Source organism: Mycobacterium sp. SM3041, from assembly GCF_039668335.1.
GTDB lineage: Bacteria > Actinomycetota > Actinomycetes > Mycobacteriales > Mycobacteriaceae > Mycobacterium.
Genome location: NZ_JAYXBQ010000049.1, coordinates 56454 through 112394 on the forward strand (window position 1 = coordinate 56454; position 55941 = coordinate 112394).

At 67.1% G+C, this 55941-nt stretch carries 56 protein-coding genes (1 of these 56 cut by a window edge); 16 read left to right on the plus strand and 40 right to left on the minus strand.

The features are described 5' to 3' along the window. Positions 1–488: 488 nt before the first annotated feature. From VXD91_RS16555 to VXD91_RS16590, 8 genes are all read right to left on the minus strand, one after another. Positions 489–866, minus strand: a complete 378-nt coding sequence (locus tag VXD91_RS16555) for a Fis family transcriptional regulator (protein ID WP_293016967.1) — start codon at positions 864–866, stop codon at positions 489–491. A gap of 239 nt (positions 867–1105) precedes the next feature. Continuing rightward, entirely contained in the window at positions 1106–1459 is a 354-nt protein-coding gene (locus tag VXD91_RS16560) for a hypothetical protein (protein ID WP_293016968.1), read from the minus strand. Between the two features lie 29 nt (positions 1460–1488). Then, positions 1489–1854: a hypothetical protein gene (locus VXD91_RS16565; RefSeq protein ID WP_293016969.1), complete on the minus strand. Its 366-nt coding sequence runs from the start codon at positions 1852–1854 to the stop codon at positions 1489–1491. Positions 1855–1923: 69 nt separating this feature from the next. Next, positions 1924–2247 (minus strand): hypothetical protein, encoded by a 324-nt coding sequence (locus tag VXD91_RS16570; protein ID WP_293016970.1) that lies wholly within the window; start codon positions 2245–2247, stop codon positions 1924–1926. A 57-nt stretch (positions 2248–2304) separates the two neighbouring features. Beyond that, positions 2305–3372, minus strand: a complete 1068-nt coding sequence (locus tag VXD91_RS16575) for a hypothetical protein (protein ID WP_293016971.1) — start codon at positions 3370–3372, stop codon at positions 2305–2307. A gap of 148 nt (positions 3373–3520) precedes the next feature. Next, positions 3521–3766 carry a hypothetical protein gene (locus VXD91_RS16580; protein ID WP_293016972.1) on the minus strand — a complete coding sequence of 82 codons (246 nt, stop codon included), beginning with the start codon at positions 3764–3766 and terminating at the stop codon, positions 3521–3523. Beyond that, on the minus strand, positions 3759–4631 hold the full coding sequence (locus VXD91_RS16585) for a ParA family protein (protein ID WP_293016973.1): 873 nt from the start codon (positions 4629–4631) through the stop codon (positions 3759–3761). The genes VXD91_RS16580 and VXD91_RS16585 overlap by 8 nt, the downstream gene beginning before the upstream one ends. A 132-nt stretch (positions 4632–4763) precedes the next feature. Beyond that, positions 4764–6467, minus strand: a complete 1704-nt coding sequence (locus VXD91_RS16590; RefSeq protein ID WP_293017028.1) for a ParB N-terminal domain-containing protein — start codon at positions 6465–6467, stop codon at positions 4764–4766. A gap of 610 nt (positions 6468–7077) precedes the next feature. Here VXD91_RS16590 and VXD91_RS16595 point away from each other — a divergent pair. From VXD91_RS16595 to VXD91_RS16620, 6 genes are read left to right on the plus strand one after another with little or no spacing between them, the layout of a single operon-like run. Then, positions 7078–7323 carry a hypothetical protein gene (locus VXD91_RS16595; protein WP_293016974.1) on the plus strand — a complete coding sequence of 82 codons (246 nt, stop codon included), beginning with the start codon at positions 7078–7080 and terminating at the stop codon, positions 7321–7323. A gap of 25 nt (positions 7324–7348) precedes the next feature. After that, a complete protein-coding gene (locus VXD91_RS16600) occupies positions 7349–8167 on the plus strand; it encodes an ESX secretion-associated protein EspG (RefSeq protein WP_293016975.1) in 819 nt (272 codons plus the stop codon). Between the two features lie 26 nt (positions 8168–8193). Beyond that, positions 8194–9879, plus strand: a complete 1686-nt coding sequence (locus VXD91_RS16605) for a MinD/ParA family protein (protein ID WP_293016976.1) — start codon at positions 8194–8196, stop codon at positions 9877–9879. Positions 9880–9881: 2 nt separating this feature from the next. Further along, positions 9882–11294 (plus strand): type VII secretion integral membrane protein EccD, encoded by a 1413-nt coding sequence (eccD, locus tag VXD91_RS16610; RefSeq protein ID WP_293016977.1) that lies wholly within the window; start codon positions 9882–9884, stop codon positions 11292–11294. After that, entirely contained in the window at positions 11294–12670 is a 1377-nt protein-coding gene (gene mycP / locus VXD91_RS16615) for a type VII secretion-associated serine protease mycosin (RefSeq protein ID WP_293016978.1), read from the plus strand. Before eccD ends, mycP begins: the two co-directional genes overlap by 1 nt. Before the next feature lie 43 nt (positions 12671–12713). Beyond that, positions 12714–14246 carry a hypothetical protein gene (locus tag VXD91_RS16620; RefSeq protein WP_293016979.1) on the plus strand — a complete coding sequence of 511 codons (1533 nt, stop codon included), beginning with the start codon at positions 12714–12716 and terminating at the stop codon, positions 14244–14246. A 103-nt stretch (positions 14247–14349) separates the two neighbouring features. Here the strand turns inward: VXD91_RS16620 and VXD91_RS16625 are convergent, their stop codons facing one another. The 29 genes from VXD91_RS16625 to VXD91_RS16765 form a co-directional block, all read right to left on the minus strand. After that, a complete protein-coding gene (locus tag VXD91_RS16625; protein WP_293016980.1) occupies positions 14350–14637 on the minus strand; it encodes a WXG100 family type VII secretion target in 288 nt (95 codons plus the stop codon). A gap of 44 nt (positions 14638–14681) precedes the next feature. After that, positions 14682–14993 carry a WXG100 family type VII secretion target gene (locus VXD91_RS16630; RefSeq protein ID WP_293016981.1) on the minus strand — a complete coding sequence of 104 codons (312 nt, stop codon included), beginning with the start codon at positions 14991–14993 and terminating at the stop codon, positions 14682–14684. 79 nt (positions 14994–15072) lie between these two features. Beyond that, positions 15073–16416 (minus strand): PPE family protein, encoded by a 1344-nt coding sequence (locus VXD91_RS16635; protein WP_293016982.1) that lies wholly within the window; start codon positions 16414–16416, stop codon positions 15073–15075. Positions 16417–16437: 21 nt separating this feature from the next. Beyond that, positions 16438–16755: a PE family protein gene (locus VXD91_RS16640; protein WP_293016983.1), complete on the minus strand. Its 318-nt coding sequence runs from the start codon at positions 16753–16755 to the stop codon at positions 16438–16440. A 189-nt stretch (positions 16756–16944) separates the two neighbouring features. Beyond that, on the minus strand, positions 16945–21129 hold the full coding sequence (eccCa, locus tag VXD91_RS16645) for a type VII secretion protein EccCa (RefSeq protein WP_293016984.1): 4185 nt from the start codon (positions 21127–21129) through the stop codon (positions 16945–16947). 17 nt (positions 21130–21146) lie between these two features. Further along, entirely contained in the window at positions 21147–22649 is a 1503-nt protein-coding gene (gene eccB, locus VXD91_RS16650; RefSeq protein ID WP_293016985.1) for a type VII secretion protein EccB, read from the minus strand. Continuing rightward, on the minus strand, positions 22646–24478 hold the full coding sequence (gene eccA, locus VXD91_RS16655; RefSeq protein WP_293016986.1) for a type VII secretion AAA-ATPase EccA: 1833 nt from the start codon (positions 24476–24478) through the stop codon (positions 22646–22648). The genes eccB and eccA overlap by 4 nt, the downstream gene beginning before the upstream one ends. Next, entirely contained in the window at positions 24475–24783 is a 309-nt protein-coding gene (locus VXD91_RS16660; RefSeq protein ID WP_293016988.1) for a hypothetical protein, read from the minus strand. The genes eccA and VXD91_RS16660 overlap by 4 nt, the downstream gene beginning before the upstream one ends. A 168-nt stretch (positions 24784–24951) precedes the next feature. Then, positions 24952–26544 (minus strand): PPE domain-containing protein, encoded by a 1593-nt coding sequence (locus VXD91_RS16665; RefSeq protein ID WP_293016989.1) that lies wholly within the window; start codon positions 26542–26544, stop codon positions 24952–24954. 21 nt (positions 26545–26565) lie between these two features. Next, positions 26566–27459, minus strand: a complete 894-nt coding sequence (locus VXD91_RS16670) for a hypothetical protein (protein ID WP_293016990.1) — start codon at positions 27457–27459, stop codon at positions 26566–26568. Between the two features lie 268 nt (positions 27460–27727). After that, the gene (locus VXD91_RS16675) at positions 27728–28399 is read right to left on the minus strand and encodes a type VII secretion target (RefSeq protein ID WP_293016991.1); all 672 of its coding nucleotides are present in this window, start codon (positions 28397–28399) and stop codon (positions 27728–27730) included. A gap of 21 nt (positions 28400–28420) precedes the next feature. Then, positions 28421–28762 carry a hypothetical protein gene (locus tag VXD91_RS16680; protein WP_293016992.1) on the minus strand — a complete coding sequence of 114 codons (342 nt, stop codon included), beginning with the start codon at positions 28760–28762 and terminating at the stop codon, positions 28421–28423. Continuing rightward, complete coding sequence (locus VXD91_RS16685) at positions 28763–28996, minus strand: hypothetical protein (protein ID WP_293016993.1); 234 nt, start codon at positions 28994–28996, stop codon at positions 28763–28765. 20 nt (positions 28997–29016) lie between these two features. Further along, positions 29017–30837: a bacterial transcriptional activator domain-containing protein gene (locus VXD91_RS16690; protein WP_293016994.1), complete on the minus strand. Its 1821-nt coding sequence runs from the start codon at positions 30835–30837 to the stop codon at positions 29017–29019. A 17-nt stretch (positions 30838–30854) separates the two neighbouring features. After that, positions 30855–31754 carry a hypothetical protein gene (locus VXD91_RS16695; RefSeq protein ID WP_293016995.1) on the minus strand — a complete coding sequence of 300 codons (900 nt, stop codon included), beginning with the start codon at positions 31752–31754 and terminating at the stop codon, positions 30855–30857. Next, positions 31751–31945, minus strand: coding sequence for a hypothetical protein (locus tag VXD91_RS16700; protein WP_293016996.1), 195 nt, complete (start codon positions 31943–31945; stop codon positions 31751–31753). Before VXD91_RS16700 ends, VXD91_RS16695 begins: the two co-directional genes overlap by 4 nt. Before the next feature lies 1 nt (position 31946). After that, positions 31947–32351 carry a hypothetical protein gene (locus VXD91_RS16705; protein WP_293016997.1) on the minus strand — a complete coding sequence of 135 codons (405 nt, stop codon included), beginning with the start codon at positions 32349–32351 and terminating at the stop codon, positions 31947–31949. Between the two features lie 14 nt (positions 32352–32365). Next, a complete protein-coding gene (locus VXD91_RS16710) occupies positions 32366–35128 on the minus strand; it encodes an FtsK/SpoIIIE domain-containing protein (protein ID WP_293016998.1) in 2763 nt (920 codons plus the stop codon). Further along, the gene (locus VXD91_RS16715) at positions 35128–35727 is read right to left on the minus strand and encodes a hypothetical protein (protein WP_293016999.1); all 600 of its coding nucleotides are present in this window, start codon (positions 35725–35727) and stop codon (positions 35128–35130) included. Before VXD91_RS16715 ends, VXD91_RS16710 begins: the two co-directional genes overlap by 1 nt. After that, positions 35724–35852: a hypothetical protein gene (locus tag VXD91_RS16720; RefSeq protein WP_293017000.1), complete on the minus strand. Its 129-nt coding sequence runs from the start codon at positions 35850–35852 to the stop codon at positions 35724–35726. Before VXD91_RS16720 ends, VXD91_RS16715 begins: the two co-directional genes overlap by 4 nt. Positions 35853–35868: 16 nt before the next feature. Further along, positions 35869–37020, minus strand: a complete 1152-nt coding sequence (locus VXD91_RS16725) for an NlpC/P60 family protein (RefSeq protein ID WP_293017001.1) — start codon at positions 37018–37020, stop codon at positions 35869–35871. Positions 37021–37025: 5 nt separating this feature from the next. Continuing rightward, entirely contained in the window at positions 37026–37613 is a 588-nt protein-coding gene (locus tag VXD91_RS16730) for a hypothetical protein (protein WP_293017002.1), read from the minus strand. Further along, positions 37613–39496, minus strand: coding sequence for a hypothetical protein (locus VXD91_RS16735; protein ID WP_293017003.1), 1884 nt, complete (start codon positions 39494–39496; stop codon positions 37613–37615). The genes VXD91_RS16730 and VXD91_RS16735 overlap by 1 nt, the downstream gene beginning before the upstream one ends. Further along, positions 39493–40122 carry a hypothetical protein gene (locus VXD91_RS16740; RefSeq protein ID WP_293017004.1) on the minus strand — a complete coding sequence of 210 codons (630 nt, stop codon included), beginning with the start codon at positions 40120–40122 and terminating at the stop codon, positions 39493–39495. The genes VXD91_RS16735 and VXD91_RS16740 overlap by 4 nt, the downstream gene beginning before the upstream one ends. Positions 40123–40142: 20 nt before the next feature. Next, positions 40143–42644: an ATP-binding protein gene (locus tag VXD91_RS16745; RefSeq protein ID WP_293017005.1), complete on the minus strand. Its 2502-nt coding sequence runs from the start codon at positions 42642–42644 to the stop codon at positions 40143–40145. A gap of 32 nt (positions 42645–42676) precedes the next feature. Then, on the minus strand, positions 42677–43180 hold the full coding sequence (locus VXD91_RS16750) for a hypothetical protein (protein ID WP_293017006.1): 504 nt from the start codon (positions 43178–43180) through the stop codon (positions 42677–42679). Continuing rightward, positions 43177–43500, minus strand: a complete 324-nt coding sequence (locus tag VXD91_RS16755; RefSeq protein WP_293017007.1) for a hypothetical protein — start codon at positions 43498–43500, stop codon at positions 43177–43179. Before VXD91_RS16755 ends, VXD91_RS16750 begins: the two co-directional genes overlap by 4 nt. A gap of 2 nt (positions 43501–43502) precedes the next feature. Further along, the gene (locus VXD91_RS16760; protein WP_293017008.1) at positions 43503–44525 is read right to left on the minus strand and encodes a hypothetical protein; all 1023 of its coding nucleotides are present in this window, start codon (positions 44523–44525) and stop codon (positions 43503–43505) included. After that, entirely contained in the window at positions 44519–44719 is a 201-nt protein-coding gene (locus VXD91_RS16765; RefSeq protein WP_293017009.1) for a hypothetical protein, read from the minus strand. The genes VXD91_RS16760 and VXD91_RS16765 overlap by 7 nt, the downstream gene beginning before the upstream one ends. 614 nt (positions 44720–45333) lie before the next feature. Between VXD91_RS16765 and VXD91_RS16770 the strand changes: the two genes are divergently transcribed. From VXD91_RS16770 to VXD91_RS16780, 3 genes are all read left to right on the plus strand, one after another. Then, on the plus strand, positions 45334–46050 hold the full coding sequence (locus tag VXD91_RS16770) for a hypothetical protein (protein WP_293017010.1): 717 nt from the start codon (positions 45334–45336) through the stop codon (positions 46048–46050). After that, entirely contained in the window at positions 46047–47414 is a 1368-nt protein-coding gene (locus VXD91_RS16775; protein WP_293017011.1) for a cutinase family protein, read from the plus strand. Before VXD91_RS16770 ends, VXD91_RS16775 begins: the two co-directional genes overlap by 4 nt. Before the next feature lie 233 nt (positions 47415–47647). Beyond that, positions 47648–47968 carry a hypothetical protein gene (locus VXD91_RS16780; RefSeq protein ID WP_293017012.1) on the plus strand — a complete coding sequence of 107 codons (321 nt, stop codon included), beginning with the start codon at positions 47648–47650 and terminating at the stop codon, positions 47966–47968. Between the two features lie 650 nt (positions 47969–48618). On the opposite strand, the gene VXD91_RS16785 is transcribed toward VXD91_RS16780, so the two are convergent. After that, positions 48619–50574 (minus strand): hypothetical protein, encoded by a 1956-nt coding sequence (locus tag VXD91_RS16785; RefSeq protein WP_293017013.1) that lies wholly within the window; start codon positions 50572–50574, stop codon positions 48619–48621. A gap of 166 nt (positions 50575–50740) precedes the next feature. Between VXD91_RS16785 and VXD91_RS16790 the strand changes: the two genes are divergently transcribed. The 5 genes from VXD91_RS16790 (at position 50741) to VXD91_RS16810 (ending at position 53842) form a co-directional block, all read left to right on the plus strand. After that, positions 50741–51007 (plus strand): type II toxin-antitoxin system prevent-host-death family antitoxin, encoded by a 267-nt coding sequence (locus VXD91_RS16790; protein ID WP_346415927.1) that lies wholly within the window; start codon positions 50741–50743, stop codon positions 51005–51007. After that, positions 51004–51405 (plus strand): type II toxin-antitoxin system VapC family toxin, encoded by a 402-nt coding sequence (locus VXD91_RS16795; RefSeq protein ID WP_293017015.1) that lies wholly within the window; start codon positions 51004–51006, stop codon positions 51403–51405. The genes VXD91_RS16790 and VXD91_RS16795 overlap by 4 nt, the downstream gene beginning before the upstream one ends. Continuing rightward, positions 51402–51842, plus strand: a complete 441-nt coding sequence (locus tag VXD91_RS16800; RefSeq protein ID WP_293017016.1) for a hypothetical protein — start codon at positions 51402–51404, stop codon at positions 51840–51842. Before VXD91_RS16795 ends, VXD91_RS16800 begins: the two co-directional genes overlap by 4 nt. Before the next feature lie 8 nt (positions 51843–51850). Beyond that, complete coding sequence (locus tag VXD91_RS16805) at positions 51851–52777, plus strand: discoidin domain-containing protein (RefSeq protein WP_293017017.1); 927 nt, start codon at positions 51851–51853, stop codon at positions 52775–52777. Between the two features lie 87 nt (positions 52778–52864). Continuing rightward, on the plus strand, positions 52865–53842 hold the full coding sequence (locus VXD91_RS16810) for a hypothetical protein (RefSeq protein ID WP_293017018.1): 978 nt from the start codon (positions 52865–52867) through the stop codon (positions 53840–53842). 57 nt (positions 53843–53899) lie between these two features. Here VXD91_RS16810 and VXD91_RS16815 read toward each other — a convergent pair whose 3' ends face one another. Next, the gene (locus tag VXD91_RS16815; protein ID WP_293017019.1) at positions 53900–54067 is read right to left on the minus strand and encodes a hypothetical protein; all 168 of its coding nucleotides are present in this window, start codon (positions 54065–54067) and stop codon (positions 53900–53902) included. Between the two features lie 590 nt (positions 54068–54657). On the opposite strand from VXD91_RS16815, the gene VXD91_RS16820 reads away from it, so the two are divergent. After that, positions 54658–55017, plus strand: a complete 360-nt coding sequence (locus VXD91_RS16820; RefSeq protein WP_293017020.1) for a hypothetical protein — start codon at positions 54658–54660, stop codon at positions 55015–55017. Between the two features lie 252 nt (positions 55018–55269). Here the strand turns inward: VXD91_RS16820 and VXD91_RS16825 are convergent, their stop codons facing one another. After that, positions 55270–55758: a hypothetical protein gene (locus VXD91_RS16825; protein ID WP_293017021.1), complete on the minus strand. Its 489-nt coding sequence runs from the start codon at positions 55756–55758 to the stop codon at positions 55270–55272. Positions 55759–55936: 178 nt separating this feature from the next. Between VXD91_RS16825 and VXD91_RS16830 the strand changes: the two genes are divergently transcribed. After that, a protein-coding gene (locus VXD91_RS16830; protein WP_293017022.1) for a hypothetical protein crosses the window boundary here: on the plus strand, positions 55937–55941 show its 5' portion. 388 nt of this gene lie beyond the right edge of the window; 5 of the gene's 393 nt are visible here — the first part of the coding sequence; it begins with the start codon at positions 55937–55939; the stop codon falls past the right edge of the window.

The window sequence follows — 55941 nt, forward strand, 5'->3', positions numbered from 1 at the left end:
GGGAAGCACTCCCAGCGCGGAATACCAGCAGCCCAGGCGGCGGCCGAGCTCGCCGGCGTCATCGGCGACCGCGGTCTCCCCCGCCGCCAACCATGGCTGCTGTTCGGCGAGTACTTCGACGAGGACACGGCCGGTGCCGCTCCCTCGCGCCAGGATGAATTCCGGGCCCGAGCCTTTGCGGAGTTCCCATCCGTCGTCGACGAGCGGGGCGAGGGCACTGCCGAGGTGTGCTCCCGGATCCGCTTCGGTGTCGTCGGGTGCGCCGGCCAGTAATGCGACCGCGGCGCCGACTACCCACACGCGGGCGGGTCTGGGTTCTTCACTGATGCCGGGAATCGGTTGCAGGCCACCATGTTTCCCGGCAGCCCAGGCGACGAGCTTGCCGAGTTTGTCGGCGCTGTCGACGGGATCGGTCAACCGCCGGCCCGCGACGGTGAATGACCCCGCCACGGTCAGGATCAGGACGTGGCGCCCCAGGTCGGCGCTGCTCATGATGTCCCGTCTCGGTAGGGGCGCAACCGGGCACTGGCCCCCTGCTGAGTCATGCCGAGGACGGCTCCGATCTCGGCGTAGGTAGCGCCGGCGTCATAGGCAGCAGAGGCGGCCGGCCGGTCGTCGAGGCCCGCGGCCCGCAGCAGCGCCGCGCGGGTGAGCTGAACATCTTTGGTCTCCGCGGCCACTCCCCGTTCGACGCCTTTCATCAGGCGTGCGCGCTGGGCGGGGCTGACTTTGCGGCGTGCGACGCGCCGCAGCCAGATGTCGACGGCCGCTTCCAATGAGGAATCGGCCATCTTGGCGGCGAAGGTTCCGGCATCTCGTTGCGCCGCAGCGTGAATCAAGGCGACTGTCGGATCACCGGTGGTCATCAGCGCACCCTTCCTGCTGCGGTCTTCGTTTCCGGCGATGCTATCGAGCGTCCCGGACACGTACAAGCATTGCTTGTGCGTTTCCACAACTATTACTTGTGCCGCTGCTGTTCCGTGTCAGCTACAGTCCCCTGCCCCCGGGTAGCCCTGAGCAATGTCTGTTGCCCGTGCCGGCCGGCATGACGCATGGTCAGCCGACGCTGTTTCCCTTGTTGCGCAGCATTATTCGTTGATTCTGGCTAGACCCGTCCGTCGATTCGGACTCGCAGCGTAGCCCAAATCTGCTCAGCCAGGCCGGTCTGCTCAGCCGGGCCGGTCAGCTCCCACACTGGGTGCGCCCAGTCGTCCTCGTCGTACTGTTCGGGTTGTACGCAGGTCAGGGTGAGCGGTTCTAGCCGCGGCGGGCTGCCGGGGACGTACCGGAACACCGTCGGTGGCTCGGTATATCCGTAAGTGCTGGCTTCGATGTCACGCGTCAGCAACGGGGCGAGCTCGTCGACGTTGACCATGCTCGCCGGGATGTGGTCTGGGGTTCCGTAATCGACGATGAATCGCTCGCTCGACCGGTCGATGACGGTTTCGTTCGTTTCCACGTTCGTTTCCATGACTCGCTGTTTCCTTGTTAGGTGTCTTGCCCCTGCGCCGGCGCCGGGGTGTCTGGCGCCGCTGAGCGGCGGAGGTCGCGTAGGTATGCCCAGAAGCCGATGTAGCCCAAGAGCACGATCGCGCTGAGGACGGCGATTCCGTCGACGAACAGTGTCGCGACAGTGTCTCCGATCGTTGTCTCGGTCCACGGCTGGGTGCTCAGGTGCACGGTCGTGATCACGATGGCGCCCACGCCGATCAGACCGGAGAGCACCAGGAGCACGACGGTGGCCAACTGCCGGCGGCGTTGGCTGCGACCGGTCACTTTCGACGACCACGCCAGGCACACCGACCCGGCGAGCATCAGTGCAACGGGTGAGACCATCAGCGCTTGTTCGGGCATGGCCCTAGTGTGCCCCCGCCCTCGGACACGTTGGGCAATCTCTCACTCCCGCGGCTGGACGGTCCGGCGTCAGTTGCCGTCCATCGCCGCGTCCAGGGCGTCCCACCCGGTGTCGGACAGGCGGCCTCTGCCGTTGCCGGCGGCAAGCATGGCGGCCGCCATGTCGGCGAGGGTGTCGCGGGTGGAGCTGAATTCGTAATCGAGGTTGGGTTCGGCGACCCGAACCCGCTTGGGCAGGTTTCCGGAGAGGATGCCTTGGACGATGGTCACGAGCGTGGGTTCGCCGCCGAGCAGGCCGCCGGCGGTTCCCCCGGGCTCGGTCGGCAGCGGGGTGCCCTTGGTGGTGTAGGTGACGGTGCCGCGGGGCGTGCTGAACGTGATGTTGGTACTCATGGCGCGTCTGGTTTCTCCTACGGGGCGGCGGCGGGGCGGGCTGGCGCGGTTGGCTCGTCATGGCGCACTCAGGGGCAGTCCGTTGGTGGTGTCGGTGAGGCTCTGGCGCAGTGTTGCCAGTCGCGCGGCGAGGTTGGCGTTGAGGTCGGCGAGCTCGGTGGTGGCCTCGTGGACGTCCCCGCGGTGCAAGGTGTTGCCGGCGGCATCGATGTGCAGTTGGCGCACCGCGTCGTCGGTGATGCGGTGGCTGCTTTGGTCCAGTGCCCCGATTTCGGTGACGACTTTGTCGATCGGTGTGAGTTGGGCGCGGTAGTCCTGCAGTTGGCGCACGAGTTCGGCGAGGGTGTCCCACGCGGCCGTGGCCGCGTCGGTGATCTCGTTGTTGCGGCGGGCCACCGAGTCGGCGGGGTCTTTCGTGGCCGGCGGGACGAGGTTGGCGCGGGCGCGCCAGATGCGGTGCGCGCGCACGTAGATGTCGTTGAGGGTTGATGGCAGGTCGACGCGGACGCGGTTGATGTCGAACAGGCTGCTGTTCCACGCGGCGCTGGATCGGATGTCGCGGCCGATCAGTTGGGCGACGGCAACCAGGTGCGGTTCGCGCCAGACCAGGGCCGCGGCGCCGGGCTGCATGCGCCACAGCCACCGCTTGTGCCATTCGCGGCGCAGGGTGTCCGCGCTGGCGTAGCGGTCGAGTTCTTCGGGCACGGCGGGCCAGTCCAGCGCGGCGGCGTCGAAGGCGGCGATCTCGTCGTCGGTGTACACCCATTGCGGTTCGGGGCGGTGCCGCCAGTGAAGCCAGTCGGTGGCCCGGGCCAGCCGACCCCGACGGACTGTCAGAGCGCGGGAGACGGAGATGTCAGTGAGGTCGTCCCCGTGCTGATCCGCTTTACGTTGAAGGGCGATGGGCAGGGCGGCGGCGTCGACGGCGTTCGAGCGTGGAAGGGCCGCCATGATGTCGGCCGCGCTGTAGGTGTACGGCAGGGGTGCGCGGACCGCATCGTCGATCGGTGGTTGCAGCGGCACGCTGCTGTCCCGCACGTAGTCGTCGACGTCGGGCCACTCCCCCCGCTGGTCGCTGCCGGGTCGCTGGAGGGCCGCATCAGCCCTCTCTGAACGGTTTTGCACACGTCCACTATGGGTGCTGACTGCGACACCACGGACGAACGCTCACCAGCGCGGCATGACCCGGGCCGGCGGGGCTGTGATACGTCCTGTTGGGCCGCTGAACACCACGTCTCAGCAGCGCATCCCGTCACCGATGCAGAGTCGCCCGTTACCGGCGTCCGGGGTCCAGCGGCGCGGTGTCGGGGTAGATCTCCTGACCGTTGTTGTAGTCGCGGGCGATCACGGCGAGCTGAGCCATGATCGCCTCACGCAGGAACTGCGCGATCGTGTAGGACCGGCCGGTGACGCGCCGCACGATGCGGACCGCGGCCCGTGCCCGCAGATGGAGGTCGCGAGGGATGTTGACCTTGCTCAGCCCGTCCACTTTGGCGGATTTGGCGGTCTCGTCAGGCATTGACGGCCGCGTGGAACATCCCCTGGCCCTTCATGTGGGTAATCACTTTCCAGTAGTCCTGGGTCACCTCTTTGGCGCGGTACCCATACAGCGGGACGGGTAGGTAGTTGGTGTAGGCCTCGTCGACGATGGAGCTGCGTCGGACCGGCGGGGTGACCTTGGCGCCGAACCCTTCGTGCAGGAATTCCATCTGCTCCTTGTAGACCGCTCCGGTCGCCGGCACCGCGCACGGCACGATCGCCAGCAGCGGAATGTCGATCCGGAACGTCTTTTTGACGATGGCAAGCTCGCGCATCAGGGCTTGAATGCCCTCTGATTCCTTCCCTGAGGGCTTGGTGCAGGTGATTAGGCCCCAGGCGCCCGCAGGGCCGTCTTCGTCGATGGAGGACGCAATCAGAGCGGTTGTGACCAGCGCACTGTTAGACCCTGGAGAATCGATCAGGGTGACGTCGACCGGCTTGGCGGTCTCCAGCGCGTCACGCAGACGCATCACTCCCCCAACCACCGCTGGCAGCTCGACCATCAACTTGTCCAGGGTCGACCGTGCGGCCGGGACGATGGTGAGGTTCTCGATCAAGCCCTCGGGGTCCGTGTCGTCGTATTCGGGTTCGCCGTCGTTGCTGTAGCCCAGCAGGACCCTCGCGGGCCGTTCGACGTCGTTGATCTTGGCCTCCAGCCGCAGCACGTCGGCGATGGTGGCGCCCTTGATATCGGGGTAGCCCAGCCAGGTTGAGGCGTTGGCTTGGGGGTCGAGATCGATGATGCGAACGCGCAAACCTGTGTGGGCGAGGATGACTCCGAGGGTGACGGCGGTGGTGGTTTTTCCGACGCTGCCGGACATGTTGGCGACCGTGTATGTGGCCATGAGCGGTTGTTCTCCTAACACTGAGAGCTAGTGGCCGGTGATGCAGGCTGCATCACTCAGGACGTGGCTGGACCGGTGATGCATGGTGCATAACGGCTGACGGGTGCTGGTTGGTTGGTGATGCACGGTGCATCACCGGCTGGCGGTGTCGAGCTGGGCTCGTTCGTAGGCCGTGGGCTGGTATCCGACTCGCTCGATGAGCAGTTCGACGTGGCTGACGGCGTCGTCATCCCACGCCTTGTCTTTGAGTTCGGCGGTGTGCAGTTCGGCTGCAGCGACGGCGCGGTGGAAGGCCCGGGCGTTGCGGGCCTTCTCACCCGGCCCTTCGGCGCTGGCGTCCCAGTCACGCAGGAGCGCGTTGACTGCCGAGGTTTGGCTGCGCGCGGCGACCCCGGACAGGTACTGGCGGACCAGAATCTTGAGGAGTTCGGCGTTGCTCGGTTGGTGGGTAATCAGTGCGGCGCAGGACTCTCGACGGCGCTTCTGGGCGGCCGCTGAGGCCGCTGCGTCGGCTCGCTTCTGTTCGGCGATCGCCGCCTCTTCGTGGTCGATTTCGTCCGGGTCGTCGTCGAGGTCGTCGTACTCCCCCGCGCTCTCCCCCGCGTCGGAATCATCGGCGTCGGCCTCGCCACCGGCCTTGGCCGCCAGCGCCCCGGGACCCTCTGCGGCCGCCGCGGAACGCTCGGCCTGACCGTTGGTGGCGGGTTCCGCTGCGCGCTCTTTCGTCGGTGCCGACGCGGCTGGACGGCGGTACAGATCGAGCTGTCCGGTGTTGGTGTTGATGGCACCTAGGACGTCGTCGCCGGCGTTGTACTCCCCGCGGCTGATGCGGTGATCGACGTAGCCGTCGCCGAGTTCTGTGCGTGGGTCGTCGACGAGGTCGATGCCCAACTCGGCTGCTTCGGCCCGGGCGTCACGCTCGGCGATAACGCGTTCGGCGGCCCGTGATGCCGACCAGTTCTGCTGCAGCACGAGGCGCTGCGCTTCGATCTGTTCGACGCGCCGTTCCTCGGTGTCTTGTCCGGGGTCCTTGCTTTTCTGCCAGCGGCGCACTGGGCCGTATGGGAGCTTGCCGGCCAGGGCCGCTGCTTCGGTGGGCGGCAACTTGATGGGCTGCGGCTCGTTCGGCACCCGAATGCCGACGTCGACGGCGGCGCGGACTTCGGGGGCCAACAGGTTCAGCGCCAGCTTGCGCTGCACAGTGGACTGATCGACGCCCAGTCGATCGGCAATCTGACGCTGACTCAGGCCCATGTCGGAGTACCGCGCGTACAGGTCACCTTCGGCGAGGTCTGAAAGGTCTTTTCTCCCAAGGTTTTCCGTGGCCATGGCGTCGATGTCGCCATCGTCTTCCATGATGCCGTCATCGACGACGGCGGGGATGGTGTCACGGCCCGCCTCGAGTGCGGCGGCCCGTCGACGGTGCCCGTAAACCAAAACGTAGCGCGCATCTGGCGAAATCCCTTCCGCCGCAATAGGTCTCACGGCTGCGAAGGATTCGCGCGGGACGACCAGCACGGGGAGGCGGACGCCGTTGGCTTTGACGCCACGTAGGAGCTCGTCCCATTTCGGGTCCCCGGGTTCCGGCTCGGAGCGTGCGTGGTCGTTGAACGGGTGCGGTGCGATCTCGGCGACGCGGATTTCGACGACGCGGTGCGCTTCGTCGGCTGCGACGGCAGACATGCCGGCGATGAGGCCGGTGTCGTCCGTCTCGTCGGCGGTGATAGCGGGGGAGAGGTCCATATCGCTGGCGGTATCTCCGCCCGCAAATTTTGCAAAGCGGTTGGCGGTCTTCTTGCCGACGGGCTTCGCGGGGCGGCGAGCCCGGGTTGTCATTCCTGCCACTTGTGACTCCTTCCTAAATGCCGGTATTAGGGTATAGGTGCTGTAGGGGTGGGACTCGGATCTTCGAGGGCGTGTCGGGGATGGATGTCAGGTGATGCACGCTGCATCACCTGAACAGTCGGTTGCGTGCTTCGACAGCATGTTCGTCACGTGACGTTTCGGGGGGTAGGTAGATGCATGGTCCCCATCAGCGCGGCGAAACGCTCTGATGGACTTCCTTGGTGCGGCCCAATTGTGGCAGCCCAGTTGGACACGTGCCATAGATCGCCCATCCGCCCAGCCCAGATTGTCGTCCGACGCCGTTGCGTGCGCGCATACCCACATATGCGGCGCGTATGCGCATATGTCCGCACGCGGTATGCGCATCGCTCGATATGTCGATACGCGTCTTCCGCCGATTTGTGTAGGTAGCCCCTACATCAAGCAGGCACACTGGACTTAGTCGGTTTGACACATGCAGCTATTCGCGCACGACCGACAAACGGGGGTAGGGGATCGATATGGACTGTTGCGTTACGCGATCTATTTGTCGTGTCCGGGTTCTGTGCTCTACTGCGGGCACGTGGGGTTGGACCCAGAAAGGGAAGGGGTGAAAGCCACGATGGCCACCGAGGATTCAAAGCGGGAGACCGCCGGTAGTGCCCTCGTCCGCGAGCTGTCCCAGAATGCCGTGGAAGCAGCGGACAAGAAAGAGGCGACCACCCTTCGACTGAGGGGCTCCACCCTGCGCCGGCTCAAAGAGCAAGAGCGGCGGTGGAATACCTCCATGTCGCTGATCACCGAGCGGGCACTGTCGCCCGTGCTGGACGAACTCGAAGCCGCCGAGCTGCCCGACATAAAGGAATGAACTGACCATGACTAGGTTCGAGGCGGTGGAGATCACCGCGCAGCAGGCGTGGTTCCTGGCCGAGCACCTTCACGCCGGCAGCTTCCCCTGGAAGCTGGCTATCACCGCTCCCTATTTCGATCCCGCCGAGCGCGATGACTTCAACGCCAAGACCAAGGCCGAGCTCGTCGCATCCGGTGTCATCGATGCCAGCGACAACGTTAAAGCCTCTGTTGCGCAGGCGATTCGGACAACGTGCCATGCATCTCAGTGGCTGGAATGGCTGACCCTGACTAGCACCGACAACCAGCAGGTCCTGCGCGGTGTCCTGGCCCGTTCCTCCGATTCCGATGCCGTGGTCGCGCTGCGCTACGCGCAGATGGTGACGTTCACACCAATGCAGCTGGCGCACAGTGAAGCCATCGTGCCGATCATTACCTCGGGTCTGCCCGACGATGTGCGACCTGCGCGTTTCAACGAGTTCGAACTGCCCATGGACATCGGAAAGTCGATCGACTCCCGCATCGGGCGCGGCGCGGACATCGTCGACACCTTGACCGACCTGGGCATCCCCGAAGAGGATGCCGAGATCATGGAGATCGCCCGCACCGGCGAGCGGATCACCGTGGAGCTCACGGCTCACCAGGCCACCAACGGCTCCCGCCACCAGACCGACGTCAGCGTCAACCTCATCAGCACCGAGGTCGGCCTGATCCTGGTCAGCCCGGTTCCAGGCACGCCCCGCCAGGGCGGCGTGTCGGTATGGGCGCCGGGCGAACCATTCGCTATTGCGATGGCCGTACGTGAGTTGATCAGCCGATTGCCGTCCGGCACTTGGTTTCCCGCAGAGAACTTCGATATCTGACCATTAACTGGAATGGACACACAATGATGAGCACACCACCTGATTTCTTCACCTCCAACGACGACAACGACCCCCACCGCGAGGCCACCGGCGACACTGACGGGAATGCGGCCGCCGCCCCGGCCGATGAGGGTCAGCACCGCCAACCTGAGCCCGGGGAGAGCGGACCGCTGCACCACGCAGCGCCGCAAGTGGGGGAGCGGCTGCAGCCTCCTTCCCAGCCCCAGCAGCCCACGCAGCCCACGCAGCCGCCGCAGTGGCAGCCCTCTCCGAGTCAGAGCGGCCCGATCCCGCAGGTCCCCCCGCCCGATCCACAGGCACCGCAGCGGCCTTACCAGACCGGCCCGCAGGCGCCGTACCAGCCTGGCCAGCCGCACATCCCTGGCCTGCGGCCGACCCCGCCGCCCTACGGCGCACCGCAGCCCGCCCAGCCTCCGGCCGGCGAGCCACGCAACAACACCGGCCAACACCGCCTCGCGCAGCAGGGCTATGTCTTTCCCACCCCGCCGCAGCCACCGCGCGACCCTTCGGCGCCGCAACCAGCTCGCCGCGTCGACGAGGAATACGATTCCGAAAAGACCACGACCATTTCGCCCGACGCCATCGCGCAGGCCCGCGAAATGTCCGGCATGGGAGCGTTTTTCGAGGCTCCGCCGGGAGCCGCGGCACCGCAGCCACAGGCTGGCGCACCGGCGGCCGGCGGGTTGTTCGGCGGTCCGATGGCCCGCGGCGAGTCGTTCAATCCGGTGGGCTACGTCAGCGGTTCTGATCCCGCCCAGATCGTGACCACGTCTCGACACATCGACCCGACTGGGTGGCGAAAGGCCGTGTCAGTCATGTCGTTCGGGCTCATCAAGCCTGGGCCGAGCGCCAAGCAGATTGAAGCCGATGAACTTATCCGCAGTATCCGCGCCTCTCTGGTCGATGTCTTCGTGGTGGCGTTCGTCAATTCCAAAGGCGGCGTGGGCAAGACAACGATGGCTGTGGCCACCGGCAACGCGATCGCCCGTGAGCGCGGTGACCGGGTGATCGTCGTCGACGTCGACACCGATCAGGGCAACTTGTCGGACCGCTTCTATGAGCACGGGGGAGCCACGGCGAACATCCAAGGGTTCGCGGCGATGGAGAAGGACGCCACCGGCGTCTATTCCATGATCCGCCGGTACACCGTGCAGAACGATGACCGCCTCGAAATGCTGTCCTCGCAGAACAATCCGACCTCGAACTATCGACTCACCAGCGTCGATTTCGAGACCACCATGAAGACCTTGCGGTCGCACTACAACGTGATCATCTTGGACTGCGGCACGGCGATCACCTCACCGCTGTTTCAGGCGATCGCCAAGCAGGTCGACTGCCTGGTCGTGGTCGCCTCGCAGGACAGTCCCGGAATCAACGGCGCTGGCCGAACCCGGCAGTATCTGGCCGCCCACGGAATGGGCCGGCTGCAGGCGAAGACGGTGGTCGTTCTCAACCAGCAGAGCCCGCAGAAACCCAAGGTCGATATCGAGGATGTTGCCGCGCAGTTCCGTGAGGGCACCGAGCACGTGCTGACGGTGCCGTTCGATGATCATCTCGACGAGGGTGGGGCAATCGAGTTCACCCGTATGAAGAAAAAGACACAGAAGGCCGTCACGAAAGTAGCGGGCGCGGTCGCCAGCTTCTATCCGACACGGCAGCAGCCGCAGGCTGACGGGATGGGGGGTTACTGAGGATGGATCCTGCTGTTGCCACCGGATTGGTGCGCGTCAAGGTTGTGGGGGAGGACAACTCGGCCGACATCGCGCTGCCGACGGGGCTGCCGATCCGTGAGTTGATTCCACGGATACGTAAGACGCTCGCCTCCGGCCGCGACGACGACGAGCTGCCAGAGCGCGACAACATCATCGCGTTGCGCCCGTATTCGCTTGCGCCGCCAGGGTCTACGCCGTTCAGCCTGGATGCGACGTTGGAGGCGCTGGCGGTCGACGACGGTGAGTTACTTCTGCTGCGCCAGCTGCCGCCAGGGCCTACCGCGCCGCCGGTGGTCGAGAACATTGCCGATGCTGCCGCGATCCACTCGGCCAGCCAGTTCAAGCCGTTCACGCAGTCACTGCTGCCCGCGGTCGCTCAGATCGTGGTGCTGGTGCTGGGAGCGTTGGTGTGCGGCCTGGCGTTGGCGACGTGGCACGGTCATCACCGGTGGTGGGCGGCGGCCGGCCTGGGTGTGCTGACCGTGGTGTACATCGCGGCCACTGGGGTGCTGGCCCGCCGCGGCGAACCGGTGGCCGCGGCCCGCATGGGTGTGGCCAGCACGGTCCCGTTGGCGCTGGCCCTGGCAGCGGCCCTGCCGGGCGATGGGGCCGCCCCTCGGGTGTTCTTGGCCGCCGCCGGCCTGGCGGCCTGGTCGCTGGTGATGCTGACGTCGACCGCCACATGGATTTCCACGTACACGGCGATGATCGTGGTGTCCGCCTCGCTCGCGCTGTTGGCGGCGTTGCGCATCGTGGCCCATCTTCCGTACGTGACGCTGGGCTGCGTGCTGATCACGATTTCGCTGTTGACGGCACGGTCCGCTCCTACCGCTGCCGCGGTGTGGGCGCGGTTCCCGCTGCCCAATGTGCCGGCCCCCGACGAAGATGATCCGCCGCCGCTGGCGCTGTCCGAGATCGAGGCACTCCCGACCAAGGTGGCTCGCTCCAACGCCTATCAGAACGGCATGATCGCCGCGTCGGTGGTCATGACCGTGATCGGCTCGGTCATGGTTGTGTGGCTGCCGGCCGCACCGTCACTTTTGGCCTGGTGGCTGATGATCGCCACGGTGATGGTGACGGTGTTGCGGATGCGTGTCTGGGATTCGGCGGTGCCGGCGTTGTGGCTCCTGTCGGCCCCGTTCGTCGCCGCGGTCGCCCTGTCTGCGTCCTTCGCGCTCAGTGGGCATCTGCTGGCCGCGGTCTATGCGGCCGCGGCGTTGGTCGGCCTGGTCACGCTGCTGCTCGTTGCCACCGCGCTCAAACCGGGGGCTCTGACCATCCCTCAGCGCCGGTACCTCACTCTCTTCGAGGAAACCCTGTTGGCGACGATCTTTCCGGCCATGGTGGTGCTGACCGGCCTCTACAGCCTGATCCGTAATCGGGGGGCCCTGTGATGTTTCGACAAATCGGTTCTGTCACAGCGGCTGTGGCGCTGCTGGTGCTGAGCAGCCCGCTGCCCGAAGCGGCGGCGCTGACCCTGCCCGTGGTCGATCCCGCGGCGCTGCCTCCTGACGGGCCCCCGTCGCCGTCGCAGGAGTTGCGGTTCAACGGTGCGTGCGCGTTCTACGGCGCGCTGCCAGGCTTCGATCCCCACGCTGTCCCGCCCAGCCAGGCGATGCTCAACTTGCCTGAGGCGTGGAAGACCTCGCGGGGGAGGGGAGTGGCGGTCGCGGTCATCGACTCCGGCGTCCGGCAGCAGCCGTTGCTGCCCAATGTCACCGGCGGCGGTGACTACATCGACCCGTCCGCCAACGGCCTGACTGATTGTGATGGCCACGGCACTGCGGTGGCCGGGATCATCGGGGCCCAGCCCGGGCCGGACGGGTTCGCCGGGGTCGCCCCGGAGGCCGCGATCGTCTCGATCCGGCAGAGCTCGGCTCAGTGGTCACCGAAGATGCCCTCGGGCAGCGACCCACAGAAAGCCAAGACTGCCGGCGATGTTGCGACCCTGGCCCGCGCGATCCGCCACGCCGCGGACATGCCGGGGGTGCGCGTGATCAACATTTCCCTCACCGACTGCATTGCTCAGTACAAAGAGGTCGACCAGGCCGCGCTCGGCGCCGCGGTGCGCTACGCCGCCGTCGACAAGGATCAGGTGATCGTGGCCGCGGCCGGCAACGCTGGCGAGAACAACTGCGACTCGAACCCGCTGACCGACCCGAACAACCCTGGTGATCCCCGCAACTGGGCTGGCGCCACCACCATCTCCACCCCCTCGTATTGGCAGCCCTATGTGCTGTCGGTGGGGTCACTGACCCCCGAGGGGCAGCCGTCCGGCTTCACGATGGCCGGGCCCTGGGTGGGGATCGCCGGGCCGGGCGAACAGATCGTGTCCCTGGGCAATGCTGACAATTCGGGCTTGGTCAATGGGCTTCCCTCGACCAAGGAACCACTGGTACCGATCAACGGGACCAGCTTCGCGGCCGCGTACGTCTCCGGTGTGGCCGCTCTGGTGCGTTCGGCGTTCCCCGATCTGACGTCCCGCCAGATCGTCAACCGTCTGGTCGCCTCGGCGCACAACGGCCCGCGCTCGCCGTCAAACTTGGTGGGCGCCGGTGTGATTGACCCTGTGGCCGCATTGACGTGGGATATCCCCAAGGGCGATGCCAAACCGGTCAACGCGCCCGTGGTCCGCGTCGCGCCGCCGGCACCTCCGCCACCAGATAACCGTTTGCCCTACCTCATCGCCTTCGGCGGTGGCTTCCTTGCCCTGGCCGCGGCCGTCGGCTTCGTCACTGTGATTGGAATGCGCCGTGGCAACACACGTTAGCCAGCGATCCCGTTTCATTCCCGCCGCGCCGAGCTGGCGCCGGGTGAGCATCTTGGTGACCCTGCTGATGCTGGGGTGGGCTGCACTGGTGCCCGCCGGTCACAGAACCCAGTGGTGGCACTACGTGATCGGCGTCGTCCTGATCGTGGCTTTCCTGGGGTCCTGGCACGGCCAGCACTTGTCGACCACCGTGCACCGTTGGACGCCTATGGCGCTGTACAACAACCGCCAGCGTAAAAGCGGCATGCAGAATCGTCGGCGCCGCAATGAATGCCAGGACAACGCCGCGCCGCCGGCGCCGCGTTCGGACACGCTGGAGGCGCGGATCGTCATCCACCTGCGGCCTCATCCGCACGGCTTGACGACACCGTCGGACACCACCGACCAGCTGCCGTGGGAGTTCGTCACCAGCTGGCTGAACCGTTACGGTGTGCGCGCTGATGAGCTGAACATCACCTCGATCACTCGCACCCCGCCGCCCAGTGGTCTGCGCGTCGATGCGGCCTCACTGTTGACCAGCCGGACTCCGCAGCACCGTGAAACCTGGCTGTCCTACACCTTGCGGGCCGATCAGAACATCGGGGTGTTGACCGCACATCGCACGACCATGGGCACCCCGGCTGGCGGCGACGGCGGCGGTGACGATGACCGTGAGGGGCCGAAGGCGCCGCAGCGGGCGGCACTGGCCGACACCACCGCGCGCCGGCTGCTCGCTGAGCTACGCGAGCGGGGGTGGCTGGCCACTATCGACGACACCGAAGCGGTGCCGCAGTTCGTCCCTTCGACCGCCACGGTGCGTCGCGAGACGTGGACTGCCACTGAGTACAACGACGGATTCCGGGCGATCTACGCGGTCGAGTCAGGCGCCCTGCAGACGGTTCTGGAGGCTCTGCCGACGCTGGGCACCAAGGCCCTGTGGGTGAGCGTCACGATCTCTTCACGGGGCAGTCAGCCCACCACCGTGGCCGCCTGCGTCGGCACGCTGACCGGGACCAAGCCAGACCGTAACCCGTTGCCGGGGTTGGCCGGTTTCCACGGCCTGCACCGCCAGGTTGCCGCGGCGATGACTGCCACCGGTATGGATTACGACTTGCCGACCACGCAGGTCGATCCGGCCGAGTTGGCTTCGCTGCACTGGCCGACATCGGCGCCCGGCGTCCCGATCGGCTTCAACCGGCAGCGCCAGCCCGTCTATCTGGGTCTGGCTTCGCCCGAGCCGGTGCGCATCACGGTCACCGGTACTCGAGAATTCCACGTCGGCATCGTGGCGCGACTGGCGTTGTCCGGTCTGCCGATCTGCGTGGCTGTGACCGACGTCCGGCAGTGGGGTGCGCTGGCCAACCACGGTGCGCCGCAGCAGTTCATTCTGCCGCCGACACCGCCGCCGGCGGATGCGATTGTGGTGACCGACGGCAGTATCGAGGCGCCGGCCAGTCCGATCACGGTGACCCTTCGTCGGCCCCAGGCCTCCAAGGCGCCGGCGACGACCATCGTGATCACCCAGGACCTCAAGCACGCGAACCTGTTTCAGATCACGACCCCGCAGGGGCATCAGATGTTGAGCACGCGCGTCTGATGGAGGTTCCTGCCAGCTGTTGAGTGCTGTAGCCACGCGAATGGGGCGGTCACCGTAATCGGTGACCGCCCCATTTCTGTAGACGAGCTCTACGGCTACGGGGTTAGACCCACTTGCCGCCCTCGGCCGCGTCGCGGCCCTGCATCGTCAGGGTGTTGTTCTCGTGGGCGTCGGTCATGGCCTTGTAGGCGGTGACGAGCTCGTCGAGAGTCGAGTTCCACTGCTGCTGCCAAGCCTGGTAGCTCTGGCCGGTGTCGCCGGTCCAGCCGGCGGCCAGGGCACCCTGCTCGCTGGCGATACCCGAACCCACCGACCGCAGTGCGGCACCGTAGCCGTTCATTTCGCCGGCGTGGGCGAGCATCGCCGGGTAGTTGAAGAGAATTTGCGACATCTGTTTGTCCTTTCAGAGATGAGAGTCTGTGCCCTGCAGGCGGATTAGGCGGGCAGTGCCCCGCCGGCGGATGCGATGTCGGACGCGCCGGCGGCATCCTGCGCGGTGTAGGTGCCGGCACCCTCGTGGATGTTCGCGCCTGCGACGTCCAGCAGCGTGTTGATCTTGCCGGCAGCTTCGACGAAGCGGGTGTGCGCGACCTGGAAGGCGACGGCGGAGTCACCCTGGTGGGTGGCCTGCGCCTGCTGCGCGGAGGCGTCGGCCTGGGCGATGGTGCTGCGCATCAGGCCAGCCTGATCGGCGAAGCTCGACGAGGAGCTGACCATCTGCGGAACGTTTGCGTCAAGCAATCCCATGATGAAAGTCCTTTCCTGACTAGGGATTTCGGAATGGTGTTGAGTTGTGTTGATTCGCGTTAGGTGTGCGCGGCTGATGTCAACGGGCCATCGCGAAAGTCCCCCCGTCAACGTCGTCCTCTTCGTCGACCGCATCATCGGCGTAGGTGTCGACCGCTTCCGACCGGCTGTTGCGCTTGCGGTGCGCCCCCGAACCCATCATGCCGCCCCCGGCGCCGCTGCCGCTGGCACCGGCACCCGAAAGTGGCGTTGCCACAGGGGAAATCCCGCGTGTGGCGCCGCCGGCCATCTCGGCCGTCGATGCCGGTGAGGCACCCCAGGTGGAGGGCATCAGTGGCCGCGACGGGCCCGAGCCGAACGCCCCGCCGGCCAAGCTGGTCATCCCGGCCGGGTTGAAGCCTTTGATGGCTCCGGTGCCGGGAAATCCCACGGGCATCGCCGCGGCGGGCTGACCGCCCAGTCCTGACGCCCCGTGGCCGCCCATCTGGGTCAGCAGCTGGCCGAGGGCCTGTGGGGCACTCTGCAGCATCTGGGGGGCCTGGGTGGCCAGTTGGGCGGGCTGTTGGATGGCGGACGCGGCCGCCTGGGGCGCGCTGCTGGCCATCGAGGCAGCTTGCTGCATGAAGTTGGTGGCAGCGTTCTGGGTGCCGTCTTTGAGTTGGTCTTGCTGCTGGGCGTTGTCCCGCGCCGACGTCTGCTGCCCGGGCGCCTTGTCCGCGATCGACAGCGGGCTGGTGGCAGCTTTCTTCACCAGCAGCGCGTCGCTCATGGTGTCGGCGCCGGTCAGCGAGGCCCCGCCTGCCGCGGCTTCCCCTTGGGTGAGGAAGGACGCCGCGGTGGCTGCGATGTTGCCGGATTCTCCGACACCGGGGATGAGGGTGATCGGGGACGGTGGCGTTTCCACGATGGAGTCCAGGCCCGCTGTCGAGGCGCCGTCCCAGCCCGCCATCACGTCGCCGGCCTGAATCCACATCCGCTGGTAGTCGGCTTCGTTGAGGCCGATCGGAATCGTGTTCACCCCAAAGAAATTGGTGGCGTTCAGCGTCGCGTTGACGACATGGTTTTCGATCAGCTCAGGCATCGTTGGCATCGTCGCCACTGCTGTGCCGTAGGCGGCGGCAATCTGCCCGTGTGCCATTGCCGCCCCGGTAGCTTTGGCCACCACGGCGGCCAACCACGCCAGCATCGGCTGGTGGGCCGCGATGAACTGTTGAGCGGACGGTCCCTCGTAGTTGGACTGGATGTAGGACAGGATTCCTTCGAGTTCGGGGATCGCACTGCCGTACTGGGCGGCCAGGTTCGTCCAGGACGTCCCCGCCTCGATGATGCCCGCCGCGGTGCCGCCGGTGGTCAGAAGTGTCGAATGCACTTCCGGCGGCAGGGCGTGCCAGATCGGGGGTATCGGTGGTGCTGGTGCCAGCATCGGTTCTGTTCCGGCCCGCCGTTAGACGCCGACGCCACCGGCGGCTGTGTAGATCGCGGCGCCTTCGGCATCGCCGATCTGGTAGCTGATCGCGGATTCGGCGACGCCGGCCGAGGAGCTGGTCAGCTCCGCATTGCCCATGGCGGCCGTTACCTGGTGCTCGGCGCCCTGAGCGATCAGCGACATCGAGGTCTTGATCGACGGGAGATCGGAGCCGGGCGGCAGGATCAGGCTGGTGGCCACCGCGTGCTCGGCGTTGGTGGCGATCAGTCGCCCGGTCAGTGCGGCGACCTGCGCCGATGCCGAAGCCAGGACTTCTGGAGTTACGTCAAGAATCATGAGTGAAGCGTCCCCTCTGTTTTGCTGCCAGTTCCATTATCGCCGCCGGTCGACCACCGGCCTGACGCTTTTTTGCTGGTCTGGTACTCCCCGAAAACGACGGTACCGTCAGCAAACGACACATGCCAGACATTGCAGCACGCGGATTTAGCACCAAACCACCGCTGTAGTGCTCATTTAACATGCCGGTTACATTTCGTGTGGTGCGGTCAGCTGGATGTAGTCGCAGTTCTCTTCGCGTGAAGCGATCAGGTATCCACGTCCAGGCGCCAACAGCTCGAACTTCACGCCGCGAACCTTGTCGGTTTGCGCCGCCGACCCGAGCAGAATCCGATCGGCGTTCTGCGCGGAGAAGGCCCCCGGCAGGGTGCTGGCGTTCATCTCCAGGTGGCCCAATCCGGTGGCGCGGTGGGTCACGATGACGCGCAGTCCGACGTCACGAGCGGTCGCCAGGTGCCGCAGCAGCGGTTGGAAGACCGGCACCAGCTGTCCAACCGGCTGGACTCCGGCCGGGGCGCCAGCGGGCACCGGTGCGTGAACGGTCACCTGCGCGGGGATCACGTCGACGTCGTCGATGAACAAGTAGATCTTCGGGCCGTCGAATGTCCACTCGTGCAGCTCATCCCAGCCGGCTTCGGAGTTCACCTTGGGTTTTCTGTTATCGCAGATTTGTCCGATCGCGGCGATCATGCGCGCCATGCCCTCGGCGGTCGTTTCGTAACTGTCTTCGCCCGGGATCAGCAGTGACGTGAGCGATCTGAGTTCACGCCGAGGGCTGAACACCGCGACGATCGCGTCGTTGTGGTCGCGGCGGCGGGCCACCACGTTGCGCACCAGGTTGTCGATGAACGGCGTCTTTCCATGGTGGTCGTCGCCGTAGACCGCCAACAGCGGGGCCTCCGCGAAGTCGAACACCTGAGGCTGCAGGTCCCGGCCGCGGATACCCACTGCGTACTTCTCCCCGCCCAGGTTGTGGGGCAGTGACGCCGCAGGCAGCAGGGTCGGCAGCAGCTGCGGCGCCGGCACGGGCCGCGCATCCTTGTAGCGATCCACCAATGCGGCGACGGTGTCACGGACCTTGACGTCCAGCTTGTCCATGCTGGCTTGACCATCGGTGCGACCGACGGCGAACCGGATCACGTCCCCCGTCTTGGTGATGCCACGACCGGGCATCCCGGTCGGGATGCGGTCTTGCGGCCGCATCAGCTTGTCGTCGACCGCGCCCTTCACCTGGGATGTGTTGGCATTGGCCAGCTTGAGCTCGTAGTAGACCGCCATCGTGTTGGTGACCTGTCCACTGATCCTGACCCAGTCTGCGGCAGTGATCACCACGTGAATGCCGTTGCCGGCGGCGGCCAGGCGTTCAAGGTTCTTCTCGTGGGGGTTCCTCGGATGCATGATGTCGGTGTTGTCGGTATAGAAGTTCTCGTAGCCGTCGATGATGACGAACAGATCGATGGGGTAGCCGTCGTCGAGCGCGGCCTCACCTGCCCGCCGCCGGCGGCGGTATTCGTCCACCGAGCCGATGTTGTGCAGCTCGAAAATCCGCCGGCGTCCGGCCGCTACTGCGTCCAGGTCGGTGAACAAACGCCGGTTGAGCTGGTCACGGTCTTTTCCACCGATCGCCCCCACGTGCGGCAGGTCCCGAACGGCTCCCAGCGCGGGACCGCCATAGGCGAACGGGAAAAATCCGACTTCGGTCGGTGCATACCGCGAGGCGGCGGACAGAATGAAACTCTGTACCACCATTGACGTTTCGTCCTTGTTCATGCCCAGCACAAACATGTTGCCGGTGCCGTCGTCGCAGCTGTAGGTCAACAGGCCGTGGGTGAGGCGCCGTGGCATATCGATCTCACCGAGCGGCCACCACGGGGCATCCGAGCGCGGCGGCAACGCCTGCGCCTCGGCGAGCACCTTGTCCAGTGGGATCGGGACGTCCAGGGGCGGTGCCCACAGCTGGGGGGCTTTCTTGCCGTAGTGCGCGGCCAGCTGCGGGCCGACCGTCAGCACCAGGGAGCGTTCCTCGCCTTTCTTGAAGAACGACTCCGCTTCGATCTCTTCCTCGATCACTGTCGCTTCGTCGGGCTGCACCCGGCCAGCGGTGAAGACCCGCGCCCGGGCATCAGCCGAAATCACCCGGCGTGTGATCGTGGTGGGCGGCTCGTAGCGCGCGGGCAGCATGAAGCTGCGGAATTTGACCGGTTCTGCGCCCGGGGCGCGCACGAAATAGCCTGTGCCCTTGGTGTTTTTGCTGTCGGGGATGTGGAAGGCGTCGCCGTAGCCGATGACCTGTCGCGAGATCGAGTCGGAGGCCACTTTGAGGGCGATCCGGTACTGGGTGTTCTTGTCGATGTCCCTGATCTTGCCGACGTCCAGGGTCTGGCTGGCGAACAGGAAGTAGATGCCCTGCGAGCGGCCCTTACGGGTCACCTTGTCGAACACCTCAGCCATGTGGGGGTGGTCTTCGAGCAGCAGCGAGAACTCATCGACCCACACCAGCATGTACGGCACCGGTGGCAGATGGGCACCGGCCGGGGTCGCGCGGGCTTCGTTGTACTCGACGATCGACTTGAACGGTTCGCCCCGGACCTGCATGCCGGCGTCGTAGAAGATGCGGCCGCGCTGGTCGAGCAGACCCAGCAGGGTGTCACCGAAACGGTTGACTTCGGACTTTTTCTCTTCCAGGTTGGTGATGATCGCCGCGACATGTGGGTAGCACGCGAACGCCTCGAATCCCGCGCCGTCTTTGAAGTCGGTGAGGATCGCTTGCACGACATCGGGGGAGTGCAGCGCGAATACACCCAGCGCCAGCGACGCCAAGGTTGTCGACTTGCCGGAGCCGGTCATGCCGATCATCAGGCCGTGTGGCCCGAATCCGCCATCGGCGGCGTCTTTGAGGTCGTGCATCAGGGGGGCGCCGTTGGGTTGCAGTCCCATCGGCACCTTCAAGATGGGCTCCAGGATGACCGGCTCGCCGGTGCCCACGGGCAGCATTCGGGGCTTCCACAGGGAAGCAACGTCGATCTTGGCGGCGTTGTCAATCCCCAGCATGGCCAGCATCGTTTGCGCCGCTGCCGAGTCCGCATCCTGGCCGCCGGCTGGGGCGCTGTCCCACTTGGACATCCGTCGTGCCAAATGGTCGATCACGGGCATGCTCAGCGTGTCGGGCTCTGAGCAGAACGTTTTCCAGCGGAACTCGCGCCACTGATCCATCTGCAGTGTGGCGCCGTCGCTGTACGGGTTGATCTGCATCCGCAGCACCAGTTCGCGTTCGTGGGGCGCATAGTCGCGGTCGGGGCCGGCGCCATCGCGGTAGGCGATCACCGTGACTCCATCCAGCGCAGACAGGCGCCGCACGACGGCCAGCGGTGCGGCCGGATCGTCGACGATGATCACAAAGTGCTTGTGAGACTTGGTGACCCCTGACGCGTCGACCGCACCTTTTTCGTCGACGACCTTGGCGCGGCTTTTGAACAACGGGTCCAGCGCCGCCGCCACCTCGCTCAGGTTGTCCGACAGGTAACGGGCCGGGCCCGCCCCGTCGATGTCCTGACTTTCCGCGTGGGGCAACCACTTTGCCCAGCCCCACTGCTGCTCGAGTTCCGGGGACACGACGGCCACACCAAGGGTGTTCGGGTTGTGCCAGCAGACCATCTGTGCGCTCCAGGCGCGCACCGCGCCACGAAACGCTTCCCGGTCGCCGTAGAACCCGATCAGGCCACGCCCGGCAAGATCAATTGCCTTGGGGCAGTGGGGAACTACCTGTTGGACCGCACGCAGGTGCAGCAGGGCCAGCTTGGTCACCGGCTCGGAATCAAGTTCGGAGGACTCGACGGGTTTGACCCTGATCTTGTTGGCCAGGCGGACCTCGTCACGGCCCACCCGCACCATCAGGAAATCCGGATCCGTGATGCCGCGTTCCCACAGTCGCGGCGTATCGAACACCGCTTCCAGCGCATCAGGGTCAGGGTGCGACCACTCGGCAGCGGCACGCTGCGTCGAGGCGGCCTCGCGGATGAGTTCGGATTTGCCGGACAGGTACCGCAGATATTCGGCGCGTTCGGAGTCGATCTTCGGAGTGGTTACGTCGTCTTCGGTGGCGCCCTGCGCGCTCACCGAGGAGTACAGTCCCAGGCCCATCATGGCCATCATCAGCAGGTACATCGGGTTCATCTGCCGGAACCCCATGTAGATCATCATGCCGACCATGCCGACCATCACCAGGCCGAACACCCAGGGCAGTGCCTTTTTGACGGCGGGCTGCGGGATCAGCCGCGGCAGTTCCGGCGGCGGGTCGAGCATGAAGTCGGGGGCTTTGTTCGCTTCCCATCGCGGCCCTTGAATCCGGCGACGCGCCTTGTGTTGAGTTCGCATCAGAGATCGTCTTTCGATCAGTGCGCTACCAGCGCATCGGTTTTGGACAAGGTGGGGCCGGCGGCGAACAAGCTGAGCACCGACCAGGGGATCGGCAGCGGCTCCGCGGTTAGGCCGAGGGCTTGGGCTGGGGTGGTGGGCTGGTTCTTCTCGGATTCCAGCCCGTATCGCACACCCAGGTCAGAGACCCAGAACTCGGACTCTTTGGTGGTCGACGTGGGCTGCTGTCCGGTGACCTGCACAAGGAACCCAGTTCCCTTCGGCAGCAGCACTTTTGCTGCACCCCCGGGCGGGGCCAGGGGCTTGGCGTCAGGGGCCACCGGCACGCTCGGACCGGCCAGCAACGTCAGGCTCGAGGTCGGCGCACCGGCCAGCTTGACCCACTGACCACAGGTCACCGGGTCGGTCGCCGGATCGAGCACTTGCAGCGGACTGGCGGGGTAGCTGTCGACGGCGATCACATCGGTCTTGGGGGCCTTGCCGACTTGGTCGGGGGTCAGCGCCGGCGGCTCGATCAGCCCGTAGGCGTTGTTGGCTCGCAGGATGGCGGCCACCACCGCGGAGATCGGCTGGATGCCCTCTGGGCCCACCACGTAGTACCGCAGCGCGTTGTTCTCCTGGTGATCGACGATCACCGATCCGATCAGTGGTGCGGCCTGGCCCGGGACCGGCCATGGGAACCGGGGCGGGTCACCGGCGTTGGGGATGAACGGCACGACCAGCGGAGGCGATTCCGGGATCAGGTTGAGCAGTGTGCGGTTGATCGGCCTCGCCAGGGGAGTGTCGATGCTGATGCCGACCGCCGACGCCACAGGTGCGTTGGCCAGGTCGATCTTGCTGCGCTTGTTGCCCCAGATCAGCCAGGTGCTCTTGCCGCCGTCGATGCTGGCCAGTACCGCCGTGTTGGCGGCCATGGCGCTGGCGTGGCCCGGTCCCGGTACGGGGTCGCCGGCGATCACGGTGGTGCCGGCATCGGGCCCGCCCGCGGCATCGCAGACCAGCCATCGTGCATCGCGGGTGGCGTTTTGCACCATGCGTGACGGGGCGTCGGGGATGCCCACCTTGTTGCCCAGCGGGAAGCGGTCGATCTCGCTGGGTTTGACCGGGGTGGGGTCGTCGGGCTTGCCGGCGATCAGGCGTGCGCTGGCCAGGTTGAGTACGGGGTGCAGGGTGTCGTTGATCCGCACGTACAACTCGTTGCTGCTGCGTTCGGCGAGCACCACCTGGTTGCCGCTGATGCCGGCGGGTTTGAGGATCGACAGGATGAAGGCGAAGGCGCACATCACCGCCGCGAGCAGGGCACCGACACTCAAGGCCCGGCCCTGCCGGCGCAGTGGGTCGGTGAGCATGCGGGTGTCCCTGAGGGCGACGGCATTACTGATCCGCCGGATCAGGAACCTCCACCCGGAGATCTGATGGCGGGTGACAAAGCCCCAGGGCTGCTCGCGCTTGCTGGCCGAGCTCAGCAGGGGGCTCTTGGATTTGAAGCCGCGGCGGGGCCGCTTGTCGGGCATGGTCATCGCGACGCTCCCGTTGTGTCACTGGACAATTCGATGTGGTTCTCGTGTTCGGCGCGGGCGATTTCGCGGGTCAGCGCCGTCTTGAGGTCCGCGCTGGTGATGATCTGCATCTCTTCGTCGGTGGCGTCGTCGCCCTTGCCTTCGCGATGCAGGCGGAAGTCGCGCTCCTCCTCGGCGAAACCGATGAGGTTTTCGGCCAGGCGTCCGTTGCCGAGCACATCGATCGCCGGCCGGCGCCGTCCGTTGCTGTCCAGGGCCGTGGACTTGGACAAGCTGGTGTAGGCGTCGCGCAGCGGCTGCAAGTCCTCGATGACACTGCCGCCCAGGGTCGCTTTGAGGACGGTGATCTCGACGAGCTCGTCGACGGTGTAGGTCGGCAGGGTGATGCTGCGCGTGAATCGGGACCGCAGACCATCGTTGGAGTCGGTGAATTGATCCATCAGGTCGGCATAGCCGGCGACGATCACCATCAATATGTCGGCGTGGTTGGTCAGCGCGGGCAGCAAGATACCGAGCACAATCGGCCCAAAGTCGTTCTCGGAGTTGGTGCTGGTCAGTAGATAGGCCTCGTCGATGAACAGCACACCGCCGCCGTTTGCGACGATCTTGTTGATCATTTCTGTGATCTTGTGTTCGGAGCCGCCGATGACCTTGTCCACCAGGTCGGCGCGACCCACTTCGAGGAACATGTAGGCGGGAATGATGCCTGCGGCGCAGGATTTCTTGGCGACCGCGCGGGCGAGAGTGGTCTTACCGGTCCCGGGCGGGCCTTTGATCACCAGGTGTTTGGACTTGTGGCGCACCGGAAGGCCCCGCTTGGCGCGGCGTTCGTCGGCGACCGCGCTGGCCACCTGCCGTTCGATCTGCTCTTTGACGTCGGCCATGCCGACGAGCTGGGCCAGTTCTGCGTCCGCTTCGGCGTTCAGTTCCGCCCGCCGGTCAGCGCCGAGCTGGCGCACGAAGTCCTTTTCACCGGGCTCGGTGGCCGCATCCCAGTAGTCGATGCGGGCGTCGATGCGTGCGGCAGTGGTCGGGATGATCCCGTAGCCGGGGTCACTGAGCGCGGTGGCGATCGTGGAGCGCACCGATTCGTCGATCCCATCGACGGCATAGGCCTCGTTGAGCAGCGTGGTGGCCTCGTCGGTGTGGCCCAGCGCCCGGGCCGACACCGCGGCGGTCACCAGGGCGTCGCCGCTCGCTGAGGCGATCGGCCCGCGGCCCACCGGCCGCAAGCGCTCGTAAGCCGGTTCCCACATGCCCAGATACGCCTCGGCGAGGCCCTGTGCCACCGACATCGCCTGATACAGGTACGGGTCGCTTTCCGGGGTGAGCTTCGGGGTCAGTGGCGCCAGCACCCGGCGCACGTCGTGCCAACGCTTGGCCTTGAAGTAGATGACAGCGAGCATCCAGCCCGCGAGCACGGGCTGGGCGTGCTGTATCCGCTGATCGATCAGTGCATGCGCGGCCGCGAACTCGCCGTCGGCGGCCCGGGCGGCGGCCAGCGCCAGGATTGCTCCGTCGGCGCCGCGGGCCGGCAGGCTCACGTACAGGCCGGTGTCGAAGGTGAAGTCCAGAGCGTTGGCGGCGACATCGGACGCGGCGATCAGCTCACCGGCGGTGTCGATCGCCCGATAGGCGTGCTCGAGTATGTCGCGCTGGGCGCCGCCGGCGGCGGCCAGGCCCAGCCAGCCGTCGCACTGGTCAGGGTGTTGGGCGGTCAGGCGCTCAAATGCGTTGCGCGCGACGCGTTTATCGGGAATCTGGCGCCGCCCGTACACCTCGGCGCCCAGCGCGATGCAGCTGTGCTCGAACTGTTCGATGAGGGTCATCGCTGCTCCAGCGCGGCCGCCACTTCCCCGGTGACCTTGCTCGACACCTGCGCGTACCCTTCGGCGGACATGTCCAGCAGCAGCTCGCGGAGCTCGGCGCCGGGGTAGCGGTCGAAGATGTCGTCGACGAAGGCGGCGTCGGTGACCATCCCGTCCCCGGCGAAGGTGATCGTGTTGTCGCCGTCGGGGCAGGGGATGGTCACCTTGAGCGCGGCGACATTGCGGCGGGCCGTGCGTACGCGTTCCAAAAGCTCACGGCCACGGGCGATCTCGGCGGTGACTGCGGGGTGAAGCGGAATATCCATGCGGCGCCTAACGGTGGTGAACTGGTGTGGTCTGAGCGGCGGTGGGCTCGTCGATGACACCGGCCCCCACAGCTGTGTGTGTGCCGATCCGGTGTCCCGGATTCCCCTGTCGAGCACTCATGCCATCAGCGTGGCACAGAAATGCGACACGACGGCCAACGTCTCTGCCTAGCTCTGGCTGTCGACGGCCTCGGAGCGTTTGCGCTTGGCGATGCGCTCTTTGATCGCACTCGTCGACTCAGGGTTGACCACCGGTGCCGGCTGCGCTTTGACCTGGCCGTCGATCCCGTCGCGGCCGGCCTCTTCCACGTCAGGCAGCGGGCTTTCGTAGCTGCGGATTCTCTCGGCTTTCCCGTCGCCGCCGGGCTTGTGCCCCATCGGCATCATGCCCATGCCGCTGCCAGAACCGGCGCCCGCGGCGCGGGCCGCGGCGGCCGCTGCGGGCTTGATCGGCTCCCCGGTGGCCTTGGTCGCCGACGGCGATCCCGACAGCGACGAGGCGTGCACACCACCGAGCGGGTTGGACGGTTTGATGGGGCTGCTGCCGCCGCCGCCCTTGCCGGCGCCGCCGCTGCCTTTACCCAGGCCTGCCGGTTTGGCCAGCGCCGCCGGTTTGATCGGGCTGGCGGCTTTCTTGGCCGCCTCCCCGCCGAGCTTGGATACCTGCTGGCCGATCTGCTGGGCGGCCTGCCCCAGCGTCGACAGGGGATTGTTCTGGCCGAGGGATTGGGTCAGCGGGCCGAGTGCACCCATGAGGGGGCCGAGCATGTCCTGGAGCCCGCCGCCTTTGCCGTCCTCGCCGCCCAGGGGGTTCTTCGCGTTCTTGTCGGTCTTACCGGCGTTCTTGTCCGAGCTGGCCTTGCCTGGGTCTAGTCCCGGATCGGGTAGATCACCGGGTGGGGTGCTGACAGTTTCGCCGCCGACCTGGTAGCCGTTCATCGCCGCGGTTTTCTGGGTCTCTTTGTCGGTCAGGGCCGCTTGCAGGGCATCGACTTTGGGCTGGGACAGGCCCCCGGTCATCTGGTTTTCCATGACCGCGTCGGTGTATGCGGTCTTGAGGGTCTGCCATTCGACGGGATGTCCGACGGCCGTCATGGTCGTGGTGTGCAGATCACCGGCCGCGCCGTATCCGGCAGCCAGCGCATCAGCGTGTCCGGCGACTCCAGCGGTCCACGAGATGGCTTGGGTGAGCCGACGCATGAGGCCTGGGTGCGCTTCGGACTGCCCGGCTGCCACGATGTGGCCCTGCGCTTCGGTCAGGCTGGCGTTGGCTGCGTGCGCGCGACCGGCCAGCGTCGTCAGTTGGGTGGCCGCCGCTGTCGCCGGGGCGGGCCCGGGCCCGGTGACCAGTTGGGTGGCCAACGTTTCGCCTTCGGTGCCGCTGATGTCGGGAATGGGGGAGACCGTGGGCATGCTGACCGGGCCGGGCGACCCGGACGCCGGCGCGCTCGAGGTAGATGCCGGAGCGGCCGGTGAGCCACCGCCGCCGTATCCGGCCGCGCCGGCGGCGTCGGTGGCCTCGTACGCGCCGGCGGTGTCGGTGATGGCCGCCGAGGCGTTGGATGCCTGGGTTGCGCCAGACTGCACGTGGGCCACCAGCCAGCGCCGGCGCGCGTTGAGGTTGTTCATCACCGCCTGGGACACCGTGTCGCTCCCGCACGGGGGAACGTCCATGGTCAGGTCGGGATGCAGGAATTCGCCTGCGTTACTGACGAATTCGCTTGCCCGACGCAACGCGTCGGTGTCGATGTCCAGCGCCACGACGTCCCCCTAACCCCACGCCTACGCGGAAAACTGGACCTGCTGATATCCGGCCGCGCCGGCAGCGTCCTGCCCTCGATAGGTCGCGGCATGCTCGTTGAACCGGTCGGCGTACACGCCCCACTGCGCTGTCTTGGCTTCCATCGCGGCCTGTTTTTGGGCCAGGCCCGCGACCACACCGACAGCCACCGGGTATCCCATCGCCCCATGGGTGGCGATGATGCGGTTGACCTCGTCGACGGCCGCCGGCCCGATTGCCGCGGCTTGGCGCTGCAGGTCGGCGTACTGGTTGGCCACATTGTTCAAGTCCGCCGGGTTGACGTCGAGCTTGTTGGCCTGCCCCGCGCCGTCGCCTTTCTTGCCGTCTTTGCTCGGGTCGTAGGAGGCGGGGTGCGTCGAGCCGGGGGCGTCGGGTCGCTTGTCTGGCCACCACAGGTCCGGGTCGTTCTTGTCTTGCACGTACCTGTTCATCCAGTACGGCGGCAGCTCCCCGGGGTGACTGGGGTGCCAGCGGACCGGGTCGTCATCGCGGGTGCCGTGAATCCCGTCGAGGGTCGAACGCGGCATCGGGGCGCCCGGAACGCCGTCCGGGGCCTTCGGTGTGGTGGTCGGCCACAGCGGCGACATGCCCATCGGGCCGTGCGATCCGGGAGGGCCGTCCGGGTAGACGATGTGCGGCGGCGGTCCGGGGTCCGGCGCCGGGGTGGTGTGTGCCGGGGCTTGAGGTGTGACCGGCCACAGTGGCGACATGCCCATCGGGCTTTCGCCGGGGTTCACCGGCGGCGGTGTGGGCTCGGGGGCCGGCGCGGGAGCCGCGGGCTTGACCGATGGCCACAGCGGGGACATGCCCATCGGGCTTTCGCCGGGGATCACCGGCGGCGGGGTGGGCTGGGGAGTCGGGTTGGGCTGAGTCATCGTGTGTTCTCCTGCGTTCTAAGCGATTTCGGTGGACCGGTACCCGGCGTCCTCGCCTGGGTTCAGCGGTTCAGTGCTCGCCATGTCTTTCCCTCCCGGTCGCTGCCGGCGACGCCGGCGTATGTGGGCGCTCGTCGGTCAGCATCGGCCGCGGCGTGCGCCGCACCCGGGCAGATACCGCGGGCGCCCAGCCCCCTACTGCCCTTTGTACCTGGTGAAGGGCATTTCCCGCGAGGGTTGCGGACCGTTTCGACCGCATCGGCTGACCTCACCAACTGATCTTCCCCGGCGGAAGCACGCGTATCTGCGGCGGTTGACCGCTCTGCCCTCCGCTTTCCTGGACCAGGTTGCCGTTCTTGTCGGGCCACAACCGGTCGGTGATTCCCGGTGGCGGGGGGCCTGTCGGTGGGCCGGGCAGGTACTGCACTCCGGGTCGGGCGATGTCGTTGAGGTTCGTTTCGGCGCCGGTCTCGACGTCTTTCTGAATCCACTGGCCTTTGCTGTCGACGTACTCGATCCGGGTGGTGTCAGCCGGGCAGTAGCGGGCCGGGTCGGCGTCCGGGCTGGGCAGCCAGCACACCACCCACTTCGTCGGTGTCTCCGGTTTCGGCTTGGGGTCCACGTGCATCTCGGGGAATGCGATCGCGTTGAGCTTGGCCGCCGCGGCCCGGTCCTGCTCGACGTAGGTGGCAGCGTGCCCGGTGAACCGATCCGAGTAGGTGCTGAACTGGGCCGCCTTGGCCTGTACCGCCGGCTCCCGGTTCGCCAGGCCCATCGCGATCCCGACAGCGGTCGGGTACCCCATCGGGCCATGCGAAGCGGCCACCGCCTGAATCTGCGCGGCAGCCTGCGGGGACAGCTGCGCCACCTGGGCTGACAGGTCCGCATAGTCGCCGGCCGCCTTCAACAGGTCAGCCGGGTTGACGTCGAGCTGCCCCATGTCTTCCTTCCCCCTGCCTGGCTACCACTGCACCGGTGGGCGGCCCCACACGGCAAGAATGTCGTTGGCCTCGCGCCGTGCGTCACGGCGCTGCTTCTGCAACGCCGCTGCTGCCCGAAACCGTTGTCTCTTACCGATGTTCGGGTCGCCCAGGATCGCTACCGACGTCGACCGGGACGGAGCACGTTCACCGGTCGCGGCGCGCTCCGATCCGGCCAGATGCGCCGCGAGCTCCGGCAGGGTCGCGCACCCGCTGGTGCGCATCAGCCGGCGCAGGTGGTCGGTCGTGGCTCGATTCGTCCCGAGCAACACCGAGAGCGTGTCGGTGGTCTGACTTGCCAAGTCCTGGGGCACCACAGTCATCTAGTCCCCCATCAGCGGGTCGTAGCGGTGCGTGAACGCCGACTGGGCGCAACCGACGAACAGCTCTTTGAGGCCGTCGCCGCCCAGGGGCCGCAGCTTGCTCGCCTGGGCATCGACGTCGACGATCTCGCCGCTGGTGTTCACCGAGACCGATAGGGCCTCCGGGTCGGTCGATGCGGTGGTGATGACGTCGTCGTCATCGGTTTTGAACTGCGACAACACGATTGAGTGCATGGCGTTATCCATGGCAATTCCTACCCTGCTTGTTTGGTCAGATCGAGTACCGCCGGGTCCTGGTCGGCGCCGGCGACGGTGTTGAGGTATTGGCCGCGCAACTTTTTGAAGGCGTCGTGCTCGTGGCCGTCGAGCGCGGCCTGGAGTGCGACCTGCCACAGGTCTTGGCGGGCGTTGTCGTACCACAGGCCTTTGCGCGCAATTTCCACTGCGTCACTGAATCTTTGGGCGTCGTAGTGGTGTCGAGCCAGGACCACCGCGGCGCCGGGGATGCGGTCGCGCAGCTGCTCGCGCAGGTTTGCGGCCCAGGGCCATTCCTTGGGGGTGACCCCGCCCAGCGGCGGCCCGGTGACCAGCGCCATGGCCGCGATCAGATGTCCGGGGGCGGTGGTTTCGGGGCGGATTTCCACCAGCCGCTCGAATTCCATCCAGTCTGAGCGGACCGCGCCGTCGAGGCGGTAGGCGCCATCGCTCATGGGCGGCAGGGCTTTTGGCCCGCCGGTGTGGATGACGCCGAGACGGGCCCGCAGCAGCGATATCTGCTGGGTGACCGTCTTGTCCGAGGCGCCGTCGCGGTAGACGCTGCGGACGATGTCGACGGTGCTGACCCATGGGTTCATCTGCAGGTACACCAGCAGTTCGTTGAGGCGTTTTTCCCGCACCCCGGGTTCCTGACCGGGATGTGGGGGGCTCATGGCCAGCTGGCCGAGCAGACGATTCCACAGCGGCGCCACCACCGGAAGCGCTGGGGGCTCCTCGGGCACCGGGGCCGGCACGGGGACCGCTATGGGTGCCGACACAGCCGGCGGGGCAGGTTCAGGCTGGGCGATGACGGGCGGCTCGTCGACCACCCATGGCGGTCCTTCATCGACCTCATCGACGTCGACGTCGTCGACGAGCTCGCCGCCGGCGTGAGGCTCGAAGAAATCGATCCCCGCGTCGTCCCTCTCGTCGATGTCACCGGCCGACTCCGCCATGGCCACGGGCATCGCCGGGTCGGTGACCGGGTCGTCGTCCTCACCGACCACCGACGGCGCAGGCGGGGCCGGCGCACGCGGAGGCACCGTCACGGTGGGGGAGGCGGTGAGCAGTTCGGCGCAGCGGTCCACGGTGTCCCCGGTGGGCAGGATCAGTGTCGCCGTAATCGACTGTGCCCCACCGTTGCTGAGCTGGCCGACGCGGTCAGGGCCGCAGCTGATCGTCCATTTGGAGTCCACCGCGGCGTCCTTGCCGAGGTCGACCATGATCCGGCTGGTGGCGTTGGACACGATCTGGGCCCGGTCGGTGTAGGACAGGTCCGGTCCGCAGATCAGCACGTCGACATCGGGCACCGCCCCGACCTGCACCGGCCGTACCCGTGTGGTCAGCGGGCCAGACCACACGTCATCGGTCACCCCGATGGTGATGCTCGGGTGTGTCGCGAGCAGCTCCAGCACCCAGCGGCTGACCAGTGCTGTCGTGGTGGCACGGTCCCCGTCGATGCGGACTCGGGCGAACGCGGCCAGGTTCATCGCGATCAGACCACCGTCGTCTGTGGTGCCGAACACCACCAGGTACACGGGACGCTGCGGATCCGGTTCGGTACCGGGATCAACTGCGTCCCAGGCGATGCGGGATTCTGAGCCGCTGTCGAGGGGGTGCCACGGCTGCGGCAGCGGAACCCGTAACGCCTGTACGAACGTCGCGGTGAGCTCGTCGCGGCGGGCGGTGATCAGCCCGGCGGTCGCCGGCGGGGGGTTGAGCGTGTACAGCGCTTCCAGGCGCCGTACGACCCCGACAGCGCCGCCCTGCCCGTACCACCAAGAGGTGACCGGTGCGCTGCTGACCACGGTGGATGACATGACGATGGGTGACCTGCCTATGACGTGGCCGCGGCCGGGTCAGCGGGCACCGCAGAACCGTCGGTGCCGGAGAACGCGCCGACGTCGACGCCGCTGGACGATCCGCCGGAGGCCGTCGCGGTGGTATTGCCGCTGCTGCTCTCCCCGGGCTTGCCGTCGCCTGGCTTGCCGTCCTCGGGCTTGCCGTCGGTGCTGCCGGAGGCGAACGGGTCAGCCGAGGTGGTGCTGCTGGCCGTGGCGGTGCCGGAGCCGCCGGAGGGGCTGGAGGCGAACGGGTCCGCCGACGGGCTGTAGGACGCGGCTTGGGTGGCCGGGGTTGCGCCGCCCCCACTGGCGAACGGGTCGGAGAACGGGTTGGCGGCCTGCATGCCGGGGCCGGCCTGCTGGCCGTAGGGGTCGCCGAACGGGCTGCCGCCCATGCCTTGGCCGAACGGGCTGCCGCCCATGCCCTGGCCGAACGGGTTCATCCCGCTGCCCATGCCGCCGCCACTGCCGAGCAGGCCTTGCAGGATGTCCAGCAGGCTGCCGCCGCCACCGCTACCCGAACCCGAGCCGTCGCTGCTGCTGTCCTTGCTGTCGCTCTTGTGATCGTCCTTGCTGTCGCTCTTGCCGTCAGCGGCCTGGCTGCCGTTGGACTGCTCGGTCGCCGCCGAACTCTCCACCGTCCCAGCGCTTTTGCCTTGGTACTTCTCGATGATCGCCAGGATGGCCGCCTGACCGGCGGGGGACTGGGGGTCGGGAACCGCGGCGATTTCCTTGGCTTCGGCCGAGGAGTTGGCGGCCACATCGTTGGCGCCGTTGACGTTCACATCAGCGCTGGCGTCGGTGGCGTCCGCGCCGGCGTCCGCGCCGTTGCCGAACGCGTCCAGCGGCAGGTGGTCGCGGCCGGTGGCCAGGGCGAAAGGTCCGCCGCTCATCCGGTCACCGCCGTGGAGAAGTTGAGGTTGAGGACCCCCTGGCGGACCTCGACGGCCTGCCGGGCCACCTCGCGGCTGAGGCGGGCCACATCGCGCAGTCCGTCACCGCGCACGGGGCTGGTCCCGTACAGCTGGTGGTATCGCAGATGCTGTTGCTGCGACTCCTCGGCGAGAAGTTCAATCGGGCTCATCTCAGTGCTGATCCTCTCCGCTGGTGGCGCCTACCGACGCCAGTTGCGGTGCCCCCTCGGCACCGTTGCTCTGATCCGCCGACCCCTGCGCGCCGCCCCCGGCGGGCGCGGCCTTGGCGCCGGTGTTCTTCGCCGGCTCCTCCCCGCCGCGTGCCGGCAGTGCGGGGATTTTCGGCGATTTCTTGTAACCCATTGAGTCGAGCTGATCGTTGGTGACCGCGCCGGCCTTGACCGCCGCCGCGCGGGCGTCCTCGTACCGCCTCTGCAGTTCCGCTGCCTGCTTGAGCGCGCCGTCGAGGTCGTCCCATGCTTCCCCGACGTCGCCGACCAGGGCGGTGTTCTCTTTGTGCAGGGCGGCGTACGCCGCTTCTGCTGCGGATCGGCCGGTCTTTCTCCTGGCAGCCATGGGGCTCCTTCTGGTCATTGCATATGCAGTTGGCGAGCCTGCATCACTTCATACGGATCGACGTCGATGTCGGCCACATTGCCGCCGTCTTCGAGGTCCCGGTAGGGGATCACGAGCCGGTCAGAACCGTCGGCGTCGTCGCTGAGGTAGGGCTCAGCGTGAACGTATCGCCAGTCCTGGACACCGTCAACGGAAACGTCCACCAGGTCACCGCGGCGCAATTCGTTGGCCGCGACGGGGACAACTGGCCCGTATTCCTCGTCGGCGGTGGGCTCGTAGTCGTCATCGAAGCCGTCCACCGGGCCGGCGAACGTGGGCGGCACCGCCGCGCCGTCAGGGGCTGTCGGCCCGCCGGACAGACCCAGCGGCCGCCACGTTGCGGCGTCCTCGGCGGGGTCGGGTTCGGCGTGATCGTCGTCCATCGTGGGCCGTCGTTCCGGCGGCAGCGGCCGCACGTATTGGTCGGACATCGAGTCCAAATCCGGCCGTGCTGTCGCCAGCACGATCGCCGAATCGCGGATCTTTTTGAACGACATCTCGGCGTCTTCGTCCTCCGGGTCGTAGCCTCGCAGCGCCGAATCAACAACGCGTCGCGGCCAGAAACTGTCGACGTTGCGCAGCTCGTCCAGAATCGCCTTTTCGTGATCGGACAGGGCTGCTTCCTGCTCTTCCGTGGCGGGCACTCGCGGGGTGTAGAAGGCCTGCATTTCCCGGAATGTGCCGTCCGGCAGCTGCACGGTGCCGCGGCCTTTGATGCCCGGCTGCAGCCGCGTCCCGGCGACCGCATCGTTGAACATCATGATGGCCGCATCCTTGGACCTCAGCCGGCCCATCGCGACCCGCAGACCGGTGTTGTCGCGCGCCTCACCGGCGACGTACATGGTGTCCGGACGCTGGATGCCGATGGCCATATGGATGCCCACCGCACGCGCGGTACGCAGCAGGATGCCGACGTCGATACTGGTCGGCGGTTCACCGCGTTCCTTGGTGGTGCGGTAGGTCTTGTAGAACTCCGCCAGCGCCACCACCAGGTTCGAGAACTCGTCGGTGATCAAGACGATCGGATCGAAGTCATCGGCTTTGTTCGGGTTGATCTTCACCTGACTCAACCGGTCACGCATCGTGTCGGCCAGGAACCGCAGCGCCGCAGTGTGCCCGACCAGACCGTCCTCGTCGGTGCCGGCAGTCACCAGCGACACGTTCGGCCAGTTCCGCATACCAGGGGAGTCGAAGCCCTTCGGGTCAACCCACACCACGTTGATTCCCCGACGGGCGCACTGGGTCGCCACGGTCATCAGCAGCGAGGTCTTACCGGTTGAGGTGGCCCCGGCGATGAGGAAGTGCGGCGACTGCCGGAAATCCCACTCCATGACGTTGCCGTAGGCGTCGATACCGAACGGGATGCAGGTCTTCTTGTACAGCGACCGGATCGTCGATCGAGTGACCTCCGGGAACTCCAGCGGCGGATCGACCATCGTGGGCAGACCCGGGCTGCGCACGAACCGCACCCGACGCGAGGCCATCGACCATTCGGCCTCCCACGACCCGCCGAGCGCGTCGGACACCATGCCCTCGATCACCCCGCGCCGGTATGCCGACGACACCTTGAGGTTGTAGACGAACCCGATCGTGAACTCGCGAATCTGGGCGGCGATCACATCGTTACCGGTCACCGCCGACCGCAGCGCGAGCTCCTCATCGATGTCGACGTCCTCCAGGCCATCACCGTCCTCGTCGACGACCGGCTTGGACACCACCACCGACACGATGTGCGCCGCGGCGTCGAACCACGACGCCACGAGCGGGCCGAGCACCGATTCGGCGTCCTCGACCGAGTCTTGCTCGACGATCACGGTCTCGGTGGCCGTCAACGAGCGCGTCATCGCGTCGTGCTCGAACTGGTAGGTGTGACCGGTGACTTCGGTCATGACGGCAGAAATCTCAGCGATCATCTCGTCGCTGACCTCCCGAGGGTGCTTGCTGTAGAGCAGCCGCACCACATTCGGAAACGCTTTCTTCCCGCGCGGGTAGGCGCACTTGACCGGCTTCACCCGCCCGGCCCGCGGGTCGGGCCAGCCAAGCGCCGGTGTCGCCAGGAACGTGATCTTGTTGATCTGGTTGGTGATGCCGGCGCGGGCATAAGCCCACCGGGCGAACTGCACCAGCCCGAACATCATCACGGCCAGCACAGCCACCAGCAGCAGGCGGCCGACCAGCAGGGCCGCGATGTTTCCGGACCACCGGAGCAGGGCCCCGCTGGCGGCCAGCACCAGCGCCGCGGCGGTCAAGATCATCGGCACGGCGGGGTACTGCTCACCGGGCCAGACCTGCCCGGGCCGCAGGTGCCCCATGTGTCCGGTGCGCGCCCTGCGGTTGCCCATGGCTTGCATCGCCAGCCACAGCGCCGCGAGCAGTACCGCGGCCAGGGGCGCGGCGATGAACAGCACCCAGAACCAGCCGACACCGACCCCGGCGATCACATACAGCGGGTGCGCTGACGGGGGCAGCACGTAGTCCCGCGCCGGCGAGGGCCGGTACAGGAACTGCTGCAGCAGGGGCCAGGCCCGCGTGTAGGCCAGCAGGGCGATGACGCCGACCGCGGCCAGGATCAGCCACGGCCAGGTCTCGGCGGCCTCTTTGAGCTCGGCGGGACTTTCCCCAGGCACGTAGGGCTTGTTGAGTTCGGCGTTGACGGTCGCGAACGGCCGGCCACCGGCCGCCGACGCGCCCCGCGCGCCGTCACCTTTACCGGAAACGGTCTTGCTCGCCGCGGCCATCAGCGGCTCCCCTCATCGGTGGCGGGCACGCCCGGGCCCGGCGCGTTGGTCAGGTCAGCCGAGGGGGCCGGCAGGCCGTTGGAGCTCAGCGGCAGCACGTTGACTGCTTTCCACCCGGCTGGGCCGGTCTCCACGCGGACCTCGATCCGTGAGCCGTCGTCGTAGGTGACGTCGAAAGTCATGCTGGCGGGCTCCTGGCGCACGGGTCCGTCGACCACGGCCACGGCGGCCTGGGTCACGTTGCGAATGTCGGTCAACCGGAACTGCTCGATCAGCTGCACCGACACATCGGGGGTGAGGCGGGCCAGCCAGTCGTCGTGATTGCCGTTGGGGGAACCGAAATTCGTGGCGAAGCGGGTCACCACCGCCTTGGCGTCTGCGGCCGAGTTCGCATCCATGCTCACCGTCGGCGGAGCGAGCTGCTCGAAGGTGCTCCCCGGGGTCTGTGCTGGTGTGCTGACGCTCGCCGCCGGCGGGCTGGGCGTGCCGGCGTCCGGCTGCTGGTCGTAGTGCTGCCAGATCAGGCCGGCGATCGCCGCGACGGCGATGATCGCGGCGATCAGGACGCGGGGACGGGGCAGGCGCAGTTTCATCTTCATACCCCACTCACCACAACCGTGGCGCCGATCGCCGCGGCGGCAACGGTCAGGGCGACCGCATCGGCGATGCTGCTGGCAACGAACACCGTTTGAGGGCCGAATGCGAACACGTTACTTGTGACCATGGACGGTATTCCTTTCTTAGAGAACGCGTTTGATGACCATGAAGTGCTGAGGGAAGGGCGACAGCTTGACCGGGACGCCGAAGGTGGAGGCCTCCACGACGGTGGTGGGGTTGACGACCATTTGCACGTGACCGGGGCCGGTGCCTCCGCCGTTGGGGTTCGCCTCGGGGACCGAGAAGACGAGATCGCCGGGGGCGACGGCGTTGCGGGGCACCGCGCGGCCGTAGCGCACCATGTCAAAGGTCAAGTGCGGCAACGCGATCTTGTGGCCGGAGGCCTGGAAGATCGCGTACATCACCAGTCCGGAGCAGTCGAAGCCGCCGCCGGTCGGCCCGTTGAGCGAGCCACCGCCCCAGATGTAGGGCAGACCGATCTGCGCTTCGGCGTACTTGACCGCGGCCACCCCAGCCGGGGTGCCCGGCTTGACCCCATCGGTTTCGGGGTTCTCGGTCGCGGCCCCGCACACGTCGCGGCCGGCGGGGTCCTGGGCGGCCGATGGCGGGGCGGGCTTGCCGGAACTGGCCTGCACCTCACCGACGTGCTGGCGGTAGAACAGGGTCGCGGCGGCGACATCGTCGGCGTAGGCGTCCGGGAACGCCGACCGCTGCACCGACTGCGCGGCCACGGTGGGCGCCATGTTTTCCCAGCCCCCGACTTTGAGCAGCGCGAGGTAGAACTTCTGCGCAGCGACCCCGGGGGTCATCAGGTCCCGGATGGTGCCCCACCACGGCTGCTGCTGCATGATGCCGACCGACAGGTGGTCGTGGCCTTCGCCCTCATGCGGAAACTGGTAGGACTCAGGGACATTCGGGTTGGCGAGGTTGCGCATCCCGGATTCCTGCAGCGCGGTCGCGAGCGCGACGATGATCCCCTTTTCGGGGATTTTCATCTGCAGGCCGGTGGCGATGACGGCCTTGCCGTTGTTGATCGGCCCCGGGCCGAACGATTTGCCGGTGTCGGCGCTGATGCCCTGGGACTGCAGCTGCTTTTCGCAGTGCGGGGTCACCACTGTGGCGGCCGGCGAGGAGGCTCCTCCGCCGGCGAGGAGCGTGAAGGCCAGCAGCAGCATGGTCATCACGAACGGAGCGAGCAAGGCGGCGGCGGCGTAGAACTTGCGTCGGTGGCCCCACGCCAGTTTCAGGGCCGCGACCCATTCCATGGGTTCCATCGCCCTCAGCCGTTTCCGCCGGGCGCAGCCACGGCCGGGGGCGCGGGGGCGGGGTCGGGGCCGGCGGCCGGGGACACCGGAACGACGCTGCTGACCTTCCAGCCGCTGGCGTCGAGCTCCAGGGTCACCTGGATGCGTGAGCCATCCCCGTAGGACACCGCGAAGGTCGGGACCGACGGGTCGGTCGACATCGGCCCGTTGACCTGGGTCACCGACGTCTGGGCCACGGTGGTGATGTCAGTGCTCTGGTACTGGGCGAGCAGGTCGGCCTTGGTGTCCGGGGCGAGCCGCTTCACCCAGTCGTCGTGACTTCCGTTGGGGGAAGCCAGGTTCGATGCGAACCGGGTGGCGGTGATGCGGGCATCGTCGGGGGTGACGGTCGCTGGTGCCGCGGCGGTTTCCTCCGCCTGGGCTTGAGCATGCTGGGGGTTCTCGGCGCTGTGGGTGGGTGCCTGGTTGCCGGTGGCGTCCCCAGCGGCGTCGTGCTGCCAGATCAGACCGGCGATCGCCACGATCGCGATCGCTGCGCCCAGGCGGATGCGGCCCGGAATCTGGCGCCACCGCCACCGCAGCATCTCCAGCCGCGCCCTCATCAGGCGGCCTCAGACATCGAGTAGCGGCCATCGGAGCCGCGGCCGGTGCCGTTGTAGGCGCCGTACGGGTCATCACCGCCGCCACCGCCGCGGGTGGCGCGGTAGATGCGGATCGCCGAGGCCAGGCGGCCGCCGTTGGCGTCGCTGGCGTAGGCCGGCTGCGGTTCGGGGGCGCTGTGCTGGCCGCCGCCGGGTGTGCCCGAGCTGTCGGTGCCGACCCCGCCTGCGTCGGAGTCGGTATCCCCGCTGGTGGGGGCGCCGCTGGCCGCGTCGCTGACGGTGGGCGCACCCGAGGGTCCGTCGTCGTTACCGCCGCCACCGTCTGGGCCACCACCGTTGCCGCCACCTCCGCCGGCTGCACTCGAGGATTCCGATTCGCTGTCGACCCGGCCCGGGTCGCGGCCGCCGCCGTCGCGGCCGCCGCGGTTCCATCCGAACTGGTCGGCGATCTCGCTGCGGGCCCGGGAGAAGTCGGCGATGTTGTGCAGCAGACCGCGCCCGGAACGGCCCGAGCTGCCGGCGCCGCCGGCCAGCTTGGCGGCCATGGTGTCGCGCTGGCGATCGAACATCCGGCGCAGCGGCCCGAATACCGCGAAACCGAACGCGAGCACCAGCGCGGTCATGAACATCGACTGGACCGCGTTGGCCGAGTCTTTGAAGACCTGGTCGAGGATCACGTTGTAGGCGCCGAACATCGCGGTGTAGATGACCATCGCCGCGTAGGCCATGAACATGTCCAGGACGGTTTTCCAAGCGAACATCTGCGGCCCGCCGGGGATGACGCCGATCGCGAATGCCGGCGGCGCCAGCGAGGCGTAGAGCATCGCCTGCACGGCGGCCTTGACCACGTGCCACACGAAGTAGCAGGCGAAGGCCACCAGGAACAGGGCGAGCAGCCCGCAGATCTGCAGAGGCACCAGCATCGCGGCGGGGTTGCCCATCGACTTCTGGTGCATCGCTTTGCCTTTGACGGTGTCGCACCCTTTGATGTCGTCTTTGAGGGTGTCGCCGTGTTCTTTCTTGATGCCCTCGGACCAGGCCTGCCGGCAGGCCTTGGACACCGAGTCGCTGACCTCGCCGAAATTGATCATCTGGGTGGGCTTGCGCAGGAACCGGTCGGCCAGGTGCGCCACCATGTCGTCGACGTTGGCGCCGGCACCGGACTTGGACATGTGCCCACCCGAGACGGAGGTGGCGATTTCCAGGCCGGTGTCGCGGCCCTTGGCGAGCAGTCCGTCCGGGCCGACCAGTTCACTGATCGGGTTGGCGAAAATCGTTGCGGCAACGCCGATCATCAGCATGCCCATGGCGATGTTGGAGAACGCCTTGGCAGTGCGGCCCGCCAGGGCGGTGCACACCACGATGATCGCGAGGATCGCCAGCGCGGTTGCGGCCAATCCGAACCGGTCCATCGCGGTGTTGACGCCGTTGCCGATCGTTTGGAACGGGACGGTGAAGAGGTTGAGCCACTTGAATTCCAGGACGAACTTGATCAGCCACAAGGCGGTTGTGGTGATCACTAGGTAGATCTCGTAGGAGATCGAGGCGATCTTGGCGAAGATCGCCGAGATCGCGTCGTTCCAGCCGCCTTGGTTCATGGTCAGCGTGTATTTGGCGACCGGGGTGCCGTCGCTGTCTTTGATGCCCATCCAGGAGATGAGGACGTTGCCGCCGTCGGAGCTTGAGGTTCCTTTGCCGTCATCGGCCATGGCCACCGCGGCTCCCAGGACCAGCAGCAGCGCGGCCGCGGCCAGGGCGGTGATCGTCTTGTGTCGCCAGCACCAGCGCAGCAGCACCGCCGGCGACCAGGCCCGCACCCAGGCGCTGGCCGATGCCAGGGCCTCGGTGTACCGGGTGGGCTCCATGCGAGTGGGGTGGGTCACGAAATAGCCTCCGTCCCAACAATTTCGCCGGCCAGGCATGGGGCGGCCCGGACTTCGTCGATGTGGTCGCGGTAGAACTGCTCGGCGGCCGGTACCTGGGCGGTGTAGGCGCCGGGGACTGCTGAGCGCTGCACAAAGGCAGCGAGCTCGTCGGGTGTGGTGGAGGCGTCGTAGGGGCCGCGGTGCCAGTCCTGGCGCAGTGTGGTGAAGAACTTGGCCGCCGCGGCCGGCGGCGACATCAGCTCCTCGACCGAACCCCACGACGGGGTCTGCGCCAGGACGCCGAGCGTGTTGTGGTCGGTGGACAGTCCGTCATGGGCCACCGTCAGCGACTCGGGCACGTCGGGGTTGGCCAGGTTTCGCATCCCGGTCTCCTGCATCGCCGCCGTCAGCCCGGCGACGATCCCGTCCTGCGGCATATGAAGCGCGACCCCGGCCGCGATGATCGCCTTGCCGTTGCCGACCGGCCCCGGCCCTGCGGCCAGGCACGCCGGCGCCGCGGTGCGCGACAGCGCCACCAACGAGCTGGCGGTCACCGCCAGGGCGACCAAGGCGGCGATCAGCCACCGCCGCAGCCGGCGGCGATGCGCGTCGACGACCGCGGCGGGGTTGTTGGTTGCGTACATCGGGTGACTCCTGGTCTTTCTCAGGCGACGTCGGCCTGCAGGTCGGGGGGAGTGGTGCTCATCGCCTCGCGCCGCACCGCCGAGGACGGGCCGAGAACTTTGATGCGGCCGATGTCGCCGCGGGCATCGCGCATGTAGCCCTCGCCCTCGCGGCCGCGGATGACCTTGCCGTCAGGGCCTTTCGGGGAGGTGTTCTTGGTGAGGTCGCGCACGATGTGCGGGTTGCGGTCCGGGTCGATGCCCAGCCAGGCCAGTGAGCGGCGGGCCAGGTTCTCGTCGCGGTGACGCATCACGTAGCGGGTCGGGATCAGGTCCAGTGCGGTGCCGGCCGGGTAGTCCGAGACCGGGTCGTGGCTGCCCAGGATGAGCGAGATGTTGTCCTTGCGGCCGTCTCGTGCGAGGCGGGCGGTGCGTGCCAGACCGGTCGGCGTGGAGGTCACGTGGTAGGCCTCGTCGAGCGCCACGGCCGCCGGGCGTGCCTTGTTCAGTTGGAACGCCTGGCGTCCCAGCTCCATCGACAGGCCGTAGATGGCGCGGCCGAAGATCTTCGACGGCGCCAGTGCTTCGCGGCTGGCGACCTCTTCGGTGGTGGGCACCTCGACCCGGTTGGTGCGGATGACGATGCCTTCGGCGTTCAGGTCGATCGCCGGCAGGTTCGGATCGAACAGCGATCGCGCGTAGCCGCGGCCCGCCCAGAACGACAGGTGCCGGTGCAGGTCGTCCCAGCCCGCCGGCAGACCCTTGCCGTCGGGCATCCGGCCGGCGTCGACACCGTCCTGCAGCACCTGCAGCAGTCGCGGAATGGAATCCACGCCCCACTCCGGGCGAAGTACTTCACCGAGGGTGATGCCCATCGGGGAGTTGGCCTCGCACTCGAACAGGGGAGTCAGCAGTTCGACGGCGGCATCGACACCCAGATCGGAGCGCAGGGTGCGGATCGGATCGATCGACCACTGCGGCCGGCTGAGATCGACAATGACGTGGTGACCGAGGGTCGAGGTGGGGCGCGCGTACTCGCCGGAGTCGGTGCGGTCGATCGCCAGGAACTGGCCGCCGTGGTCGACGAGGGTGAACAGCTTGTACATGATCAGCCAGGTCTTGCCGGCACCGAGTTCACCGGCGATCGCCACCGCCGAGGACGCGTCTTTGACCGTCTCTCGCCACCATTCGGTGTGCACGGGCTGGTTGCGCCGGCCGGACAGGTTCAGCGCGAGGATCGGCCCCTTGGCATCGCCGAGATGGTTGGTCGCCAGCGGGACGCTGGCGGCGGCGAACTGACTGATGGTGACGTGCGAGAAATCCGACACAGCCCGGTGGTTGGTGCCGCCGGGGTTCATCGCCGCCCACAGCTCGCGCTGGCCGCCCAGCGGCGCCACGACCTTGATGCGCGGCCGCTCGAACGCCTGGACCAGTTTGAGTGCGCCGTCTTCGCAGGCCGCCCGGGTCTGGCCAGCGACGGCGAAGATGGGGCACAACGAGACCTCGACCTCGTCGTCGTTGGTTTCCAGGTGCGAGTTGTATTCGCGCAGCAGCATGACCTGTTCGGACAGTGTGTCGTGGGCGAACGAAATCTCGCTGTCGCGCTCGTCGACCTGCTCGGACAGACGCCGCAGATTCTTGCCGTTGCGGGCGATCGCCTGTTCGCGGGTGGTCTTGCTGATCCGCAGCGCCCAGTCGATGTCGAACCCGTCCACCCGGTCGGCGATGGTGAAGAACTCCGAGCCGGGGAACTGCAGGCCCTCCAGCGGCAGAGCCTCGATCGCCAGCAGGGTCTGCCACGATTCGCCGCCGCCGATGCGGCCGGGCTGGGTGATCTTGACCAGTGGGGCGAAGCTGGTGGGAAGCCACCGTTTCTTGTCGGCGCGACGTTCGCCTTCGTCGAACTCGGCCATCGCAAATGCGCCGGCCGGAGAGGACACGTTGGAGGTCACCGGGTTGGGGAAGATATCGGCGGGCCCGCCCCGCGACAGCGCGTGGTTCCACAGCCACACCATCTGCGCTGCGGTCAGCGGCTCGAAGCTGAACACCGGCGGCAACTGGGTGATGGTCGCCGCTGCCATTTCTGCTGCCTTGAACATCTCGGCCCGGTCGCGGTCGCGGGAGCGTCGGCCCGCAGCGCCCATGCCGGTCCAGTCGGACACCGCGTCCGAACCGAGGACCGGGAACGAGAGCGTGAAAATCCGCTCGGTGGCACGAACTGTGGACGAGAAGAACTCGTGCTTGCCTTCGCATTCGTAGCGCCAGCTCGGGCGCCGGTCCAGATCAGAACCGGCGATCGCCCGCGCCATGATTTCATCAGGGTTCATCGCGGCGATCAGCCCGGCGATCACCGCATTGTCCGGGAGCTTGCGGAACAGATTGCGGTGATGGACCAGTGCGTCGCCCTTGCGTTCGTCGCTGGTGTATCCGTACGCGAGTCCCTGCATCCGGTAGTCGGCCCAGATGGAGCCGTCGCGCATCCGGCGCAGGTTGCCGAACACCGACACGGTGGGCTGCAGGTCCTGGTCGAGTTGATTGGCCATGAAACGGGTTCCTTCGCGAGGTCAGTGGTCGGTCAGCTGAACAGGTCTGCGGCAGCCGAGTGCTGCTCGCCGAAGATGTCAGCGAGCCCCGGTTGCGCCGGCCGTTGTGCGGGCGCGGGCCGCTGGTACGCCGTCGCCGTTGGTGCGGGAATTGGGGCGTCGAGAATGTCAATCTGAGGGCGCACTGTGGAGGTGGTGGTCGGGGTGCGACCCAGCGAGTTGCTGCTGTAGCTGATCGGGTTGCTGTAGAGCCGGTAGACGCGATGCGCGCGGGTACCGAACGGGACGGGCGAGTACGGCATGAGGCGCATCGCTCCCACTGCCATCACCGTGACCGTGATTCCAATCAGCCCGGTGAGGACCGGGTGTCCCAGGCGGGGGAGTAGGAACAAGGTCGCCAGCAGTCCGGCGACTAGTGCGATCAATTCGGGGATCGGGTAGGGCCCACCGGGCAGCTTCCAGCGGCCGTCGAATTTGGCGATGACAATGCGGACCCGGCTGGCCCGCGTGTACCACTTGGCGACGAACTGACTCATCGCGTTCCGCCGCCGTTGGTGATGCTGCTGACGGTGTCTTTGGATACGACGCCGAGGGCGGGAAGTGATCCCACAAGACCGATCAAAACCACGCCGATCGCCAGCGTCTTGAGTGCGGCCGTCTTGTTCTTGGACACGAAGTAGTACAGGGCGGCGATGACAGCGGTGCCGCCCATCAGCAGGTACACCGCGAAGCTGATGCCCTGGTTCTTGATGTTGGCGCCGATATCCCAGATCGGTGCGGCGACGTACTTGACGCTGCCGGCGGCGGCGATGGCGTTGACGTTGTCCATCAACAGCGGGGCGATGGCGGTGATCATGGTCAGTTCCCTTCGGGTGTGCTGGTTGCGGTCGGGCGCGGTGCTGTTGTGGTGCTCGTTGTGGCGCGAGTCGGCGTCGTTGTCGACGAGTCGGAATCGGAGCCCGAGGGCACCGTGATGGACGGCGAATCGTTGATCTGGTCGACCTGCCAATGGCCCGCTGCGACGGACATCAACAGCGGGAAATCCATCGGCATGAGAACGCCGTTTGCGGTCTGCACAATGGCGCGGACATTGACTTCGACATCGGATGCTTTCGGGGGCACCGATTGCGCGGTCGCAAGTTCCGAATTGGTCTGCACGCGCTCGATCGAAAGTGTGGTGAATCGAGGTGGGTTCGATGCCGCCAGTGACGATCCCGCCGCGACGTACGGCGTCACGTCCCCGACTCCGGTCAACATCGCCGAAAGGAACCCGGAAACTGTCGCGTAAACCGGGCGATCGTCGGCGACCGAAATCGTCGTGGCCAACGTCACCTGCTTGCCCGAGGGGCGGTCGGGTCGGGTGAACGGGAGATTGACCGCGCGGAACCGGTTTTGAAGGTCAGCGGAGATGTAGGTCTGCAGCCGCATTGGCACCATCGATGTGGAGTTGGCGGCCTTCGGTACTTCGGCAGTGACGATCACCGAGTAGGTGCGGTAGCCGTCGGTGAGTGTGCCGGGAAGTGCGGACCCTGCCCACAATGCGTGGCCCCCTGGCGGAAGCGGTGAGGCGGGTACATCGCCGTTGTAGAACTGCTTGATCGCCGACGCGTTCGACGGGTCTTTCAGATAGGTGTTGACGTACCGCATCGCGTAGTCCTCAATCGCGGTGATCTGGTCGCGAGCGAGGTCTTCGTTGACCGTCTGGGGACGGTGGGCAATCAGGATCAGCACGCCCAGGACGAGCGGCACGTAGGTGAGCATCATGAAGGCGAGGAACGATGCGGTGAAGCGGGCCCGCAGTTCGTCGGCGCGGATGTGGTCTCCGCCGCTGATGCGCAGGAACAGCCAGTCGGAAAGTCGGCGCAGAGGGTGGGTCAGCACGAGACCCCCATGGCCTGGGTCTCCAGCGCCTCGTACAGCTCGGCGGCGACGGTGCGGTTGTTGACGATGTGGGCGACCAGCGCTTCGGACTTGCGCTCGTCAAGAGGATCGGCGGCCAGCTGGCTCATGAGGTCGCGCAGTGTGTCGGAATACGCGCGGACCGCGGTGTAGCTGCGGCGGATTGGCTGGGCCATGGGCGGGGGCCTCCAGGGAGTGCTGAGACTCGGACGCCCTCTTATGCGGGGTAAAACGCCGTTTTCCCGACAACCGCATAGGTCACGAATTGATAACGCATATGCGCATATGCGCCGAGTATGTTTGCCCTAATGCTTGACAAGGGGATTACGCTCGGCGCAGGCCGACGAAGGAGAGCCGAAGCCGAGCGGCCCCCCTTACTGCCTTAGCTCGTCAACTATTCGCCGCCCGCATCACCCCGTATGCGGTGCAGGCCGAGCAGCACGATTCCCCGCCGAATCCGCGATGCGCCCCCGCCTATGACGGGGGCGCATCGCTATGCGCACCTCCCCGACGCGCACACCGCACACCGCCGGCCTTCACGCCCGCACATCCGCCGCGCACCAGGCGCACACCCACCGATGCATCAGCAAACCCGACCGGAGCCGCTCACCAGTTCCTCGTCAACCGAACTGTCAACATCATCAGCGCAGGTCGCCGCTTCTCAACGTGACCCAGATCACAGCTTTTCGGGGCGGTCGACAACCGCTCCGGGAACGCTTCCGTAAACCCTTGCAACAACGTCCCCCGATTCCATGGGCCTCGTCAGCACCCCGCGAAGCCAAGGAATCCGATGACCATCTGGGATCAACTCGCCGAGCAGGCCCATCACCTGCTCACCCGGCCTCGCCGCGGCGACCTCACGCCCGCGGTAACGCTCGTCCAGACCCTGCACCCGCAGCCGCCGCACTCACCCGACGCCATCTGCACCCACATGGAAACCATCAGCACGGTGCTTCCCCAGCTCGCCCGCTACGCACGCAGCGGTGACCGAAATGCCCTTCTGATGGCCGCCGTCCTCATGCGCCGGCCGCTGCGCCGCATCGCCGATATGGGCGACCCGGACGGCTATCACTCCAGCGACCGCGACGCCCGCGACAACGACACCCTGCGCATCTTCTTCGAGCTCCTGCGCACCGCCGCCGAACCGCACATCCTCACCACGCGGTACGTCTACAACCACGTGCTTCGCAAGGCGCTTGCCACCCGCCCCCAGGCCCACTCGCCTGCCGCCGCCCACCGCGTCGATCCCCACTCGGCAATCCTGGACCGCGCTGACTACGGCACCGACCATGACCACACCGCCGCCGTGCTGCATCAGGCCTGCGACCGCGGCATCATCACCGCCCTGGAGTTCAAGACGCTGACCGCCATGTACCTCAACTCCGATGTGTTCAGCCCGTCCACCGCCGCCCGCGATCTGTCTTCAACCGTCAGCGCCGTCGAACGCCGCGCCCAACGCGCCATCCGCAAGCTCGCCAAGTACTTCGACGAGGCCGTGGCGGCATGACCCTGCACGACCGGGCCAGGACGCTGGCACTGGCAGCCGCCCTGGCCACCGCAGCGCCACCCCTGCTCTACGCGGCCCCAATCGCCCGCGCCGAAGCCACCTGCCCCGGGATCTACTCCGTCGCCATCCCCGGGACCACCCAAACCAGCGTGGACGCCGATCCGCTCAAGCCGGTCGGGGTCCTCGGCAAGATTCTCGAACCGCTCCGCGAGCACTCCAAAGTCCGCATGGCCACCTACTACACGAACTACCCAGCGACCATCATTGGCGGCACCGACGGCGGCGGCTACAAAGCCTCCAAAGACGCCGGAATCGACGCCTCCAACGCCCGCCTCAAGACCGTCGCAGACAAGTGCCCCAAGACCGTATTCATCCTCTCCGGATACTCCCAAGGGGCGGACGCAGCCGGGGATATCGCCGCCGCCATCGGCCACAACAGAGGTGTCATCCCCGCCTCCCGCCTGCTCGGCGTCGCCCTACTCGCTGACCCTTCGCAATCACCGGTCGGCCAGCCCACCATCGGCCTCAAAGACCCCGGCATGGGCTTCGCTGGAGTGCGCTCCGGAGGCTTCGGTTCCCTGACTCAGCGCAACGGAATCATCTCGGTCTGCGCCCCCCTGGACTTCTACTGCAACCTGCCCCAGGCCGACCTCGTGATGCGGTTCATCGGACACCTGGGATCACACCTGGACGCCTCCGACCCCGCCGGTTCGGCCCAGAAGCTCGCCACCATCTTCATGGCCGGTCTCGTGGCTCCCGCCACCGCCGCGATCAACCAAATCCTGACCCTGATCAACGACCCGAACCTGATCCCCAACCTGGTGTCCCGCGGCGTCGCTTTCGCCAAGGCCCTGGCAACGCAACTGTTCTGGCTGGCCGGCCCGCAGGTCGCCGGACCCGCCACCGACCTCGTCAACGCGGTCACCGCGGTCATCGGCATGGTCGGCAACAAGGCCTGGACCGCGATCCCCGCAGCGATCACCGTGATCGCCAACAAGGCCGGCGCCGTCAACGCCGCCCTGTCCACGATGAAAGACAAGACCTCCACCATCAACGTCGGCGGCTTCGGTGCCGTCGGCACCGCCCTGCACCAGGGTGGCGTCAACCTCGGAGACCTCGCCACGGCGGTTCTCAACGCGATCAGCGTTGCCACCGGCGGCGCCACCAACATGACCACCGGCCTGTTCGGCCCCACGTTCAGCCAGTTCTCCGCCGCCAACGTCGCCAAGGCGCTCACGCATTACGCCGAATTCATCAAAGGGGGATTCCACGAGAACTACGACTCCACCGTCCTCGACCCAGCTGGGCACACCGGCACCCAGATCATCCAGCGCTACCTCGTCAACCAAATCCAGAAACTCTGAAAAGGGACGCCCCCCATGCCCAACCCATGCGCCCGAAACGTCGCAACCCTTGCCCTGTACGCCAGCACCGTGCCACCACTGGGGACGTTGAACTGCCCGCACAGGCGACCTCCACGTCCCAAAGCCAGCCAACTCCGAGCCCCTTGGCACGTAGTGGTCCGGCCTCGCGGCATCGAATTGTGGCCAGCCTTTGTGCCCCTCGCCCCGACCCACCTCACCGGCGGACTCCGCTGATGCAGAAAGGACTTCTCTCCATGGACTACGGGCTGTGGCTCCTGGCCGAACCCTCCGGCACGATCACCCTCACCGGGTGGTCCGAAACCAGCTCAGAAGCCAGCCCCGACGCCCCCGCCAAGACCGATCATTGGCCCACCTACGTGCTGTGCTCCACACGCGCCGAGTTGTCCGAGAGGCTGCTCGAACTGGGCCTGGACCTCGACGCCGGAGCCGACCTCGCCGACCTCGAGAAAGGCTGGGACGTGTACCTGCGCCACCCCGACGTCGCCGCACTGCGGACCCAGCTCGACCGTGACCGGTCCGCCGCCGCGAAATAGCCCTCGCCGCGGTGCGCCAGCGCGATCCACGCCACCGTCTGACACCGCTATTCCAGCCCCGAACTGCGGCCCGCTTCACCACCTCGGTTCACTCGGAGCGAGACCCATACGGCGGCCCGGGACCGTCCGCTCCACCGCGCGCCACGGCGCGCCAGACGTGGACCCCGCCAGCCCGACGTGGCCACCTGCCGCCGTACACACAGTGTCCCAAACAGAGCCCTCAGGAGGAGACGATGCGCCGACTATCCGGCCCGCGCCCAGGGCGCACCAGCTCGTGCCGGTGGCACGGTAGGCACCGCGGCGAGACCGGAGTTGGCGTGCTCATCGGATGGCCGTGTGGACACACTGATCGACAGCCAACGCCCACCTGTGCCGGTCATCTGGATCAGCTGCTCGTTCAAGGCGGACGGGCGGACAACCCGGCGCCGTGCCCGGTCTGTCAGACCGTCGGTTCAGCCGCCGTCACCGACACCCAGGACCTCAACCCCTGACCGCGCCAGGCCGCGCCACCACCGGCCTGGAGTCGCCGCGCGGGTGTCCAGCACCGGTCCCTGGAAATGACTCGGCGGGCTGATTCTCAACCACCGCGTGGGGCGCTTCAAGCGCTCTACAGGGTGGCGGAATCAGCCCGCCGAGTTGTGCAGGGAGGGTTAGGCAGCGCCCTTGGCGTGCTTGCCCGATCCGGCGTCACTCTTGGTGCTCGACGATTGGTGACCCAGGCGCGAGGTGATCGAGTTGACGGACGAACCGGTTTCGCTGGCACCGGATGCGTGCTTGGGTCCGCCGGACGGCTTCTGTGTGCTGTCGGACTTGTCGCTGCCGGCAGTGGTGGACGTGCCGGCCGGGGTGCCGGTGCTGCTGTGTCCGGACGATCCCGCGGTGGTGTGGACCCCTGCCGATCCGCTGCCGTTTCCAGTACCCGACGTACCCTCCGACGCCGGGGTGGATGTGCTCTTGCTGCCCTTGCTGGTGGTGGTCGACGTGGTTGCACCGCCGGCCGCAGCGCCGGCCGAAGTGGTGCCCTCGGCAGTGGTGGTCCCGGTTTCCGCCTTCGCGGTTTCGACCGTGGGTTCACCCTTGGATTCGGTCGCCGGTGTCGTGCCCGTGGTCTTACTGTCCGTGGGCTTGCCCGTCTTGGTTGCGGCGGTCTCCGTGGCCTGCTTGGACACAGGCGTCTTGGCGGTGCCGGAGTTCTCGTCGGCCGGTGCCTCGGTGGTGGAGGCGGTCGCGGCCAGCGTCCTGACCTTCACGGTGGGTACAGCGGCCGCGGTGTTGGTTCCGGTGACGGTTCCCACGATCGAGGTCGCGACACCGAGGGCCGTGGCGATCGTGTTCAGTCCCGCCACGGTGAGGGTGGCGGCGGTGTTGACCGCCGCGTTGAACACGTTGGCCATCGCATAGGGCAGGTTGCGGACGTAGCTCGGGAGGCCGGCCATCTGCATCAGGCCGCTGACGACCTGGGCGGCTGAGCTGGCCAGCTTGGTGACGACGTTGGCGCCGGTGCTGACGAAGCCTGATGTCATCACGACCGGGACCGCGGCCAGTGATGCTGCCGTGTGGAACAGCTGCAGTCCGGTGGTGGCTCCCGCGCCGGCCAGGATGCTCAGGGCGCTGACGTAGCTCGCCGGGTCCAGCGGGGCGCTGCCGACGGTGTTGAGGACGTTCACCAGCGCACCGGCGTGGGTGCCGTCGCCCAGCCACGTGCCGGCCACTTGGGCGGCCCCGTCCGCGACGCGCTCGATGGTGCTTCCTAATGCGTGTGCGATGGCAGGGACGCCGCCGCCGATGAGGGCGACCGCGGCGGTGACGGGAGCGGAGACGATGCCCTGCACGGCGGTGAGCGCACCGTCGAACACGTCAATGGGAACTGCGGTCTTGGCGGCGTCGACGAGGCCGTTGAACGCCGTCAGTGCGTTGGTGATCTGGCTGGTGACCGCGGTGGTCAACGTCGACGCCAGGGACAGCCCGTTGGCGCTGAGATCACCGAGTGCCTTGAGTCCGTTCGTCACGGCCCCGCCGAGCACGTTGATCGGCACGTCCAGCAGGCCGAGGTAGCTGGACACCGACAGCGGGTTGTTGAGCAGGTTGGTCACGGCGTGCAGCGCGGTGCTCAGTGAGCCGGTGAGTACCGAGCTCAGCAGGTCGGCTATCTGACCGGTGGTCAGGGTCAGGGGCGTGTTGACGTCGGTCACGGTGGCGGCCAGGCTGGTCAGCCCTCCGTTGGACGAGGCCTGCAGCGCGGTGAGCACCTGTCGCAGCACGGGGTTGGGGGTGGCTGAAGTGAGCTGGCTCCACAGTGAGTTGTTGAGTCCGGCGGCCGTGTTCAGTACTGAGGCCAGGGTCTGTCCGGGTATCCCGACTACGCCGGCGACGGTGGAGCCCGCCGAGTCCAGGGCGCCGTTGAGGTTGGCGATCAGGGCGTCGATGTCGGCTGGGTTGACCACCGCGGAGAGGGTGATCGCGGGTGTGGAGATGTGGGGGAGGGAGATCGTTGAGGGGTGCACGGGGGCACCGGCGAGCAGTGGTGCGAACGCGACTGCTCCGGCGACGCCGAGAGCGATACCCGGATTGATTCGGGGACGGGCGGTGGATCGGGCATGAGTCATGGGGTGTGTTCCTTTGAAAGAGGGTTGACCGGGCGGGTCAGAACACCCGTACTCTATATTAAGACACTAGATTAAGACGATAGAAGCTGGGAAAAATTTACTTGTCAGGAGCATTTGGCCATCGATTGTGTACACGCTGTGCTACATGGGGGATACACTGTGCTACATGAAGAGTTATGGCGTCCGGGAGCTACGCCAGAACGCCACCGACGTGCTCCGCGAAGTCGCCAACGGCGAAACGGTGATCATCACCAACAACGGGCATCCGGTCGCTCAGCTGATCCCGCCCGTCAACACCCCGTGGGCGGCACTGATCGCCAGCGGGGAAGTCACCCCCGCACGCACCGGCCCGCGCGCCATCCTCAGCCGTACCGCCGGCTTCCACACCCCAGCCAGCGCCCACCTCGCCGACATGCGCCGAGGCGAGCGGTGATCTACCTCGACACCACGGCCATGCTCAAACTCATCGCACACGAGCCCGAAACCCCGGCCCTGACCGACTATTTGCAGGCCCGCACCGACACCGTGTGGTTCACCTGCTCACTGGCCCGCGCCGAGCTGTTGCGCGCCACCGCCACGATGGAGCCCGACGCCACCGACCACGCCCGCCACATCCTCGACGGTCTCGACACCGTCGCCATGACCGACCGCCTGGTCACCGCTGCCGCCAATCTCACGCCGGCGCCGCGGCGCACCCTCGACGCCCTGCACATCGCCGCAGCGCTGACCGCAGGCCCCCAACTACACACCCTGATCACCTACGACCCTGAACTCACCGAGGCGGCAGGCCGCCACCACATCACCACCACCCACCCAGGAGGGTCACTGTGATACGCGCACTGATCACAGCGGTGCTCATCGCCGGCGCCGCCACCCACTACCTCGACGTCCCCCTGGACGCCGCTGTCGGCTACGCCTTCGTACTCTGCGTCGGTGGCTGGTACCTGTGGCCCGTGCTGCGCCGGCCCCTGCGATACGTGACCCGGTGCCTGCTACGCCGGCTGCGGCCTCGTCGCCGCACCGGCCGCGCCATTGCGCCCCGCCCCGCTCCAGCGCGCGCCACCGCTGCACCACGCGACGTACCAGCGCAGATCACCCAGATCAACCACCACCACTACTACAACGGGATGCCCCCGCAGCCCGGCGCGCCGATGCGCCCCGACTACACCCTGACCGCCCTGCCCCGTCGAACAGAAGGTCGCATCGCCAGCGATGAAATCCTTGACGGCATCATTGACGTCGACATCGACGACGACTCGACACGATGACCACCACGATGAGTGACCCCGATCAGCAGACTGATCACGCCTGGGACAACCGCAAGCTGATCCTGGCCTCCCTCGCGCCGCGCACCACCACGCGCCCGGCCCGACGCGGCGCGGCCGCCGTCCCCGACGAACTCTTCCCCGACGACGCCGCCGGCGAGAAGAAACCCGGCCTGCTGACCCGGGGACTGCGTGCCGTCGGCCGCGCGGCCGCAGCCGGCGGCCGCCAGTTCAACAAGCGGGTGCCGCCCAACCGGCGCGCCCACACCGCGATCCTCACCGCCGCGGCCCTGGTGGTGCTGCTCGTCGCCATCGCCGGGGTCGACTACCTGACGTCCGATGTCAACCCGCAGACCCCGACCACCACCAGCGGGGCCGCGACCCAGCCGCCGGCACCGAGCCTGCCGCCGATCAACCGGGACACCATCATCAACGGCGTTCACGCCACCGACATCTGCCCCCGCGACGCGAACTACTCCGATGTCAACCGGGCATTCGACGGGGATTTCAGCACCGCCTGGGTGTGCACGCGAGTCAAGAACAAGGACGGCCAGAACATCCAGGTCGACTTCGGCCGGCAAGTCACGCTCAGCCAACTCCGCTTCACCAGCGGCTACGACGCTGCGGCACCCGACGGCACCGACCAGTGGTCCAAGCCCGGCCGCCGCATCGTCACCAAATACATCGTCTATTTCCCGAAGGAGCTCAACCGGCCGCCGATGACGATCGTGACCAACGGCGAACGTGACTGGCGGCCATTGAACATCAGCCCACCGGCCACTGTCAGCAAACTCTTGATCAAAGTCGCGGAGACGTCTGATCCGCCCCAATCAGCTTCCCCTACAAAAGAATCAGCCTCCCCGACATCGGATGATGTCACCACTGTGGCAATCAGTGAGATTCAGTTCATCGGTGTCGACGGCACCCACACCAACTAGCACCGCACCCCACCCGCGGGGGTCGATTCTCGACGTGCTGACGTCGAAAATCGACGCCGCAACCGACCCCTGCGGCATGATCGGTCGATGACCGAACTCACCCGCCACAGCACAGCCGTGCCTTCGGTCTACGCACTTCTCGGCACCCTCGAAAACGATCTCACCGCGGCCCTGGGCTACACCCTCGCCCGCAGCCCCGCCCTGCGCGCGAGCATCGTGCACCGGGTCTGGCCGACCACCACAGCGCCGGCCACCGACGACGCCACCCTGGCCCTGGAGGAACGCGACGCCGAAGGCCGCACCGACCTGGAGATGCGGCTACCCCGAGCGCTGGTCATCTTCGAGGCCAAACGCGGCTGGATCGTGCCCACCGCCGACCAACTCGCCAAGTACGCCGGCCGTATCGCCGCGCACCCCCAAGGCGGCGTGCTGGTCACCCTGTCCCAAGCCTCCCGCGACCTGGCCACCGCCTCCGGCCTGCCGGCCAGCATCGACGGCATCCCCGTCGTGCACCTGCCGTGGACCGATGCCCTCGACGACATCACCACTGCTCGCCGCACGTGCCGGGGCACCGAACGCGTCTGGCTCGACGAACTGCACGCTTACCTGAACGGGGTGATCCGGATGCGCAACCCAGAAAACTGCAAGACCTATTGCGTCGTGCTCAACCAGGCCAGACCCGGAGGCGGGGGCGCGCGCACATTCCTCGAGTACGTCACCGACGAGCACTGCTACTTTCACCCGTACGGCGCCGGCAACGGATGGCCCACCGACCCGCCGAACTTCATGGCGTTCCGCTGGGACGGACACGTGCACCGCATCCACCGCATCACGCACGCAGAGGTGATTCCTTCACTGCTGCACCGCTTTCCGGACGTACCGGCTGACGCAGTGACCACCACCCCGCACGCCATGTACACCCTCGGGCCACGCATTCCTCCTTTCGATCCGATCCCCACCGGCAAGAACTACCGGGCCGCACGCCTGTGGGTGCTGCTCGACCAGCTGCAGACCGCGCCCACCCTCGCCGACGCGATCGAGGGGACCCGCCAGCTGCTCGGCTAAGCGGTTATGCATGCTGCATCACCGCTCGGTCACGACCACAACACCACGTCATCACGCCTACGTGCTGTGCACCAGCCACACCAAGGCCCCGATCGCCGCGGCGAGCGGGGTGGCCCCGATAGCGGCCAGTCCGGTGGTGGCCCCGGTCTTGGCGATGCAGTAGAAGCACAGCCCCAGGTACACGAAGATGAACAGGGTGAGGATGACGATGGCGGTGATCTTCACGAAGACCAGCCCCCTTCCAGGTGGTTCGACGGGGGAGTCTTCGACTCCGACCGAGCGCGCCCGGATACATGTGGACGGCGCCACACATTCCGGTTGAGTACGCCGAACTTTCACATGGCGGGGTGCAAACCCCCGGCCCGCGTGATGCCGCCGAACCCCAGCCGACCCTGTACAGCGCCCAGCGAGCGCCCACACGCAGCCGTCACGTGACGAAAAACTCCGGAGGTCCCGGGAACAACCACAACCGGCCGCAACCGACTCCCCGGTGCCGACCACAGACTGCGGATTGCCGGTGAGGGGTGTCCCGTCTCACCAGGGACCCTGCGCAGCCGACCGAGATGCGTTGGGCTCGATCTGATCCAGGCTCGCCCCGACCAACTCGACGGCTGGCTCTGGAGCCCCCCGCATATGCAGCCTGCATCACAGGCCGATCACACCAACAAGCGCCGCAACCGCCCCACCAGCGCATATCGGTGCGCCACCCGTGCGCCACGACGCTGGCGCACCAATCCCGACCGCGCCAGCGGGTCTCGCCGGCTGCGCCACACGAGTTCGCCAATCGTGTCGCCTGCGCCACCTACCGTTGATCCATGAACATCGTCGACCAGCTCGTGATCGGCTACCACTGGTCGCCCCGCACTCGGCACACCGCGATCCGCAACACCGGTCTCATCATCGGCTCCCCGCCCGTGGTCAATGCCGCCGGCGGCAACGACTACCGCAGCACCTGGGTATCACTGTCACCCACACCGTCACAGGCATGGTGGCTGTCCGGGGATGCACTCGCCGTCGGCGGCTTCAGCACCGAAAGCGCCACCTGGGATCTATGGGAAGTCGACCTCACCGGCATCGACACCCGTCACGTCATGAGCGGCTACCCCGAAATCCAAGCGCTGCACAACATCCCACCGGATCGACTCACCTGGATCGCCAGCCGGGACATCACGTGAGCCCCCGCCGCGTGGCAGCCGCCGACGACCACCCACTACCGCTCGAATGCGCCGGCTGCTCCCGGGCCTGGCCGGACCAATGCCGCTGCCCCCACCCCGGCACATGCCGCGGCTGCGGCACGCCACTGCGCAAGCCGTACGCCGTCACCGCCGGCTATTGCACCCTCTCTTGTTTCCTGCAGCAGCCCGCCACCGAGTAGGTGGAACCCGCAGCGAGACCCATTTGCGTTGCGCCGCACACGTACTGATGGTTCATGCTGGTTGGACGATCTCAAAGCAGAGCGCCGCATCCCACGACGCACCCCGCGGCGTATCCCACACCTCGAGCTGTTTGACCGGGGCCGGCCCGGGCGCCGACAGGGGATAGCCGCCGACGGGCGGATGCTCCAACGCCCAGTCGTACTCCCACCGCTTGCGGTCGATCGCTTCCAGCGCTCGCTGTCGTGCGGCGCCGCGCTCTTGCGCGGAGTCGTAGCAGTGCACGCCCGGGCGCAGCAATTGTTCAACGGACGCATCATGATTCGACGGCATCGGACCAGGCCGGCCGTCAAGAAACGCGGCACCCACCAGCATCGCGATCCCCATAAAAATGATGGCGATCACCACTACCTTGACTTGGAAAAGTTCGTCTTTCGATTGCGACACTTGCGTTTTCAGCGTCTCGATCTCGGATTCCGCTGCAGCGAGCCGCCCTTCGAGCGTCGGCTCGGCTTCGATATCGGCTTTCGTATCGTGCGCCATGGTTGTCCCCCGAACGTGGTCGTTGTCGGGACTGTACCGGCGACGACCGACTTCCCGCAGTCACCTTTGCGCGGGCCCCGGGGGGCGGCTGACGCCGAGAGATTGGCCATCGTGTCCGACCTCGGGCTTAGCCTCACATCAACAGGGGAAACGTCGAAATACCGAAAAGGGGTCACCGGTGAC

Bases quoted from the DNA above. Each gene is read 5' to 3' on its own strand.
- VXD91_RS16805 (WP_293017017.1), top strand. From the start codon at position 51,851: ATGAGTGACCCCGATCAGCAGACTGATCACGCCTGGGACAACCGCAAG.
- VXD91_RS16785 (WP_293017013.1), bottom strand. From the start codon at position 50,574: ATGACTCATGCCCGATCCACCGCCCGTCCCCGAATCAATCCGGGTATC.
- VXD91_RS16630 (WP_293016981.1), bottom strand. From the start codon at position 14,993: ATGGGATTGCTTGACGCAAACGTTCCGCAGATGGTCAGCTCCTCGTCG.
- VXD91_RS16625 (WP_293016980.1), bottom strand. From the start codon at position 14,637: ATGTCGCAAATTCTCTTCAACTACCCGGCGATGCTCGCCCACGCCGGC.
- VXD91_RS16705 (WP_293016997.1), bottom strand. From the start codon at position 32,351: ATGGCTGCCAGGAGAAAGACCGGCCGATCCGCAGCAGAAGCGGCGTAC.
- VXD91_RS16585 (WP_293016973.1), bottom strand. From the start codon at position 4,631: ATGGCCACATACACGGTCGCCAACATGTCCGGCAGCGTCGGAAAAACC.
- VXD91_RS16770 (WP_293017010.1), top strand. From the start codon at position 45,334: ATGACCATCTGGGATCAACTCGCCGAGCAGGCCCATCACCTGCTCACC.
- VXD91_RS16700 (WP_293016996.1), bottom strand. From the start codon at position 31,945: ATGAGCCCGATTGAACTTCTCGCCGAGGAGTCGCAGCAACAGCATCTG.
- VXD91_RS16745 (WP_293017005.1), bottom strand. From the start codon at position 42,644: ATGGCCAATCAACTCGACCAGGACCTGCAGCCCACCGTGTCGGTGTTC.
- eccCa (WP_293016984.1), bottom strand. From the start codon at position 21,129: ATGCGAACTCAACACAAGGCGCGTCGCCGGATTCAAGGGCCGCGATGG.
- VXD91_RS16725 (WP_293017001.1), bottom strand. From the start codon at position 37,020: ATGGAACCCATGGAATGGGTCGCGGCCCTGAAACTGGCGTGGGGCCAC.
- VXD91_RS16675 (WP_293016991.1), bottom strand. From the start codon at position 28,399: ATGGGGCAGCTCGACGTCAACCCGGCTGACCTGTTGAAGGCGGCCGGC.
- VXD91_RS16660 (WP_293016988.1), bottom strand. From the start codon at position 24,783: ATGGATATTCCGCTTCACCCCGCAGTCACCGCCGAGATCGCCCGTGGC.
- VXD91_RS16780 (WP_293017012.1), top strand. From the start codon at position 47,648: ATGCAGAAAGGACTTCTCTCCATGGACTACGGGCTGTGGCTCCTGGCC.
- VXD91_RS16580 (WP_293016972.1), bottom strand. From the start codon at position 3,766: ATGCCTGACGAGACCGCCAAATCCGCCAAAGTGGACGGGCTGAGCAAG.
- VXD91_RS16775 (WP_293017011.1), top strand. From the start codon at position 46,047: ATGACCCTGCACGACCGGGCCAGGACGCTGGCACTGGCAGCCGCCCTG.
- VXD91_RS16720 (WP_293017000.1), bottom strand. From the start codon at position 35,852: ATGGTCACAAGTAACGTGTTCGCATTCGGCCCTCAAACGGTGTTCGTT.
- VXD91_RS16680 (WP_293016992.1), bottom strand. From the start codon at position 28,762: ATGACTGTGGTGCCCCAGGACTTGGCAAGTCAGACCACCGACACGCTC.
- VXD91_RS16605 (WP_293016976.1), top strand. From the start codon at position 8,194: ATGAGCACACCACCTGATTTCTTCACCTCCAACGACGACAACGACCCC.
- VXD91_RS16740 (WP_293017004.1), bottom strand. From the start codon at position 40,122: ATGTACGCAACCAACAACCCCGCCGCGGTCGTCGACGCGCATCGCCGC.
- VXD91_RS16715 (WP_293016999.1), bottom strand. From the start codon at position 35,727: ATGAAGATGAAACTGCGCCTGCCCCGTCCCCGCGTCCTGATCGCCGCG.
- VXD91_RS16695 (WP_293016995.1), bottom strand. From the start codon at position 31,754: ATGAGCGGCGGACCTTTCGCCCTGGCCACCGGCCGCGACCACCTGCCG.
- VXD91_RS16690 (WP_293016994.1), bottom strand. From the start codon at position 30,837: ATGTCATCCACCGTGGTCAGCAGCGCACCGGTCACCTCTTGGTGGTAC.
- VXD91_RS16750 (WP_293017006.1), bottom strand. From the start codon at position 43,180: ATGAGTCAGTTCGTCGCCAAGTGGTACACGCGGGCCAGCCGGGTCCGC.
- VXD91_RS16710 (WP_293016998.1), bottom strand. From the start codon at position 35,128: ATGGCCGCGGCGAGCAAGACCGTTTCCGGTAAAGGTGACGGCGCGCGG.
- mycP (WP_293016978.1), top strand. From the start codon at position 11,294: ATGTTTCGACAAATCGGTTCTGTCACAGCGGCTGTGGCGCTGCTGGTG.
- eccB (WP_293016985.1), bottom strand. From the start codon at position 22,649: ATGACCATGCCCGACAAGCGGCCCCGCCGCGGCTTCAAATCCAAGAGC.
- VXD91_RS16730 (WP_293017002.1), bottom strand. From the start codon at position 37,613: ATGAGGGCGCGGCTGGAGATGCTGCGGTGGCGGTGGCGCCAGATTCCG.
- VXD91_RS16565 (WP_293016969.1), bottom strand. From the start codon at position 1,854: ATGCCCGAACAAGCGCTGATGGTCTCACCCGTTGCACTGATGCTCGCC.
- VXD91_RS16765 (WP_293017009.1), bottom strand. From the start codon at position 44,719: ATGGCCCAGCCAATCCGCCGCAGCTACACCGCGGTCCGCGCGTATTCC.
- VXD91_RS16685 (WP_293016993.1), bottom strand. From the start codon at position 28,996: ATGCACTCAATCGTGTTGTCGCAGTTCAAAACCGATGACGACGACGTC.
- VXD91_RS16670 (WP_293016990.1), bottom strand. From the start codon at position 27,459: ATGACTCAGCCCAACCCGACTCCCCAGCCCACCCCGCCGCCGGTGATC.
- eccA (WP_293016986.1), bottom strand. From the start codon at position 24,478: ATGACCCTCATCGAACAGTTCGAGCACAGCTGCATCGCGCTGGGCGCC.
- VXD91_RS16635 (WP_293016982.1), bottom strand. From the start codon at position 16,416: ATGCTGGCACCAGCACCACCGATACCCCCGATCTGGCACGCCCTGCCG.
- VXD91_RS16640 (WP_293016983.1), bottom strand. From the start codon at position 16,755: ATGATTCTTGACGTAACTCCAGAAGTCCTGGCTTCGGCATCGGCGCAG.
- eccD (WP_293016977.1), top strand. From the start codon at position 9,882: ATGGATCCTGCTGTTGCCACCGGATTGGTGCGCGTCAAGGTTGTGGGG.
- VXD91_RS16825 (WP_293017021.1), bottom strand. From the start codon at position 55,758: ATGGCGCACGATACGAAAGCCGATATCGAAGCCGAGCCGACGCTCGAA.
- VXD91_RS16820 (WP_293017020.1), top strand. From the start codon at position 54,658: ATGAACATCGTCGACCAGCTCGTGATCGGCTACCACTGGTCGCCCCGC.
- VXD91_RS16755 (WP_293017007.1), bottom strand. From the start codon at position 43,500: ATGATCACCGCCATCGCCCCGCTGTTGATGGACAACGTCAACGCCATC.
- VXD91_RS16810 (WP_293017018.1), top strand. From the start codon at position 52,865: ATGACCGAACTCACCCGCCACAGCACAGCCGTGCCTTCGGTCTACGCA.
- VXD91_RS16555 (WP_293016967.1), bottom strand. From the start codon at position 866: ATGACCACCGGTGATCCGACAGTCGCCTTGATTCACGCTGCGGCGCAA.
- VXD91_RS16570 (WP_293016970.1), bottom strand. From the start codon at position 2,247: ATGAGTACCAACATCACGTTCAGCACGCCCCGCGGCACCGTCACCTAC.
- VXD91_RS16595 (WP_293016974.1), top strand. From the start codon at position 7,078: ATGGCCACCGAGGATTCAAAGCGGGAGACCGCCGGTAGTGCCCTCGTC.
- VXD91_RS16590 (WP_293017028.1), bottom strand. From the start codon at position 6,467: ATGACAACCCGGGCTCGCCGCCCCGCGAAGCCCGTCGGCAAGAAGACC.
- VXD91_RS16790 (WP_346415927.1), top strand. From the start codon at position 50,741: ATGAAGAGTTATGGCGTCCGGGAGCTACGCCAGAACGCCACCGACGTG.